The sequence below is a fragment of the Streptomyces sp. NBC_00090 genome (genome assembly GCF_045160815.1).
Taxonomy (GTDB): Bacteria; Actinomycetota; Actinomycetes; order Streptomycetales; family Streptomycetaceae; genus Streptomyces.
Map to the genome: position 1 here is coordinate 2628087 of NZ_CP108224.1, position 55869 is coordinate 2683955.

Annotated in this window: 52 protein-coding genes and 1 pseudogene (2 of these 53 running past the window's edge); 27 read left to right on the plus strand and 26 right to left on the minus strand. The window is 72.8% G+C overall.

What is annotated here, in order from left to right:
• A protein-coding gene (locus OG361_RS11590; RefSeq protein WP_405853242.1) for a bifunctional [glutamine synthetase] adenylyltransferase/[glutamine synthetase]-adenylyl-L-tyrosine phosphorylase crosses the window boundary here: on the minus strand, positions 1–2325 show its 5' portion. 663 nt of this gene lie to the left of the window's left edge; the window shows 2325 of its 2988 coding nt (coding positions 1–2325); it begins with the start codon at positions 2323–2325; its stop codon lies off the left edge, out of view.
• Positions 2326–2574: 249 nt separating this feature from the next.
• Between OG361_RS11590 and OG361_RS11595 the strand changes: the two genes are divergently transcribed.
• The 3 genes from OG361_RS11595 to OG361_RS11605 all read left to right on the plus strand — a co-directional run bounded on the left by OG361_RS11595 (position 2575) and on the right by OG361_RS11605 (position 5821).
• Positions 2575–4689 (plus strand): PIG-L family deacetylase, encoded by a 2115-nt coding sequence (locus OG361_RS11595; protein ID WP_405853243.1) that lies wholly within the window; start codon positions 2575–2577, stop codon positions 4687–4689.
• A 182-nt stretch (positions 4690–4871) separates the two neighbouring features.
• Positions 4872–5393, plus strand: coding sequence for a pyridoxamine 5'-phosphate oxidase family protein (locus tag OG361_RS11600; RefSeq protein WP_405853244.1), 522 nt, complete (start codon positions 4872–4874; stop codon positions 5391–5393).
• Positions 5390–5821, plus strand: a complete 432-nt coding sequence (locus OG361_RS11605) for a VOC family protein (RefSeq protein WP_405853245.1) — start codon at positions 5390–5392, stop codon at positions 5819–5821. The genes OG361_RS11600 and OG361_RS11605 overlap by 4 nt, the downstream gene beginning before the upstream one ends.
• On the opposite strand, the gene OG361_RS11610 is transcribed toward OG361_RS11605, so the two are convergent.
• From OG361_RS11610 to OG361_RS11620, 3 genes are all read right to left on the minus strand, one after another.
• Positions 5748–6443 carry a histone deacetylase gene (locus OG361_RS11610; protein WP_405853246.1) on the minus strand — a complete coding sequence of 232 codons (696 nt, stop codon included), beginning with the start codon at positions 6441–6443 and terminating at the stop codon, positions 5748–5750. The genes OG361_RS11605 and OG361_RS11610 overlap by 74 nt on opposite strands.
• A gap of 18 nt (positions 6444–6461) precedes the next feature.
• The gene (locus OG361_RS11615) at positions 6462–6956 is read right to left on the minus strand and encodes a GNAT family N-acetyltransferase (protein ID WP_405853247.1); all 495 of its coding nucleotides are present in this window, start codon (positions 6954–6956) and stop codon (positions 6462–6464) included.
• Positions 6957–7133: 177 nt separating this feature from the next.
• Positions 7134–8495: a glutamine synthetase family protein gene (locus OG361_RS11620; RefSeq protein WP_093876415.1), complete on the minus strand. Its 1362-nt coding sequence runs from the start codon at positions 8493–8495 to the stop codon at positions 7134–7136.
• Positions 8496–8785: 290 nt separating this feature from the next.
• Between OG361_RS11620 and OG361_RS11625 the strand changes: the two genes are divergently transcribed.
• From OG361_RS11625 to OG361_RS11640, 4 genes are all read left to right on the plus strand, one after another.
• Entirely contained in the window at positions 8786–9127 is a 342-nt protein-coding gene (locus OG361_RS11625) for a hypothetical protein (RefSeq protein WP_405853248.1), read from the plus strand.
• Positions 9128–9221: 94 nt separating this feature from the next.
• On the plus strand, positions 9222–9869 hold the full coding sequence (locus OG361_RS11630; RefSeq protein ID WP_405853249.1) for a DUF3105 domain-containing protein: 648 nt from the start codon (positions 9222–9224) through the stop codon (positions 9867–9869).
• A 38-nt stretch (positions 9870–9907) separates the two neighbouring features.
• Positions 9908–10567: a DUF305 domain-containing protein gene (locus tag OG361_RS11635; protein WP_405853250.1), complete on the plus strand. Its 660-nt coding sequence runs from the start codon at positions 9908–9910 to the stop codon at positions 10565–10567.
• A 139-nt stretch (positions 10568–10706) separates the two neighbouring features.
• Complete coding sequence (locus OG361_RS11640) at positions 10707–11126, plus strand: CBS domain-containing protein (protein WP_405853251.1); 420 nt, start codon at positions 10707–10709, stop codon at positions 11124–11126.
• A 24-nt stretch (positions 11127–11150) separates the two neighbouring features.
• Here the strand turns inward: OG361_RS11640 and OG361_RS11645 are convergent, their stop codons facing one another.
• On the minus strand, positions 11151–11645 hold the full coding sequence (locus OG361_RS11645; RefSeq protein WP_405853252.1) for a hypothetical protein: 495 nt from the start codon (positions 11643–11645) through the stop codon (positions 11151–11153).
• A 223-nt stretch (positions 11646–11868) separates the two neighbouring features.
• Between OG361_RS11645 and OG361_RS11650 the strand changes: the two genes are divergently transcribed.
• Complete coding sequence (locus tag OG361_RS11650; protein WP_405853253.1) at positions 11869–13644, plus strand: NAD+ synthase; 1776 nt, start codon at positions 11869–11871, stop codon at positions 13642–13644.
• An 82-nt stretch (positions 13645–13726) separates the two neighbouring features.
• Here OG361_RS11650 and OG361_RS11655 read toward each other — a convergent pair whose 3' ends face one another.
• The 5 genes and pseudogenes from OG361_RS11655 to OG361_RS11675 form a co-directional block, all read right to left on the minus strand.
• The gene (locus OG361_RS11655) at positions 13727–14464 is read right to left on the minus strand and encodes a VOC family protein (protein ID WP_405853254.1); all 738 of its coding nucleotides are present in this window, start codon (positions 14462–14464) and stop codon (positions 13727–13729) included.
• A 71-nt stretch (positions 14465–14535) separates the two neighbouring features.
• The gene (locus OG361_RS11660) at positions 14536–15153 is read right to left on the minus strand and encodes a TOPRIM nucleotidyl transferase/hydrolase domain-containing protein (RefSeq protein WP_405853255.1); all 618 of its coding nucleotides are present in this window, start codon (positions 15151–15153) and stop codon (positions 14536–14538) included.
• Positions 15154–15258: 105 nt separating this feature from the next.
• Positions 15259–16222: pseudogene (locus OG361_RS11665) on the minus strand (endonuclease/exonuclease/phosphatase family protein).
• Positions 16223–16470: 248 nt separating this feature from the next.
• Complete coding sequence (locus tag OG361_RS11670) at positions 16471–17241, minus strand: TetR/AcrR family transcriptional regulator C-terminal ligand-binding domain-containing protein (protein WP_405853256.1); 771 nt, start codon at positions 17239–17241, stop codon at positions 16471–16473.
• Positions 17242–17270: 29 nt separating this feature from the next.
• Entirely contained in the window at positions 17271–19043 is a 1773-nt protein-coding gene (locus OG361_RS11675; protein WP_405853257.1) for an MFS transporter, read from the minus strand.
• Between the two features lie 229 nt (positions 19044–19272).
• On the opposite strand from OG361_RS11675, the gene panB reads away from it, so the two are divergent.
• The 3 genes from panB (at position 19273) to OG361_RS11690 (ending at position 22330) form a co-directional block, all read left to right on the plus strand.
• Complete coding sequence (panB, locus tag OG361_RS11680) at positions 19273–20136, plus strand: 3-methyl-2-oxobutanoate hydroxymethyltransferase (protein ID WP_405853258.1); 864 nt, start codon at positions 19273–19275, stop codon at positions 20134–20136.
• 350 nt (positions 20137–20486) lie between these two features.
• Positions 20487–21479, plus strand: a complete 993-nt coding sequence (locus OG361_RS11685; RefSeq protein ID WP_405853259.1) for an ATP-binding cassette domain-containing protein — start codon at positions 20487–20489, stop codon at positions 21477–21479.
• Positions 21476–22330, plus strand: coding sequence for an ABC transporter permease (locus OG361_RS11690; protein WP_405853260.1), 855 nt, complete (start codon positions 21476–21478; stop codon positions 22328–22330). Before OG361_RS11685 ends, OG361_RS11690 begins: the two co-directional genes overlap by 4 nt.
• 15 nt (positions 22331–22345) lie before the next feature.
• Here the strand turns inward: OG361_RS11690 and OG361_RS11695 are convergent, their stop codons facing one another.
• Complete coding sequence (locus OG361_RS11695; RefSeq protein ID WP_405853261.1) at positions 22346–25717, minus strand: BTAD domain-containing putative transcriptional regulator; 3372 nt, start codon at positions 25715–25717, stop codon at positions 22346–22348.
• A gap of 219 nt (positions 25718–25936) precedes the next feature.
• Here OG361_RS11695 and OG361_RS11700 point away from each other — a divergent pair, with 219 nt between their 5' ends.
• Positions 25937–26731, plus strand: coding sequence for a site-2 protease family protein (locus tag OG361_RS11700; protein WP_405853262.1), 795 nt, complete (start codon positions 25937–25939; stop codon positions 26729–26731).
• Positions 26732–26769: 38 nt separating this feature from the next.
• Here the strand turns inward: OG361_RS11700 and OG361_RS11705 are convergent, their stop codons facing one another.
• Both OG361_RS11705 and npdG read right to left on the minus strand, forming a co-directional pair.
• Complete coding sequence (locus tag OG361_RS11705) at positions 26770–27009, minus strand: hypothetical protein (protein ID WP_384573020.1); 240 nt, start codon at positions 27007–27009, stop codon at positions 26770–26772.
• Between the two features lie 24 nt (positions 27010–27033).
• A complete protein-coding gene (npdG, locus tag OG361_RS11710) occupies positions 27034–27756 on the minus strand; it encodes an NADPH-dependent F420 reductase (RefSeq protein WP_405853263.1) in 723 nt (240 codons plus the stop codon).
• Positions 27757–27862: 106 nt separating this feature from the next.
• Here npdG and OG361_RS11715 point away from each other — a divergent pair, with 106 nt between their 5' ends.
• Entirely contained in the window at positions 27863–28465 is a 603-nt protein-coding gene (locus OG361_RS11715) for a hypothetical protein (RefSeq protein ID WP_405853264.1), read from the plus strand.
• Positions 28466–28547: 82 nt separating this feature from the next.
• Positions 28548–29852, plus strand: a complete 1305-nt coding sequence (locus OG361_RS11720; RefSeq protein WP_405853265.1) for an MFS transporter — start codon at positions 28548–28550, stop codon at positions 29850–29852.
• A gap of 198 nt (positions 29853–30050) precedes the next feature.
• Here OG361_RS11720 and OG361_RS11725 read toward each other — a convergent pair whose 3' ends face one another.
• Positions 30051–30284, minus strand: coding sequence for a hypothetical protein (locus OG361_RS11725; protein ID WP_384573031.1), 234 nt, complete (start codon positions 30282–30284; stop codon positions 30051–30053).
• A gap of 61 nt (positions 30285–30345) precedes the next feature.
• Between OG361_RS11725 and map the strand changes: the two genes are divergently transcribed.
• Together map and OG361_RS11735 are read left to right on the plus strand one after the other, a co-directional pair.
• A complete protein-coding gene (gene map / locus OG361_RS11730) occupies positions 30346–31203 on the plus strand; it encodes a type I methionyl aminopeptidase (protein ID WP_405853266.1) in 858 nt (285 codons plus the stop codon).
• A gap of 114 nt (positions 31204–31317) precedes the next feature.
• Positions 31318–31968, plus strand: coding sequence for a heme oxygenase (biliverdin-producing) (locus tag OG361_RS11735; protein ID WP_405853267.1), 651 nt, complete (start codon positions 31318–31320; stop codon positions 31966–31968).
• A 49-nt stretch (positions 31969–32017) separates the two neighbouring features.
• On the opposite strand, the gene OG361_RS11740 is transcribed toward OG361_RS11735, so the two are convergent.
• Entirely contained in the window at positions 32018–32686 is a 669-nt protein-coding gene (locus OG361_RS11740; protein WP_405853268.1) for a PhzF family phenazine biosynthesis protein, read from the minus strand.
• 124 nt (positions 32687–32810) lie between these two features.
• Here OG361_RS11740 and OG361_RS11745 point away from each other — a divergent pair, with 124 nt between their 5' ends.
• The 6 genes from OG361_RS11745 to OG361_RS11770 all read left to right on the plus strand — a co-directional run bounded on the left by OG361_RS11745 (position 32811) and on the right by OG361_RS11770 (position 39445).
• Complete coding sequence (locus OG361_RS11745) at positions 32811–33992, plus strand: FecCD family ABC transporter permease (protein WP_405853269.1); 1182 nt, start codon at positions 32811–32813, stop codon at positions 33990–33992.
• The gene (locus OG361_RS11750; RefSeq protein WP_405853270.1) at positions 33989–34840 is read left to right on the plus strand and encodes a heme ABC transporter ATP-binding protein; all 852 of its coding nucleotides are present in this window, start codon (positions 33989–33991) and stop codon (positions 34838–34840) included. The genes OG361_RS11745 and OG361_RS11750 overlap by 4 nt, the downstream gene beginning before the upstream one ends.
• Before the next feature lie 195 nt (positions 34841–35035).
• A complete protein-coding gene (efeO, locus tag OG361_RS11755; protein WP_405853271.1) occupies positions 35036–36193 on the plus strand; it encodes an iron uptake system protein EfeO in 1158 nt (385 codons plus the stop codon).
• A 28-nt stretch (positions 36194–36221) separates the two neighbouring features.
• A complete protein-coding gene (gene efeB / locus OG361_RS11760) occupies positions 36222–37496 on the plus strand; it encodes an iron uptake transporter deferrochelatase/peroxidase subunit (protein WP_405853272.1) in 1275 nt (424 codons plus the stop codon).
• Between the two features lie 61 nt (positions 37497–37557).
• Complete coding sequence (gene efeU / locus OG361_RS11765; protein WP_405853273.1) at positions 37558–38439, plus strand: iron uptake transporter permease EfeU; 882 nt, start codon at positions 37558–37560, stop codon at positions 38437–38439.
• Complete coding sequence (locus OG361_RS11770; protein WP_405853274.1) at positions 38396–39445, plus strand: hypothetical protein; 1050 nt, start codon at positions 38396–38398, stop codon at positions 39443–39445. The genes efeU and OG361_RS11770 overlap by 44 nt, the downstream gene beginning before the upstream one ends.
• A gap of 117 nt (positions 39446–39562) precedes the next feature.
• On the opposite strand, the gene OG361_RS11775 is transcribed toward OG361_RS11770, so the two are convergent.
• Together OG361_RS11775 and OG361_RS11780 are read right to left on the minus strand one after the other, a co-directional pair.
• On the minus strand, positions 39563–40342 hold the full coding sequence (locus tag OG361_RS11775) for a bifunctional DNA primase/polymerase (RefSeq protein WP_405853275.1): 780 nt from the start codon (positions 40340–40342) through the stop codon (positions 39563–39565).
• Between the two features lie 126 nt (positions 40343–40468).
• Positions 40469–41089, minus strand: coding sequence for a TetR/AcrR family transcriptional regulator (locus OG361_RS11780; protein WP_384573059.1), 621 nt, complete (start codon positions 41087–41089; stop codon positions 40469–40471).
• A gap of 155 nt (positions 41090–41244) precedes the next feature.
• Here OG361_RS11780 and ddaH point away from each other — a divergent pair, with 155 nt between their 5' ends.
• The gene (gene ddaH / locus OG361_RS11785; RefSeq protein WP_384573061.1) at positions 41245–42075 is read left to right on the plus strand and encodes a dimethylargininase; all 831 of its coding nucleotides are present in this window, start codon (positions 41245–41247) and stop codon (positions 42073–42075) included.
• A gap of 47 nt (positions 42076–42122) precedes the next feature.
• Here ddaH and OG361_RS11790 read toward each other — a convergent pair whose 3' ends face one another.
• A complete protein-coding gene (locus tag OG361_RS11790) occupies positions 42123–43106 on the minus strand; it encodes a small ribosomal subunit Rsm22 family protein (RefSeq protein WP_405853276.1) in 984 nt (327 codons plus the stop codon).
• Positions 43107–43262: 156 nt separating this feature from the next.
• Here OG361_RS11790 and OG361_RS11795 point away from each other — a divergent pair, with 156 nt between their 5' ends.
• Positions 43263–43958 carry a hypothetical protein gene (locus OG361_RS11795; protein WP_405853277.1) on the plus strand — a complete coding sequence of 232 codons (696 nt, stop codon included), beginning with the start codon at positions 43263–43265 and terminating at the stop codon, positions 43956–43958.
• Positions 43959–43994: 36 nt separating this feature from the next.
• Here the strand turns inward: OG361_RS11795 and OG361_RS11800 are convergent, their stop codons facing one another.
• Positions 43995–45335, minus strand: a complete 1341-nt coding sequence (locus OG361_RS11800; RefSeq protein WP_405862200.1) for a Bcr/CflA family multidrug efflux MFS transporter — start codon at positions 45333–45335, stop codon at positions 43995–43997.
• An 83-nt stretch (positions 45336–45418) separates the two neighbouring features.
• Between OG361_RS11800 and OG361_RS11805 the strand changes: the two genes are divergently transcribed.
• The gene (locus tag OG361_RS11805) at positions 45419–46420 is read left to right on the plus strand and encodes a Gfo/Idh/MocA family protein (RefSeq protein ID WP_405853278.1); all 1002 of its coding nucleotides are present in this window, start codon (positions 45419–45421) and stop codon (positions 46418–46420) included.
• Here OG361_RS11805 and OG361_RS11810 read toward each other — a convergent pair.
• Complete coding sequence (locus tag OG361_RS11810; protein ID WP_405853279.1) at positions 46407–48047, minus strand: alkaline phosphatase D family protein; 1641 nt, start codon at positions 48045–48047, stop codon at positions 46407–46409. The two genes, OG361_RS11805 and OG361_RS11810, sit on opposite strands and share 14 nt — an antisense overlap.
• A 135-nt stretch (positions 48048–48182) precedes the next feature.
• On the opposite strand from OG361_RS11810, the gene OG361_RS11815 reads away from it, so the two are divergent.
• Positions 48183–48926 (plus strand): SDR family oxidoreductase, encoded by a 744-nt coding sequence (locus tag OG361_RS11815; protein ID WP_405853280.1) that lies wholly within the window; start codon positions 48183–48185, stop codon positions 48924–48926.
• 92 nt (positions 48927–49018) lie between these two features.
• Here OG361_RS11815 and OG361_RS11820 read toward each other — a convergent pair whose 3' ends face one another.
• Positions 49019–49342, minus strand: coding sequence for a nuclear transport factor 2 family protein (locus OG361_RS11820; RefSeq protein WP_405853281.1), 324 nt, complete (start codon positions 49340–49342; stop codon positions 49019–49021).
• Between the two features lie 153 nt (positions 49343–49495).
• Here OG361_RS11820 and OG361_RS11825 point away from each other — a divergent pair, with 153 nt between their 5' ends.
• On the plus strand, positions 49496–49930 hold the full coding sequence (locus OG361_RS11825; RefSeq protein WP_405853282.1) for a hypothetical protein: 435 nt from the start codon (positions 49496–49498) through the stop codon (positions 49928–49930).
• Positions 49931–49937: 7 nt separating this feature from the next.
• Here the strand turns inward: OG361_RS11825 and OG361_RS11830 are convergent, their stop codons facing one another.
• The 5 genes from OG361_RS11830 to OG361_RS11850 all read right to left on the minus strand — a co-directional run.
• A complete protein-coding gene (locus OG361_RS11830) occupies positions 49938–51518 on the minus strand; it encodes a methylmalonyl-CoA mutase (protein ID WP_405853283.1) in 1581 nt (526 codons plus the stop codon).
• A 65-nt stretch (positions 51519–51583) separates the two neighbouring features.
• Complete coding sequence (locus OG361_RS11835) at positions 51584–52987, minus strand: dihydrolipoamide acetyltransferase family protein (RefSeq protein WP_405853284.1); 1404 nt, start codon at positions 52985–52987, stop codon at positions 51584–51586.
• Between the two features lie 20 nt (positions 52988–53007).
• Entirely contained in the window at positions 53008–54030 is a 1023-nt protein-coding gene (locus OG361_RS11840; RefSeq protein ID WP_405853285.1) for an alpha-ketoacid dehydrogenase subunit beta, read from the minus strand.
• Between the two features lie 2 nt (positions 54031–54032).
• A complete protein-coding gene (gene pdhA, locus OG361_RS11845; RefSeq protein WP_405853286.1) occupies positions 54033–55145 on the minus strand; it encodes a pyruvate dehydrogenase (acetyl-transferring) E1 component subunit alpha in 1113 nt (370 codons plus the stop codon).
• Positions 55132–55869: the 3' portion of a hypothetical protein gene (locus OG361_RS11850; protein WP_405853287.1), read on the minus strand. 309 nt of this gene lie beyond the right edge of the window; only the last 738 of its 1047 coding nucleotides appear in the window; its start codon lies off the right edge, out of view; the stop codon is at positions 55132–55134. The genes pdhA and OG361_RS11850 overlap by 14 nt, the downstream gene beginning before the upstream one ends.

The window sequence follows — 55869 nt, forward strand, 5'->3', positions numbered from 1 at the left end:
GTCGATCAGCAACGGCGGGTCGGCCGTGGGGAGTTGGAGGAGTCGTCGCATCTCGGCGACGACCTGGTTCGCGGCCCGCGCCGCCTCCTGCTCGTCGACGCCCTCGCACGGCTCGTGCACGAACAGCACGTCGGCGTCGGAGCCGTACCCCAGCTCGTGCCCGCCGAAGCGGCCCACGCCGATGACCGCGAACCGGGTGGGGAGCGTGTCGCCCCACCCGGCGCGCACGACGGCCCGCAGGGCGCCGGCGATCGTCGCCGCGTTGAGGTCGGTGACGGCCACCCCCACCCGGTCGACCAGCGCGCCCGGATCGGGCTCGCGGGGGTTGTCCTCGGTGCCGTACGAGCCGATGAGATCGGCCGCGGCGGTACGGAACAGCTCCCTGCGGCGCACCCCGCGGGCCGCCGCGACGGCCTGCTCGGCGTCGCCCGCGCGGCCCACCGCCGCCAGGACCTCCTGCTCCAGATGGTCCCGGCCGCGCGGCTTCAGCCCCTCCGGGTCGCCGAGGATCGCGACCGCCTCGGGGGCGCGCAGCAGCAGGTCGGGGGCGAGGCGCCCGGCGGAGAGGACCCGGGCGAGGTTCTCGGCGGCGGCGCCCTCGTCGCGGAGGAGGCGGAGGTACCAGGGGGTCTTGCCGAGCGCGTCCGAGACCTTGCGGAAGCCGAGGAGGCCGGCGTCCGGGTCGGCCGAGTCGGCGAACCAGCCGAGCAGCACCGGGAGCAGCGTCCGCTGGATCGCGGCCTTGCGGCTGACCCCGGAGGCGAGCGCCTCCAGGTGGCGCAGGGCGGCGGCCGGGTCCTGGTAGCCGAGGGCTTCGAGGCGCTGGCCGGCCGCCTTCGGGCTGAGCCGGATCTCGCCGGGCGCGAGCTGGGCGACCGCGTCGAGCAGCGGCCGGTAGAAGAGCTTCTCGTGCAGGCGGCGGACGACGGCCGCGTGCCGCTTCCACTCCTTGTTGAGCTCGGTGACCGGGTCGGTGCGCAGGCCGAGGGAGCGGCCGAGGCGGCGCAGGTCGGCCTCGTCCTCGGGGACGAGGTGGGTGCGGCGCAGCCGGTAGAGCTGGATGCGGTGCTCCATGGCCCGCAGGAAGCGGTACGCCTCGTCGAGCTGGGCCGCGTCCGCCCGGCCGACGTAACCGCCGGCGGCGAGCGCGGCGAGCGCGTCCAGGGTGGTGCCGCTGTGCAGCCCGGCGTCGCTGCGGCCGTGCACGAGCTGGAGGAGCTGTACGGCGAACTCGACGTCCCGCAGTCCGCCGGGGCCCAGCTTGAGCTCGCGCTCGACCTGGGCGACGGGGATGTTGTCGACGACCCGGCGGCGCATCTTCTGCACGTCGGGGACGAAGTTCTCGCGCTCGGCGGCCTGCCAGACGAGCGGGGAGACGGCGTCGATGTACTGGGCGCCGAGCTCCGGGTCGCCGGCCACCGCGCGCGCCTTCAGGAGCGCCTGGAACTCCCAGGTCTTCGCCCAGCGCTGGTAGTAGGCGAGGTGGGAGGAGAGGGTGCGGACGAGGGGCCCGTTGCGGCCCTCGGGGCGGAGGTTGGCGTCGACCGGCCAGATCGTGCCCTCGATGTTGGTCTCGGAGCAGATCCGCATGAGGTGCGAGGCGAGCCGGGTCGCCGCCTGGAGCGCCTTGCCTTCGTCGGCGCCTTCGACGGGCTCCCCGACGAAGATCACGTCCACGTCGGAGACGTAGTTGAGCTCGTGGCCGCCGCACTTGCCCATCGCGATCACGGAGAGCCGGCACTGGGCGGCGTCGGCGGGCTCGGCGGTACGGGCGATGGCGAGCGCGGCGCGCAGGGTCGCCGTCGCCAGGTCGGCGAGCTCGGCGGCCGTCTCGGCGACGTCGATGGTGCCGCACACGTCACGGGCCGCTATGGCGAGCAGGCAGCGGCGGTAGGCGACCCGCAGCGAGACGGCGTCGATGGCCTCGGCGAGCCCCTGCTCGAACTCGGCGACCCCTGGATGCAGGTCGGTCGCCTCGTAGGTGACGAGGGTCTCCCAGTCGCGGGGGTGGCGGGCCAGGTGGTCGGCGAGCGCCTCGGAGGCGCCGAGGACACCGAGGAGCCGGTCCCGGAAGGGCTTGGCGGAGAGCAGGGTGGTGGTGAGGGTCTGCCGCTCGGTCTCGGGCTGGGCCTCGACCAGGCGGACCAGGCCGCGGAGGGCGAGGTCCGGGTCGGCGGTGGCTCCGAGGGCGTCGAGGAGGACGGCGTCGCCGCGGAGGGCGGCGAGCTCGGGCACGTCGAGGAGGCCTTCGGCTCCCGAGGGGTCGGTGAACCCGTGCCGCAGCAGACGTGAGAACGTACTGCTCCTGCGTCCCGGCACCGTCATCCGACCGCTCCCTCCAAGCAGATCCCCCTGGGTACGGACCCGGGGAGATCGAGCCTATCCGGAGTGGGGCGCGGGGGCTTCCAGGCCTTCGGATCGCAGAGGATCACACGTGACGTCCCGCACATTGATCGCTTTTCGGGGTCGATGAACCGTATTTCTTGAAAGTCCGTCTTGCTCCGCGTGCGACCCGCACGCCCGTCCGTCCTGCCGCGAACCGCCCCGTCCTCCTGTGAAAGCGCACCTCCACCGATGCCCGTCCGACGCCTCCGCCGCCCCTCCCTCCCCTCCCGCCGCAGGGTCGTCTCGACGGCGGTGACGGCCGTCCTGGTGGGCGGCACCTTCGCCGGGCTGCTCTCGGTGACGACGGCGCCGAAGGCTCCTTCGAAGACCGCGTCGAAGAGCACTTCCAAGACCGCCTCGAACGCGAAGGGGACGGAGACGGCGGGGGCGGGCGCGACGGAGGCCGGGGTCCCGGCCGCCGCCCCCCGCAAGGCGTCCGTGGTGCAGATCGTGGCGCACCCCGACGACGACCTGTACTTCATGAACCCGGACGTCTCCCAGTCCCTCCGCTCCGGCGCTCCCCTGGCCTCCGTCTACCTCACCTCCGGTGAGTCGGACGGCGTCAACGCGCGCCCGCGCGACGCCGCCGGCGCCGAGCCCGACAAGGCGGGGTACGCCGAGGCCCGGCAGAACGGCATCCGTGCCGCGTACGCCGAGATGGTCACCGGCAGCCGGACCAGCCCCTGGGACCGGGTCGCGATACCCACGGCCGGCGGCGCGTACGCCGAGATGGACACCCTGCGCGCGAAACCGCAGGTCAAGCTGGTGTGGCTACAGCTGCGCGAGGCCGGCTCGATCAGCGGCGACCGCCCCGAGAGCCTCAACGGACTGTGGCACGGCCGAATATCCGCGCTCGCCTCCCAGCGGGCCTCCGGCACCCCGGTCACGGCGGACTTCACCTACACCGCGGATCAGGTCGTCGCGACGATGGCCGGGCTCCTGGAGCGGTTCCGGCCGACCTTCGTGCGGATGCAGGACCCGACCCCCGGCACGTACCCGGAGACGGGTCACCTCCGGGACCATCAGGACCACCTGTACGGGGCGCGGTTCGCCCAGGCGGCGATCGCCCGGTACACGGACGTCCCCGGGCACCCGCACGTCGGTGTGCAGAACTACCTCGGCTACCCGACCAGCGTCCTGCCGCACACCCTCGACCCCGAGACGGCGGGCGCGAAGCTGAAGACCCTCAAGACGTACGCGTGGCTGGACGGGGTCAACGACTGCGGCACCACCGCGGGCTGCGGCGACCTGAAGGTGGCCGCGCGGCCCGCCGGGCGGGGCTGGGCCCAGACCGTCCGGTACGCCCGGTCCACCTCCACCTCCTGGGTGCAGCGCGACCGGGACGGCGGGCTGCACGCCTTCTCCGTGCTGGACGGGCGCCTGGCGACCTGGCGGAAGGCGGCGGATGCGGCGTCGTGGCGGGGGCCCGTGCTGCTGCCCGGCGACGGCCTGGACAGCGGGGTCACCTCGGTCCTCCTGCCGGACGGCCGCATCGCGGTCTTCGGCACCCGGACGACGTTCGGCGGCGGCCCCTCGGCCTACCAGCGCGAGGTGGTGACCGCCGAGCAGCCGGTGGCGGGCGGCGCCTTCGGCCCGTGGCGTTCGCTCGGCACGCCCGAACCGGACGACGCCCGGGGCACCTCCGACATCAGCGCGCCCGCCGTGACCGTGGGCCCCGACGGGCGGGCGACCCTGGTCCTGCGGGACAGCGGGCACCGGCTGACGGCGCGCGAGCAGCGCGCGGACGGCGGCTGGGGGCCGTGGCGGACGCTCGGCGGCGCGGACGTGTACGGCGACCCGGTGGCGGCGACGGACGGGGCGGGCCGCGGGTACGTCTTCGCGAGCACCCCGAGGACCGTCCTGGCCTGGGCGGCGCAGCGCCCCGGCGGACCGCTCACGGGTCCGGTGCGGACGGGTCTGCCGGCGACGACGCTGGCGCTGAGCGCGAGCGCGGAGCCGGGCGTCGACGGCGTACGGCTCTGGTTCCGCAAGCCGGCCTCCGGCGACCTGCGGAGCGCCGACTTCTCGGGCTCCGGCCTGGTCTCCCCGGTGCGGGAGCTGGCGGGCGGCGTCGCGGGCTTTGGCCCGGTGAGCGGGGCGCAGGGCGGCGCGGGCATGCTCGCGGTCCGCTCCCGCACCGGCTTCCTGGCGACGGCCCCGCTGGGGCGGGGCGGGACGCGCCCGGCGTGGACGCTGGAGGGCTTCCTCTTCTCCGGGGCGCCGGACGCGGGCCGGGAGGGCGTCGCGGCGATCGGCCTGGACGGCCGCCTGCACTGGACGCCGGCGACGCCCGCGGGCCGCTGACCGGTGCTGGCCGGGCACGGCCTGGCCGCTGACCGGTCCGGGCCTGGCCTGGCTTGGCCGCTGACCGGTCCGGGCCTGGCCTGGCGGGCCTGGACGGGCGCCGACCGATGAGTTCCGGCGTACCGGACGGTCTCCCCTTCATGGCCCCTCCCCCGGGAGCCACGACGAAAGGACGGCCGGCCATGGATCCGCGCACTTCCCTCGATCCCCGCTACAGCGATCCGAAGGCCGCCCCGCTGTCCTGGTCCGACGCGGCGGCCCGGCTCGCGGCGGCCGAGGTCTACTGGCTGACGACCGTACGTCCCGACGGCCGCCCGCATGTCACCCCGCTCATCGCGGTCTGGTCGGAGGACGCCCTGCACTTCTGCACCGGGCCCGACGAACGCAAGGCCCGCAACCTCGCCGAGAACACCTCGGTGGTCCTCACCACCGGCTCCGCCACCCTCGGCGAGGGCCTCGACCTGGTGGTCGAGGGCGAGGCGGCCCGGGTGACGGACGAGCACGTGCTGCGGGGCCTCGCCGAGGCGTATGTGGAGAAGTACGGCCCGGAATGGCGATTCGAGGTGCGGGACGGGGCGTTCGTGGGCGACGGTGGTACGGCCCTGGTGTTCGCGGTCGCGCCTCGCACGGCCTTCGGCTTCGCCAAGGGCGAGCCGTTCGGCCAGACCCGCTGGCGTTTCCGAGGAGCAGAGGAGCAGGCGTGAACTGGACCCTGGAGGTCGTCCCGGTCCCCGTCACCGACATGGACCGGGCCAAGGCGTTCTACGGCGAGAAGGTCGGCTTCGCGATCGACCTGGACGACGAGGTGGCGCCGGGCATGCGGATCATCCAGGCGACCCCGCCGGGCTCGCGCTGCTCGATCGCGCTGCTGAGCGGCATGCCGACGATGCCCGGCACGAAGGAGATGGCGCCCGGCACCCTGCACGGCCTCCAGCTCTGCGTCACGGACATCGAGGCGGCGCGGGCGGAGCTGGTCGGCCGGGGCGTGGACGTCTCCCCGGTGATGCACGTCGGCGAGAAGGGCTGGGAGGACGGGAAGGGCGGCACCTGGAACTCGTTCATGACCTTCGAGGATCCGGACGGCAACGGCTGGGTGGTCCAGGAAGCCCCGTCGGAGCTGGCGGAACGCTGAGGGCGGCCACGTCCTCCGGCGTCCAGTGCCCGGCCGCTCCCGGGCAGTCGGCGAGGTAGGCGGCGGTGTCGGCGGGCCGCCAGGTCCCGGCCAGGTTCAGCCCGGCCGCCAGCTGCCGCAGGTACGCGGCGGAGGGCTTCCGCAGCTCGCCGGAGTCCTCCTCCGGCATCGGCCAGGGCGCGGTGAAGGTGAGGACGGGCAGGCCGTCGAGGAGACCGGGGCAGACGAGGGTCTCGTACCGCCCCGGTCCGAGCGAGCAGCGCCCGGCGGCGAGCACCTCGGAAAGGTCCAGGTCCTGGCCGGGCTCGCGGTACATCTCCTGCGCGGCGATGTCGGAGAACTGTCCGACGGTGAGCAGGTGGGCGACGCCCCGGGCGGTGCCGTCCGCCGCCGGGTCGTAGAAGGCCCGGCCGCCGCGCCACACGGGCGAGTCGGTCGCGAAGTACACGCGCCCGGGCAGCAGCAGGGCCACGGAACGCTCCGGCGGGCGCGGGTCCCGGCACCCGGGAAACGCCCACGCGGCGCCGGGCGGGCAGCCGCCGGCGAGGTAGTAATCGAGGCGCTCGGCATGCGTGTTGGAGCCGTAGGCGGCGTACCAGACGCGGGAACGGGTTTCCGACATGCCCCCAGAGGCTAACGGCTAGAACCCCAGGTAGTAGTGGACGAGCTTCTCGTCCTCCGCGACGCGTCGCATCCCGGCCGCCTCCATCACCCGGTGGGAGGCCGGGTTGCCGAGGTCGGCGTCCCCCTTCATCCCTTCGGCACCGGCCTGCCGGGCGATCTCGACGAGCGCCCGCAGGGCCTCGGTGGCGTATCCCCTGCCGCGCGCCCCGGGCGTGAGCCCGTACCCGATGGTGGCGACCCCCAGCTCGTCCGGCGGCCCGTGGAACCCGATCCCGCCGATGGAGACCCCGGTCTCACGGAGCCGTATCTCATAGAGCCGGAACGCCCCGGGATCCCCCCGCTCGGCAACGCCCCGCAGAAACCCGGTGCCCGCGCGGACGTCCCCGTCCCCGGGGTACCCCTCGCCCCACAGGTCGCCGTCCGCGGGCTCCCGGGCGACGACACGCTCGGCCTCACTCACGCTCAACGGATGCAACAGAAGCCGCTCGGTGGCGACGGATTGGATCTTCACCGGGGCAGTCTGAACCGCCCCCGCCTCCCGGGCAACGCCTTTAAATCCGGCCCCACGCCCCCGGTCCGACTCCTCGCCCCCGGCCCACGGACGGCCCGGGGGCGTGGAGGACGGCCGAGGGCCGGCGGCTGACCGCCGCCGGCCCTCGACTCGGCCCGAACTCGGCCGTGAACTGCCTTACAGCACAGGGAGGTTCTTGCGGAGTTCGAAGGCCGTGACCTCGCTCCGGTACTCCTCCCACTCCTGCTTCTTGTTGCGGAGGAAGAAGTCGAAGACGTGCTCGCCGAGCGTCTCCGCGACCAGTTCGCTCTTCTCCATCAGGGCGATCGCCTCGCCGAGGTTCTGCGGGAGCGGCTCGATGCCCATCGCGCGGCGTTCCGAGTCGGAGAGGGCCCAGACGTCGTCGTCGGCGCCGGCCGGGAGTTCGTAGCCCTCTTCGATGCCCTTGAGGCCGGCCGCGAGGAGGACCGCGTACGTCAGGTAGGGGTTGGCGCCCGAGTCGATGGAGCGGACCTCGACGCGGGACGAGCCCGTCTTGCCCGGCTTGTACATGGGGACCCGGATGAGGGCCGAGCGGTTGTTGTGGCCCCAGCAGATGTACGAGGGGGCCTCGCCGCCCGAGCCGGCCGTGCGGGAGGAGCCGCCCCAGATGCGCTTGTAGGAGTTCACCCACTGGTTGGTGACGGCCGAGATCTCGCCCGCGTGCTTCAGGAGGCCCGCGATGAAGGAGCGGCCCACCTTGGAGAGCTGGTACTCGGCGCCCGACTCGTAGAAGGCGTTCCGGTCGCCCTCGAAGAGGGACAGGTGGGTGTGCATGCCCGAGCCGGGGTAGTCCGAGAACGGCTTCGGCATGAAGGTGGCCTGGACGCCCTGTTCGAGGGCGACCTGCTTCATGACGAGGCGGAAGGTCATGATGTTGTCGGCCGTGGAGAGCGCGTCCGCGTAGCGGAGGTCGATCTCCTGCTGGCCCGGCGCGCCCTCGTGGTGGGAGAACTCCACCGAGATGCCCATCGATTCGAGCATGGTGATCGCCTGGCGGCGGAAGTCCATGCCGACGTTCTGCGGGGTGTGGTCGAAGTAGCCCGAGTTGTCGGCCGGGGTGGGCCGGGTGCCGTCGAGCGGCTTGTCCTTCAGGAGGAAGAACTCGATCTCGGGGTGGGTGTAGAAGGTGAAGCCCAGGTCGGACGTCTTGGCGAGCGCCCGCTTGAGGACGTACCGCGGGTCCGCGAAGGACGGCGAGCCGTCCGGCATCAGGATGTCGCAGAACATCCGGGCCGTGCCCGGGGCCTCGGCGCGCCACGGCAGGATCTGGAAGGTTCCCGGGTCCGGCTTGGCGATCATGTCCGATTCGTATACGCGGGCGAATCCCTCGATCGCCGAGCCGTCGAAGCCGATGCCCTCGTCGAAGGCCTGCTCAAGCTCGGCGGGCGCCACGGCCACCGACTTGAGGAAGCCCAGTACATCGGTGAACCACAGGCGCACGAAGCGGATGTCGCGCTCCTCGAGCGTACGGAGCACAAATTCCTGCTGCTTGTCCATTTCCACACCCATCCTCGCTGGTCAGGCCGCCTGCTCCCACCGCCTCCGGTGCATCGGGGGGCACCTGAGCATCCCACCACATGGTTTCGCGCACGTTGCACACCCATAGTGCCTGCTCGGATGTGACTCAGGTAACGGGGGAGCGGCCGGTGGGTGTGCGTTCGGCCGCGCGGAGCCCGTTCGTCGGTACCGAGTGGTACCCCGTTCGGCCCACAAAGGGCCCGCGCACACTACGATCTGCGCCCATGGGGGCCCCGCGGCTCGTACGCCTGTTCCGACATGCGCGTCCCATGGCACTGGTGAGTGCCGTGGCGACGCTCCTCGCCGCGCTCTTCGTCTGTCTGGGGGCCGCTCCCGGGCCCGACGCCCATCACGAGGACGCCCCGAAGAAGCACGGGGTGCGGGCGACGGCCGTCGTCGGCGAGTACGTCTGCCCGTACGACCGCGGCGGCTGCTCCCTCGTCCCCTCGCTCTCCCCGGCGGTGCTCAGCGCGCCCCCGCTCGACCCCCCGCTCCACGCGGCGGGCGGGCTGCGGCGCCTCGACCCGCCCTCCGACGACGGCCCGGCGCGCCGCTCTGGCGTCCGGCCGCGCGCGCCGGACCTGCACGTCCTTCAAGTTCTCCGGACGTAGCGGAGAGCGGCGGCGGATCGTCTCGCCGCCGCCCCGCCCTCCGCTTGTCCAGCTCCGAACTCCACCCCCACCCCTGAAGAAGGACGACACCACCATGGCCGCCAACCGCTCCGCCACCGCCGACCGCCGCGCCCGAATAGAGGAGATGCGCCGTGCCGAGCAGGCCCGTGAGCGCCGCAACCGTCTGATCACGATCGGCATCTCCGGAGTCGTCGTCCTGGGGCTCGTCGGTTTCGGCACCTTCGTGCTGATGAAGAAGTCCGACGAGCAGGACGCCAAGGACGCCGCCGCGAAGGCCCCCATCACGGCCGAGAAGTCCTGGGACGCGAAGAAGCTCGGCCGCAACCACGTCGAGACGGCCGTGAAGTACGAGATGAAGCCGCCGGTCGGCGGTGACCACCACCCGGTCTGGATGAACTGCGACGGCGTCGTCTACGACAAGGCGATCAACGAGGTGAACGCCGTGCACTCGCTCGAGCACGGCGCCGTCTGGGTGACGTACAACAAGAAGGCCGCCGGCGCCGACGTGAAGAAGCTGGCCGAGAAGGTCGGCAAGACCAAGTACACGCTGATGAGCCCCGTGGAGGACCAGACCGGGGCGATCATGCTCTCCGCCTGGGGCAAGCAGGTGACCGTGGACAACGCCGCCGACCCGCGGATCGACGCCTTCTTCACGAAGTACGTGCAGGGCCCGCAGACCCCCGAGCCGGGCGCCGCCTGCACCGGCGGGATCGACCAGTGAGCGGGAGCGGGGAAGCTCCGCCGAGCGGGGAGAGCGAGGTGGTGGAGGAGTTCGCGCCGGCCGTCCGGCGCGGGCCCAACCGGACGCAGTGGGCGGCGGTCACCGCCGTCGCGCTCGCCCTGCTCTTCGCCGGGGGCGCCGTCACGGTCGCCTCCGCCGAGCGCGACGAGGCACCGCGTACCCCCGCCACCGACTCCGCGGACGCCGGCTTCGCCCGGGACATGTCCGTCCACCACCAGCAGGCCGTGGAGATGTCGTTCATCGTCCGGGACCGCACCCGGGACGAGTCGGTCCGCCGCCTCGCGTACGACATCGCCAACACCCAGGCGAACCAGCGGGGCATGATGCTCGGCTGGCTCGACATGTGGGGGCTGCCCAAGCTCCGGTCCGGCGTGGAGCCGATGACCTGGATGGGCATGGGCTCCACCGGTGACAGCGGGCCGTCGGACGGCGCGCTGATGCCGGGCATGGCGACCAACGCGCAGATGGACGCCCTGCGCGAGGCCGACGGCCGGGAGGCCGAGGTCCTGTACCTGAAGCTCATGACCGAGCACCACAAGGGCGGGGTCCACATGGCCCAGGGGTGCGTGCAGAAGTGCGCACCGGGCGTCGAGCGCGACCTCGCGCAGGGCATGGTCGACGCGCAGCAGTCCGAGATCCTGCTGATGGCGGACATGCTGAAGCAGCGCGGGGCCTGATCCCGCGGGCGCGCGGGGCCTGATCCCGCGGGCGATACGGCCCCCGTGACCGCTGCGGTCGCGGGGGCCGTGCCATGAGCCGACAATGAATGGGCTCGGGGACGTTCGTACGACGACGTCGACGAAAGGTACGCAGCTCATGACCACGGCGAAGGACATCATGCACCCCGGGGCCCAGTGGATCCCGGCACACGAGACGCTCGACCGCGCCGCACAGATGATGCGCAACCTCAACGTGGGCGCGCTGCCCATCGCCGACGAGAACGAACGGCTCTGCGGCATCATCACGGACCGCGACATCGTCATCGGCTGTGTGGCCATGGGCCACGATCCGGCGAAGATCACCTGTGGCGAGATGGCGAAGGGCACGCCCCGCTGGGTCGAGGCGGGCGCCGACGTGGGCGCGGTCCTGGAGGAGATGCAGAGCCACCAGATCCGTCGTCTCCCCGTCATCGAGGGCAAGCGGCTGGTCGGGATGATCAGCGAGGCCGACCTGGCCCAGCATCTGTCGGACGAGCAGATGCAGGCGTTCTGCGCGAGCGTCTACGCCTCCAGCTGACGGTCCCCGCCGCCACGCGGTCGGCTACCCCGCCGATCGGCCGGAGCGGAGCACCGCATCGGCCACCGCGTCCGGGCGGTCCAGCATGACCAGATGGCCCGACGGCACGGCCGCCTCGTAGCGGGCGCCGAGCCGTCGGGCCAGCGTGCGTTGGCGCCGTTCCCAGCGGGCGGAGCCGTCGGGGGCGGCGAGGACGGTGACGGGCAGGCCGGGCCGGAGGGGATACCGGTCCCTGAGGTCGAGGAGTTCGGCGGCGACGGCGCCGTAGTGGGCGTTCTCCAGGAGGGTGCCGCGCAGGACGCGTGAGGTGCGGTAGACGCGGCGGACGAGCTCTGCGGGCGCCGGGTCCCGCCGTACGGCCGCCCGGTCGCTGCGTACGGCCGCCCGTGCCCGAAGGTTCCCTGTGTGTTCGTTCCCGGGGGAGTCCCCCGGACCCCCTGGTCCGGGGGAGTCCCCCGGACCTCCTACCTCTTGGTGCCGTCGCCCTGGGGCGCCGTCGGGTCGGTGACGGCGGGCCATGCCGACTCCGCAGGGTCGTCAGTGGTCGTCATGGGCCCATGATCAACGGGGTGGGGTCCGCCCGCATGTCGGGCGCGGAGGGTCCCGGGGCCCTTCCGGAGATCGTTTGCGGCCCGTCCGGGGCCGGCCCGGAGACCGTCCGGGGGGCGCCCTGGGGCCGCCCTGGGGCCGTCCTGGGGCGTTTTCCGGGACATCGCGTCGGTGTGACGATTACACTGGCCGGGTGCCTCAACTACGCCTCGCCCTGAATCAGATCGACTCGACCGTCGGAGACATCGCCGGGAACACCGAGGCGATCGTCCACTGGACCCGGCACGCCGCCGGACAGGGCGCGCATCTCGTCGCGTTCCCCGAGATGGCGCTGACCGGCTACCCCGTCGAGGACCTCGCGCTGCGGCCCTCCTTCGTCGAGGCCTCCCGGGAGGCCCTGCGCGGCCTCGCCCGGCGCCTCGCGGACGAGGGCTTCGGCGAGCTGCCGGTCGTCGTCGGCTACCTCGACCGTTCCGAGCGGGCCGAGCCTAGGCTCGGACGGCCCGCCGGGTCGCCGGAGAACGCCGCCGCCGTGCTGCACCGGGGCGAGGTGGTGCTCCGCTTCGCCAAGCACCACCTCCCCAACTACGGGGTCTTCGACGAGTACCGCTACTTCGTGCAGGGCGACACGATGCCGGTCGTCCGCGTCCACGGCGTCGACGTGGCCCTGGCGATCTGCGAGGACCTCTGGCAGGAGGGCGGGCGGGTCCCGGCGGCGCGCAGCGCGCGGGCCGGTCTGCTGCTGTCGGTCAACGCCTCGCCGTACGAGCGGAACAAGGACGACTCGCGGCTCGAACTGGTCCGCAGGCGGGCCCGGGAGGCCGGCTGCGTCACCGCGTACCTGGCGTCGACGGGCGGTCAGGACGAGCTGGTCTTCGACGGCGACTCGATCGTCGTGGACGCGGCCGGGGAGGTGATCGCGCGCGCTCCGCAGTTCGTCGAGGGCAGTGTGATCCTCGACCTGGAGCTTCCGGCCGCCGACCCCGGGGCCCCGGACGAGGGCGTGGACGTGGGTGTGGTGGACGGGTTGCGGATCGACCGGGTGGTGCTCTCCGAGAAGCCGCTGCCCGCGTACGAGCCGGAGCTCGCGGGCGGGTACGCGCACCGGCTCGACGACGACGAGGAGGTCTACTCGGCCCTGGTCGTGGGGCTGCGCGCGTACGTCGCGAAGAACGGTTTCCGCTCGGTCCTGATCGGCCTGTCCGGCGGCATCGACTCGGCGCTCGTCGCGGCGATCGCCTGCGACGCGGTCGGCGCGGGGAACGTGTACGGGGTGTCGATGCCCTCCAAGTACTCCTCCGACCACTCGCGCGGCGACGCGGCCGAACTGGCCCGCCGCACCGGCCTCCGCTACCGCACCGTGTCGATCGAGCCGATGTTCGACGCGTACATGGCCTCGCTCGGTCTCACCGGCCTCGCCGAGGAGAACCTGCAGTCCCGGCTGCGCGGCACGACGCTGATGGCGATCTCCAACCAGGAGGGGCACATCGTCCTCGCGCCTGGCAACAAGTCCGAGCTGGCGGTGGGTTACTCGACGCTCTACGGCGACTCCGTCGGCGCGTTCGGCCCCATCAAGGACGTCTACAAGTCGGATGTCTTCCGGCTCGCGCGCTGGCGGAACCGGGCGGCCGAGGAGCGCGGGATGACCCCGCCGATCCCGGAGAGCTCGATCGGCAAGCCGCCCAGCGCCGAGCTGCGCCCCGGCCAGGTGGACACGGACTCGCTGCCGGACTACGAGGTCCTGGACGGGATCCTCGCCCTGTACGTGGACGGGGACCGGGGCAGGGACGAGATCGTGGCGGCCGGCTTCGACGAGGAGGTCGTCACGCGGACGCTGCGGATGGTGGACGCGGCGGAGTACAAGCGGCGCCAGTACCCGCCGGGCACCAAGATCTCGGCGAAGGGCTTCGGCAAGGACCGGCGGCTGCCGATCACGAACCGCTGGCGGGAGACGACGACGGCCTCCTGACCGGCCGGCCGGCCGTGATGAGGGCTCATCGGGGCGGGCTCGTCCGGGAGGGCCTATCGGGGGAGGGCTTGTCGGGGAGGGCTCATCGGGCAGGCGACACGCAGAACTCGTTGCCGTCGGGATCGAGCATCGCCACCCGGCCCGCCTCGTCCCGGCCGGTGCCGTCCCGGCCTGTGTCGTCCCGGGTCGCCCCGAGGGCGACGAGACGGTCGACCTCCGCCTCCTGATCGCCGTGGGCGGGCGGAGCGAGGTCGAAGCTCAGCCGGTTCCTCCCCGTCTTCGGCATCAGCGGCGGACCGCCCCAGGTGAACTTCGGACCGCCGCGCGGCGAGCGGATCGCGGTCTCCTCGTTCTGGTCCCAGACCAGCGGCCAGCCCAGCGCCCGGCTCCAGAAATAGCCGACCTCCTGCGAACCGTCGCACGCGAGCGCGCCGACGAACCCGCAGCCGGCGAGGAAGGCGTTGCCCGGCTCGATGACGCAGAACTCGTTGCCCTCGGGGTCGGCGAGCACCACGTGCCCCTCCTCGGGGCGCTGACCGACGTCGATGTGCCGGCCGCCGAGTGCGAGCGCCCTCGCCACGACCTCCCGCTGGTCGTCGAGGGAGGTGCTCGTCAGATCGAAGTGCATCCGGTTCCGGCCCGCCCTCCGCTCCCGGGTCGCGGGGAACCGGAGCCGGAAGCCGCTGTCGTCGCCCGGCAGGACCACGACGCCGTCGTGGGGGTCGTCGGCCGTCTCCCGGCCCAGGAGGCCGGCCCAGAAGGCGACGAGACGGGGTGGGTCGTTCGCGTCGAGACAGAGCGCGTGGAACTGAGAGGTCATGCTGTGTTCTCCGATCTGCCGGCTGTCGCCACCGGTCACTACGGCCCCCGTCGCCCTCGTCGTCACCCCCGTCACAGGGTCGCGAGGAGGTCGTCCAGGGGTGCGAGCGTCTGTTCGGGTTCGAGGGCCTCGACGAGGAGGGTGCCGTAGCGGATCTTGCGCCCCTTCTTCGTGCCGAGGAAGCGCCGCAGCTGCTGCTGCCGGGGGCGACCGTGCTGTGCGGGCTGGTGCAGGAAGGTCTGCCAGGGCCGGAGGTCGCCCTCGGTCCGGACGACCTCCTCGACCCGCTCCGTGCCCAGCACCCGGATGAGCTCGTCCTCCAGGTCCGCCGCGCACACGAAGACGTCCTCGTGCGGCGCTCCCGCCCGCCGCAGCCCCCGGTCGAAGTAGGGCTGCTCGCGCACGTCGCAGAGTCCCACCAGACGCAGGCCGAGGCCGGTCGGTCCGAGGAGGCCGGCGTAGCGGCCGACGTTCATCGCCCCGCCCATCGGCACCACGCACACGCCTTCGGCGGCCAGGTCCCGGCCGCGCCGTGCGGCCAGCGCGTCGACGGCCGCGAGGTCGCTCAGCCCTTCCAGCAGCACCGCCGTCCGCACCCCCAGCCGCGCGGCCAGCTCACTCGCCGACTCCCCGGGGCCACCGTCCGCCCAGCTCGTGACCGCTTCCCGGAACGCACGCATCTCCACCATGGCGCGAGTCTGCACCGCCGCCGACGGCACGGCACGGGATTTTCCACGGCGCCCGGGTCAGGACCTCACAGCTTCAGGCCTTCAGGTCCTCAGGTCCTCAGGTCCTCAGAGCTTCACGCGGGCGGCGATCGGAAGGTGGTCGCTCATCGTCTCGGGCAGCGCCCAGGACGACATCGGTTCCACGCCCTTCACCATGATCTGGTCGATCCGGGCCATCGGGAACGAGGCCGGCCAGCTGAAGCCGAAGCCGTCGCCGGCCGCGCCCTGGGTGGAGCGCAGCTGCGAGGTGACGGCGTTGAGCGAGCGGTCGTTCATGGTGCCGTTGAGGTCGCCGAGGAGGACGATCCGCTCGTGCGGGTCGTGGGAGATGGCCTCGCCGAGCGCGTTGGCGCTGTTGTCGCGCTGGTTGGCGGTGAAGCCCGCGTTCAGCTTGACCCGCACGGACGGCAGGTGGGCCACGTACACGGCGACCTCGCCCTTCGGGGCCACGACGGTGGCGCGCATGGCGCGGGTCCAGCCCATCCGGATGTCGACGGGCTGCGCGGCGCGCAGGGGCAGCTTGCTCCAGAGGCCGACCGTGCCCTGGACCGAGTGGTACGGGTAGGCCTCCTCGAGGCCCCGCTCGTACGTCGGGACCATGTCGCCCTTGAGTTCCTCCAGGGCCAGCACGTCGGCGCCGGAAGCGGCGAGCCGGCGGGCCGTGCCCTCGGGGTCCGGGTTGTCGGCGTTCACGTTGTGGGTGGCGACCGTCAGATCGCCGCCGGCGGAGGACTTGTCGGCGACGAGACCGCCGAAGACGTTGAGCCAGACCACGGCGGGCAGCAGCAGGGCGATCAGGGCGGTGGCGGAGCGCCGTACCAGGGCGAGGACCAGCAGGACGGGGACGAAGAGGCCCAGCCAGGGCAGGAAGGTCTCGGTGAGGCTGCCGAGGTTGCCGATCCGGTTGGGGATGTCGGCGTGGAACACCATCAGGAGGGTCAGCGCCACCGCCGCGGCGGCGACCAGGACGCCCCGGCGCCAGATGCCGCGGTCGCGGCGCAGACCGTCGAGGGCGGCCCGGAAGCGGGATCCGGAAGCGGGCCGTTCGTCGCCCGCGCCGCCGTGGTCGGTCTCCGTCATGTCCACCCGCGCCATCGCACTGTCCTCACTGCTGCCTTGCCGTCTTGCGTGACCCGATGTCGACACTAGGCGATCCCGGGTCCGTCGTACTCCCCCAGGGACGACACAGCAGCGTGGCGGGTTCCTGCAGGTGGCGCGGTCGGTACCCCTGTGACAGAACGCGCACATTCGTGCGGGTCGGATCGGGTTCGCAGCGGATCAGGTACGCGGGCGGAGGCCGTCCAGGACGGCGTCGACGACCCGCTCGGCGAGGCCGGGCTCCAGGGTGGCGCCGGGGCGGATGACGGTGCGCAGGAGCAGGGGGCCCGTGAACAGGTCGTTCACGAACTCGACGTCGAGGTCGTCGCGGATCTCCCCCCGGTCCATCCCGCGCCGTACCGCGTCGAGGCCGAGACGGCGGCGCGGTTCGATGACGGTGAGCTGGTAGGCGTGCCACAGCTTGGGATAGAGCTGCATCTGCGAGAACACGTTGTGGAGCAGGGCGGAGCTCCGCTTGGCGAGTCCGCGCTGTCGCAGCGACTCCAGGAGCGTGACGAGGTCGTCCCGGAGCGAGGTGCCGGGCAGCACCGGGTCCGGGGGTTCCACGGAGCGGAGCAGCTCCACGAAGAGCTCCTCCTTGCCCGGCCAGCGTCGGTAGATCGTGGCCTTGCCGACGCCGGCGGTGCGGGCGAGCTTCTCGATGGACAGCTCGGCGAGCGGGGTACCGCTCTCCAGGAGCCCGATGGCCGCGTCGAAGATCGCCTGCTCGACCGCCTCGCTCCGGGGCCGCCCGCGCCGCGCGGCGGTGGGGGCGGGGGCGGTCCCGCCGGGGACGTCCCCGCCGGGTACGACCCCGCCGGAGACGTCCCCGCCGGGTACGGCTCCGGCGGGGGCCGCCCCCGGCTCGGTCTCCGGGCCCTGGCCTCCGCGGTCCACGGGCCCCGGCCCGTCGTCGTGGGGTTCCGGGGTCCCGCCGTCCTGCAGCGACACGCGTGCTCCGCCTCTCCTCCGGTGACTGGCTATCGACGGGCTGATTCTCCCGCCTCGGCGCCGGGTGCGGGCACCGAGGCCCGCCGGTCGCCGCCGTCCGGAACAGCGCCGGGAGCCGTACCGGCGCCGTCGGCCGTCGCAGCGCCGGGAGCCGTACCGGCGCCGTCGGCCGGCACGGGACCGGAAGCCGTACCGGCGCCGTCCGTCGTCGCGGGGCCGGAGACCGGCTCCGTGCCGTCCGCCGCCGCGGGGTCCCGCGGCGTGCGGCCCGGGAGGAAGGCGGCCACCACGGCCGCGCCGACCAGGGCGATCACCGCCGAGGCGATCGCCGTGACGTGCATGGCGTCGAGGAAGGCCTCGTAGGCGGGGGCCACGAGGTTCCGGCCGGCCGGGCCGAGCTTCTCCGCGACCGCGAGCGTCGCCTCGATGGACTCGCCGGCCGTGTCGCGCAGGGCCGCCGGCACTCCGCCGAGGTGCTGCTCGATCTCGCCGCGGTACGTGGAGGAGAGCACCGAGCCGAGTACCGCCACGCCCATGGCGCCGCCGACCTGCCGGAAGGTGTTGTTCACGGCCGATCCCGAGCCCGCCTTCTCCCGCGGCAGGGCCTGCATCACGGCGACCGTCACCGGCGGCATGATGTGCGCCATGCCGGCGCCCTGGAGGAAGAAGACGACCTCCAGCGCCCACACCGGCGTCGAGGCGTCGAAGAGGGCGAAGGCCGCCAGGCCCGCGGCGACGAGCAGCATGCCGGCGGTGCACACCGCCTTCGCGCCGAAGCGGTCGACGACCAGCCGCGCCCTGGGCGCGAACACCATCTGCGCGACGGCGAGCGGCAGGATGAGCAGCCCGGACTCCAGCGCGCTGTAGCCGCGCACGCTCTGCAGGTAGAAGGCGGAGAAGAAGGTCACGCCCATGAGCGCGAAGAAGACCAGCGCGATCGCGGCGACGGCCGCGGCGAAGGCGGGCTTCCTGAAGTACGCCATGTCGATGGCCGGGTGGTCGCTGCGCCGCTCGTGGAGGACGAAGAGGACGAGGACCGCGAGGCCGCCGATGACCGGGGCGAGGACGGTGACGTCGGTGAAGCTCGCCAGCTCGCCGCCTCGGATGATCCCGTACACGAGGAGGACGAGTCCGAGGACGGAGAGCAGCACGCCGGGGATGTCGATCCGGCCCGGCTTCGGGTCCCGGGAGTCGGGAACCAGCCAGATCATCAGGGCGAGGGCGAGGAGCACGACGGGCACGTTGACGAGGAAGATCGATCCCCACCAGAAGTGTTCGAGCAGGATGCCGCCGGTGATCGGCCCGATCGCGATGGCGAGGCCGACGCTGCCGGCCCAGATGCCGATGGCCTTGGGCTGCTCGTCGCGCTCGAAGACGTTCATGAGGACGGCGAGGGTCGCGGGCATGACGAAGGCGGCGCCGAGGCCCATGACGGCCCGGTAGGCGACGAGCTCGCCCGGGGAGCCGGAGAAGGCGGCGAGGGCGGAGCCGATGCCGAAGACGGTGATGCCGAAGAGCAGCACCCTCTTGCGGCCGAGGCGGTCGCCGAGCAGGCCGGAGGTGAAGAGGAGTCCGGCGAAGACGAGCGTGTAGGAGTTGATGGACCACTCCAGCTCGCTCTGGGTGGCGCCGATGCCGGTGGGCGCGGGGGCGGCGATCGTCTTGACGGCCACGTTCAGGATCGAGTTGTCGAGGACGACGATCAGCAGGCTGAGCATCAGGACGCCGAGGACGGCCCAGCGGCGGCGGTGGACGGCTTCGGGGACCCGGGGCGGCGCGGAGACGGGAGACGGCTGCGACATGGTCCTCACCCTAGCCTCATTTCGATACGAGACCGTCTCGTATCGAAAAACCTTGCGGAGGTTTTACGGTGCGCCGGCGCGGCCGGACCGGCGCGAACAGGCCGATGCGGCGGCCGGTGTGAACAGCGCCACTCCGGCCCACTTCCCCGCCCGCACGGCGAAGTGCCACCATGGATGTGGTCCGGGGACGCCGTCAGGGCGCCTCGAGATGACGAAGGAGCCGTTCACCATGACGCTTCAGGCTGCCCAGAAACCGCCCGCCGACAGCAGCAAGGCGCTGTACGGCGGCAAGGGCACGCGCCGCATCACCGTCCACGACATCGCCGCCGCCAAGGCCCGCGGCGAGAAGTGGCCCATGCTCACCGCCTACGACGCGATGACCGCCTCCGTCTTCGACGAGGCCGGCATCCCGGTGATCCTCGTCGGCGACTCGATGGGCAACTGTCACCTCGGCTACGAGACCACCGTGCCGGTCACGATGGACGAGATGACGATCCTCTCCGCCGCGGTCGTACGGGGCACCAAGCGGGCCCTCGTCGTCGGCGACCTCCCCTTCGGCTCGTACCAGGAAGGGCCCGTCCAGGCCCTGCGCAACGCCACCCGGCTGATCAAGGACGCCGGGGTCAACGCGGTCAAGCTGGAGGGCGGCGAGCGTTCCCTGGCCCAGACCGAGCTGATCGTCCAGGCCGGCATCCCCGTCATGTCCCACCTCGGCCTGACGCCCCAGTCCGTCAACACCATGGGCTACCGGGTGCAGGGCCGTAGCGACGAGGCCGCCCACCGGCTGCTCAACGACGCGAAGGCGGCGCAGGACGCGGGCGCCTTCGCGGTCGTGCTCGAACTCGTACCGGCCGAGCTGGCCGCCGAGGTCACCCGCTCGCTGCACATCCCGACCATCGGCATCGGCGCGGGCGCCGGGACCGACGCCCAGGTCCTCGTCTGGACCGACATGGCCGGCCTGACCGGCGGCAAGGTCCCGCGCTTCACCAAGCAGTACGCCAACCTCCGCGAGACGCTCGGCGACGCCGCGCGCGCCTTCGCGGAGGACGTCTCCGGCGGGGCGTTCCCCGCCGAGGAACACACCTTCCACTAGGCCCTGTCGTCAAAGTAGCGCCGTCTGCCCGGAGGGCAGGGGACGCGGCGTCTGGTGCGTGCGATCGCAAGGCGCCGGGGTGCCCTCGTAGCGGAGCTACTAGGGCATTTCGGCAACGCGGCGAGCGTGCGTGCCAGACGCCGCGTCCCAGGCGGGACTTTGACGACAGGGCCTAGGGAGCACACCTTCCACCGAGGGGCGTCCTGCCTGATCGGCAGGACACCCCTGGATCCGCAGCAAGACCCCCTGGAGCCACTGCGGCACCTCCGACAGCCCGCCGACATCCCCCATCGGCGGGCTGTCGGTCATCTGTCGGGGGATTGTCGGTGGCGCCTGGTCTAGTTGCCCCCATGACGCGATCACACACCAACGCCGTCGAGGTCCGGGGCCTCGTGAAGCACTTCGGCGCGACGAAGGCCCTCGACGGGGTCGACCTGGACGTCCGGGAGGGCACCGTCCTCGGGGTCCTCGGGCCGAACGGCGCCGGGAAGACCACCCTCGTCCGCTGCCTGTCCACCCTCCTCGTCCCGGACGCCGGGACCGCCACCGTCGCCGGGTACGACGTGGTGAAGCACCCCCGCCAGCTGCGCCGCACCATAGGCCTCACCGGTCAGTACGCCTCGGTCGACGAGAAGCTCTCCGGCTGGGAGAACCTCTACATGATCGGGCGGCTGCTCGACCTGTCCCGGCAGGACGCCCGCCGCCGGGCCGACGAGATGCTGGAGCGCTTCTCCCTCACGGAGGCCGCCAAGCGGCCCGCGATGAACTACTCCGGCGGTATGCGCCGCCGGCTCGACCTCGCCGCCTCGATGATCGGGCAGCCCGCCGTCCTCTACCTGGACGAGCCGACGACCGGTCTCGACCCGCGCACCCGCAACGAGGTGTGGGACGAGGTGCATCGGATGGTCTCCGAGGGCGTCACCGTCCTGCTGACCACGCAGTACATGGAGGAGGCGGAGCAGCTCGCGAGCGAGCTGACCGTCATCGACCGGGGCAAGGTCATCGCCAAGGGCGGCGTCGACGAGCTCAAGGCCAAGGTCGGCGGCCGGACCCTGAAGGTCCGCCCGGTCGACCCGGACCAGCTGCCCGCCATGGCCGCCGCGCTCCGCGAGACCGGTCTCGACGGCATCGCCGGAGCGACCGTCGTGCCCGACGAGGGCGCGCTGTACGTGCCGATCCTCACCGACCAGCAGCTGACCGCCGTGGTGGCGCTGCTCGGCGCGCGCGGTTTCGGCATCGCCCACATCGGCACCCATCTGCCCAGCCTGGACGAGGTGTTCCTCGCGATCACCGGCCAGAAGACCGCCGTGTCCGACGAGATCAGCGAGGAGGTCGCCGCATGAGCACGACCACTGTCACCAAGTCCCCCGTCGACGCGCCGAAGCCGCCGTCGACGCGCCCCGCGCCCACGGCCGAGGGCCGGATCGGGCTGCGGGCCAATCTCCGCCACATCGGCGCCCTGGCCCGCCGCAACGCCCTCCAGATCAAGCAGGACCCGGAGTCGATGTTCGACGCCGTGCTGATGCCGATCATCTTCATCCTGCTGTTCGTGTACGTCTTCGGCGGCGCCATCTCCGGCAAGGGCAACAACGACGTCTACGTCAACTACGTGACCCCCGGTCTGATGGCGATGATGGGCATGAACATCGCCATGGCCGTCGGCGTGGGCATCAACGACGACTTCAAGAAGGGGGTCATGGACCGGTTCCGGACGATGCCGATCGCCCGGTCCTCCGTCCTGATCGCCAAGATCGTCGTCGAGGTCGGCCGGATGCTGATCGCCACCGCGATCCTGCTCGGCATGGGCTTCCTGCTCGGCCTGGAGATCCACACGTCGGTCCTCCACCTCTTCGCCGCGATCGGTCTGTCGATGGTCTTCGGGGCCTCGCTGATGTGGATCTTCATCCTGCTCGGGCTCACCCTCAAGACGGCCCAGGCCGTCCAGGGCATGGCGATGCTCGTCCTGATGCCGCTCCAGTTCGGCTCCTCGATCTTCGCCCCGACGACGTCGATGCCGGGCTGGCTGGAGACCTTCACCGACTACAACCCGCTGTCGAACCTCGCCGACGCCGCCCGCAACCTGATCAACGGCGGTCCGGTCGCCCACTCGGTGTGGATGACCCTCGGCTGGGCGCTGGTGATCACGATCGTCACGGCGCCGCTCGCGGTCACCAAGTTCCGCAAGAAGACCTGACCGGGGAAACGGAATTCAGGACTCGGCGCGCTCACTGATCGCGTCGGCGGCGCGGCCGAGCAGGGCGGCGGTCTCTTCGAGAGAGAGACCGCCGCCTTCGGCGTGTGCCGCGGCGAACTCGGCCTCGCCGAGGACGGACCGGGTCAGTTCGGTGGCCGTGGCCAGGTTCTCGCGCTCCAGCGGCGGCGGCAGGTGCCCGTCCGGGAGCAGGCCGTCCCGGGCCCCGAGCAGCGTCGCCGCGAACCGTGCGGAGGGACCGCCGAGACCGGCGAGCGCCCAGGCCGCGACGACCGCATGGACCGCCGGCATCTGCGGGGCGACCATCATCGACAGGGAGCCGAGGGAGCGCTCGTACGCCTGCGTGGCGAGGGCGAACGCGGAGCGGTACTCCCCGTCCACGTTGTCCAGCCAGGCCAGGCTGCCGAGGGTGAAGCCCTCGAAGATGGAGAGGGTCTCGGAGCCGAACTCCCCCCGCAGCGCGTGCAGGTGCTCGCGCGCCTCGGCGGTACGGCCGCTGCGGCCGAGCGCCAGGGCGAGGAAGATGCGGGCGCCGAGCAGGGGTTCGTGGCCCCAGCCGTGGCCGCCGGCCACGATCTCGCGCAGGATCGCCTCCCCCTCGTCGAGCCGCCCGGTCTCGACGAGCGTCCCGGCGTACCGGGCCCGCAACAGCGCCATCTGCGACTGGGCGCCGATCCGTTCCGCGTAGCCGATGGCGGCGGCGAAGTCCTCGGCCGCGCCCTCGAACTCGAGCCGCCGCTCGCGGGCCTCGGCCCGGGCGGCGAGCGCCTCCGCCGCGCCCCAGGCGTCATCGAGGCGGACGAAGATCTCCAGGCTCTCGTCGGCGTCGGCGGCCGCCACGACCGCCAGGTCGGCCCGGTTGGCGAACATGTTGGCGCGCATCTGGAGGGCGTTGGCGAGCTCCCACTCGTAGCCGTGCCGGCGGCAGGCCGCCACGGTCGTGTCGAGGAGCTCCCGGAGCCGGCCGGCCTCTCCGATGATGAGGACCGCGAAGATGGCGAAGGAGCCGGGCAGCCGGCAGGTCTGCGGCAGGCCGGGCTCGTACACGGCGGTCATCTCGCGGAGCCGGTGCACGCCCTCGGGGCTGGTCCAGCGCCCGGTCTCGTGGTCCATGTTGAGGAGTTCGACGAGCCGCACCCCGCGCCGGGCCTCCCAGCGCTGCTCCTCGGAGAGCGGCGGCGGCGCGGCCGTGCACGGCTCGTGCAGGGGGACGACGGGGGCGGCGGGCGGCGCGAACGGGTCGGGTCCGAGCTCGGCGGCGGCCCGGGCCCAGTGCAGGGCGTCGGTGCGCAGGTCGCGCATCTGCCAGTACCAGAGCAGGGAGTGGACGAGGACGAGCGCCTCGTCCTCGTCGCGGGCGGCGACGGCCCGGCGCAGGGCGGTGCGGAGGTTGCCGTACTCGGTCCCGAAGCGGGTGATGGCGGCGACCTGTCCGGAGCCGCGGAGTTCGGGGTCGGTACGGCGGGCCAGCTCGCGGTAGTACGCGAGATGGCGCCGCTCGGTCGCGGCCCGCTCGCCCGCCTCGTCCAGCCGCTCCCCCGCGTACTCCGCCACCGTCTCGAGCAGCCGGAACCGCATCCCCTCGCCCTCGGGACCCGGCCCCGCGACGACGAGCGACTTGTCGACAAGAGCACCCAGCACGTCCAGAACGTCCGGCCCGACCTCCCCGTCCCCGTCGCCGTCGCCCTCGCCGTCGGCGTCGGCGTCGGCGTCGGCGTCGGCGCACACCGTCTCCGCCGCCCCCAGATCACACCCGCCCGTGAACACCGCGAGCCGCCGCAGCACCGCCCGCTCCGCCCCGTCCAACAGCTCCCACGACCAGTCCACCACCGCCCGCAAGGTCTGCTGACGCGGCAACACCGTCCGCGCACCCGAGGTCAACAACCGGAAACGATCGTCAAGACGGTCCGCGATCTGCCGCACCGACAGCATCCGCAACCGCGCAGCCGCCAGCTCGATCGCCAACGGCAACCCGTCCAGACGACGACACACCTCCTCCGCCGCCCCCGCGTCATCCGCCACCCGGAAACCCGGCCGCGCCGCCGCACCCCGCTCACCCAGCAGCCGCAACGCCATCCCCACCGGCAACGGCCCCAACGGACGCACCACCTCCCCCGGCACCCCCAACGGCTCCCGGCTCGTCGCCAGGACCCGCAGCCCCGGGCAGCGGGCGAGCACGGTCTCGGCCAGGTCGGCGGCGGCCGCCACGAGGTGCTCGCAGTTGTCGAGGAGCAGCAGCATCCGCCGCCCCGCGCAGTGCTCGACGAGCCGGTCGAGCGGGTCGCCCCCGCCGCGCAGCTCCTCGGCTCCCGCGCCGCGCAGCACGGTCTCCCGGGCGCCGACGGCCGCGAGTACGGCCTCGGGGACGGCCTCCGGGTCGGTGACGGCGGCGAGCTCGGCCACCCACACGCCGTCCGGCCAGGCGTCGGCCCCGCGCTCGGCCGCCTCCTGCGAGAGCCGGGTCTTCCCGGCGCCGCCGGGCCCGAGCAGGGTGACGAGCCGGGCCGTCCGCAGGTCCTCCTGGAGGGCGGCGATGTCCTCGTCCCGCCCGACGAAGCTGGTCAGCCGGGCCCGGAGGTTCCCGGGCACGGCGGGCTTCGGCACGGTCGCGGGGGCGGGGGCGGGCGGCTTCGCCGTGGCGGCCGGCTGCGGGGCGAGGAGCTCCGCGTGGAGGGCGCGCAGGGCCGGGGAGGGGTCCGTGCCGAGGCGGTTGGCGAGGGCGCGGCGGACCGCCTCGTACGCGGCGAGTGCCTCGGCCGCGCGGCCGGTGTCCCGCAGGGCCCTGATCCGGAGGGCCTGGAGGGGCTCGTCGAGCGGGTGGGCGGCGCTGAGGGCGGTCAGTTCGGGGAGGGTCCCGGCCGCTTCGCCGAGGGCCAGGGCGGCGCCGAGCCGGGCGCGGCGGGCGTCGAGGCGGCGGGCCTCCCAGCGCGCGGCCTCCGTGTCCCGGTCCGGCAGGTCGGTGAGGGCGGGGCCGCGCCAGAGGCCGAGGGCCTCGTCGAGGAGGGCGGCGGCGCGCCCTGGGTCGTCGGCACCGAGCGCGGCCACGCCCTCGCCCGCGAGCCGTTCGAAGCGGTGGGTGTCCACGTCCTCGGGCCGGGCGTCGAGCCGGTACCCGCCGTCGGCCGAGATCACGACGGTGCGGCCGAGGGCCCTGCGCAGCCGTCCGACGAGGGCCTGGAGCGCGGCGACCGCGTCGGCGGGCGGCTCGTCGGCGTACCAGACCTCGTCGACGAGGTCCGGTACGGGCACGGTCCGGCCGGCCCGCAGCGCGAGGACGGTCAGCAGCGCGCGGACCCGCGGGCCGCCGACGGTCACGTCGGTGCCGTCGGGCGCGTGGGCGAGGGTCGGGCCGAGCAGGGAGTAACGCACGGGCCCCATTCTCCGTGAGACGGCCCCCCACTCCGGAACCAGGGCGCGCCACGGCCCGTCCCCGGTGTGTCCGGGCCGCCGTCCTCAGCGCGTCCGCCGTCCCCCGGCGCGTCCGGCCCGTCCCCCACGGAACCGGGCCGGCCACCCGGATCCGGAACTCGGCCCGGCACCCGGTACGTTTCCCGCACACCAGCCCTCCGTCCCCTGGGAGTTCCCGCGATGACCACGGCCACCAACCGGCGCCACGAACGACGGATCAGCCCCGTCTTCCTGGCGATCGTCGCCGTCATGGCCGTCACCGGCTGGGCGGTGTGGACGGACTTCGCCGCCTCGCCCGGCCTGGCGGTCTTCCTCTTCGTGACCTCGGCGTGGGTGGTGTCGCTCTGCCTCCACGAGTACGCGCACGCCCGCACGGCCCTGCACGGCGGGGACATCACGGTCGGGGCGAAGGGCTATCTGACCCTGAACCCGCTGGCGTACACGCACGCGGTGCTGAGCATCGTCCTGCCGGTGCTGTTCGTGATCATGGGCGGGATCGGTCTGCCGGGCGGGGCGGTCTTCATCGACCAGGGCCGGATCAAGGGACGCTGGAAGCACAGTCTGATCTCGGCGGCGGGCCCGCTGGCGAACGTCCTCTTCGCGCTGGTCTGCACGGCCCCGTTCTGGCTGGACGCGCTGGACGGTGTGCCCCTGCCCTTCCAGTACGCGCTGGCCTTCCTGGCGTTCCTCCAGGTGACGGCCGCGCTCCTGAACCTCCTGCCGGTGCCGGGCCTGGACGGGTACGGGGTGGCGGAGCCCTGGCTCTCGTACAAGGTGAAGCGGCAGATCGAGCCCTACGCGCCGTACGGCTTCTTCATCGTGATCGCGCTGCTCTTCGTGCCGGCGGTCAACGAGGCCTTCTTCGACGCGATCGACGCGCTGATGCGGTCGCTCGGGGTGCCGGAGCTCTCCCGCTACTGCGGCTCGCAGCTGTTCCGCTTCTGGCAGGAGACCCCGGAGTTCTGCCAGGTCTGACCGGGCGGCCCCCGGCCATGATCCGCCGGACAGGCACCCTAGCCCTCGGCGGCGGCCGACTTCTCGATCTTCGCGCGGCGGATGTAGTACCAGGCCATGTTGGAGGAGAGGCCCGCGAGGAGGATCCAGATCACACCCAGGAAGCTGCCCTGGACGAAGGAGACGACGGCCGCGGCGACGGCCAGGGCGCAGACCACGAGGGCGTAGAGGGCGAGGCGGGGCATGGGGGACGGCTCCTGTCCGGGTACGGCTGCTGGTGCCCGTCCAGTGTCCCCCATGCCTCGCGCCTCGCCGGGACCGGCTCAGATGTCGGTGACCCGGAGCCCCGCGTGGGCCTTGTAGCGGCGGTTGACCGAGATCAGGTTCGCGACGAGCGACTCGACCTGGTGGGCGTTGCGCAGCCGGCCGGCGAAGACGCCGCGCATGCCGGGGATGCGGCCGGCGAGGGCCTGGACGAGCTCGACGTCGGCGCGCTCCTCGCCGAGGACCATCACGTCCGTGTCGATCTCCTCCAGGGAGGCGTCCTGGAGGAGGACGGCGGAGAGGTGGTGGAAGGCGGCCGCGACCCGGGAGTCCGGGAGGAGGGCGGCGGCCTGCTCGGCGGCGGAACCCTCCTCGGGCTTGAGGGCGTAGGCGCCCTTCTTGTCGAAGCCGAGCGGGTTGACGCAGTCCACGACGAGCTTGCCGGTGAGCTCCTCGCGCAGGGACTCCAGGGTCTTGGCGTGGCCGTCCCACGGCACGGCGACGATCACGATGTCGCTGCGGCGGGCGCACTCGGCGTTGTCGGCGCCCTCGACGCCGTGGCCGAGCTCCTCGGCGACGGCCTGCGCGCGGTCGGCGGCGCGGGAGCCGAGGATCACCTTCTGGCCGGCCTTGGCGAGCCGGTAGGCGAGGCCGCGGCCCTGCTCGCCGGTGCCGCCGAGGACACCGACGACGAGCCCGGAGACGTCGGGGAGGTCCCACGGGTCCTTGGGGGCGGCGGGGGCCGCCTTGGGGGTGGCGGTGGAGTCGCTGGAGGAAGTCATGCGCCCGACATTACCGACCGGTCGGGCCGCCGGTGTCCGTCCCGTAGGGGTGGAACCCACCACAACCGGCCGCGCTCGGGGCGCCGCTGCGGCAGGATGCCACCCCATGGATGCCGTACGGGTCGCGCTGCTGCGGGAAGTGCTCGCCGGGACGGAGTGGCCGCGGGCGGCCCGCCGCTTCGCGGGCGCGCTCCGGTCCTCGGTCGTTCCGCACCGGGGCGGGCTGCTGCTCGTCGGCACGGAGGAGTACGAGCCCTGGCACCTGGCGGCGCACCTGGTCGACGAGTCGGCCTGGTCGGGGCTGCCGGAGCTGGCGCCCGTGCTCGTACGGCACCGGGTGCGGCCGGGTGATCCGGCGCACCTGGCGGTCGGTCTCGGGCGTCTCGAAACGGCGGGGCGCGGGGCGACGCTGCTGATGGTGGCGCCGGAGCGGCCGGACGAGGGGCTGCTCCAGCGGGTGCACGACGCCCGGCGGGCGGGGGCGACGGTGCTCTCGCTGGACGGGGGCGACGCCGAGGTCCGGGGGCTCGCCCACGAGACGCTCACGGTGGCGGAGGGGGCTGAGGTGGACCTGGACACGGTGCAGCACCTGGTGAGTGCGGCGGCCGGGGAGAACAGTCTGCCCGCGCCGCGCGGAGACCGCCGTTTCCTGGACCGCCTCTCCGCCCTCGCGGACCGGCTGACGGCCCCGCCCCCGGCCCGCTGGTAGGCGACCGGCCCACCGCGGACGCCACCGCCGACCCTGCATATTCGGTTGCCTCGGGCGTCCGGTGTACGGAACATGGCCCCTCGTGTCCTCCGCCTTCTCGAAGTTCTCCGCCCTCCTGCCCGATCTGGCGCCGTGGCGCACGTCGCGCGACTTCCGGCTCCTGTGGAGCCAGGGGCTCGTGACCTACTTCGCCAGCGCGATGGCGATGATCGCCCTGCCGCTCCAGATCAAGGAGCTGACGGACTCGCCGCTCGCGGTCGGTGCGATGGGCGCGGTCGAGCTGGTGCCGCTGGTCGTCTTCGGGCTCTACGGCGGCGCGCTCGCCGACGCCGTCGACCGGCGGAAGGTGATCGTGGGTACGGAGGCGGGGCTCGGGCTGCTCGCCCTGCTCCTGCTGCTCAACGCGCTGCTGCCGGAGCCGATGCTGTGGCCGATGTACGTGGTGGCGGCCGGGGTCTCGGCGCTCGCGGGGCTCCAGCGTCCCGCGCTCGACTCGCTGCTCGCCCGGATCGTGCCGCACGAGCACCAGACGGCCGCGGCGGCCCTCAACTCGCTGCGCTGGCAGATCGGCTCGATCGCGGGCCCGTCGGTCGCGGGGCTCGTCGTCGCGTACGCGGGTCATGCCCCGGCGTACGCGGTGACGATCGTCGGCTTCGCCGTCTCGGTGCTGATGTGCCGCCGTCTCTCCCCTGCGCCGCCCGCGCACGACGCGGAACGGCCCTCGCTGCGGGGCATCGCGGAGGGCGCGCGGTACGCCTGGTCGCGGCCGGTGCTGCTCGGCACGTACGCGATCGATCTCGCGGCGATGTTCTTCGCCTTCCCGAACACGATCTTCCCGTTCCTCGCGGACGAGCTGGACGCGGAGTGGTCCCTCGGCCTGATGTACGCGGCGGGCTCGGTCGGCTCGCTGGTGCTCGGTCTGACCAGCGGCTGGACGTCGAAGGTCCGGCGGCACGGGCTCCTGGTGGTCGGCGGCGCCGCCGGCTGGGGGCTGGCCATCGCGGCGGCGGGCTGGTTCGGGAACATCTGGCTGGTGCTGCTCTGCCTGGCCTTCGCGGGCGCCGGCGACATGCTGAGCGGACTCGGCCGGTCCACGATCTGGAACCAGACGATCCCGGAGGAGCTGCGCGGGCGGCTCGCCGGCATCGAGGTGCTCTCCTACAGCGTCGGCCCGCAGCTGGGCCAGGTCAGGGCGGGCGTGACGGCCGGGTGGACCGGCACCCGGGCGGCGGTCTGGTCGGGCGGTGTGGCCTGTGTCGCCTCGGTGGGGCTGCTCTGCCTGGCGCTGCCGAAGCTGATCACGTACGACTCGGAGACGGACGAGGACTCGCTGCGCCGCAAGGCCCAGCAGGAGGCCGCCCAGGAGGGGGTGGCCGGAGCCGTCTGAGCGGTCCCGGCCACCCCCCTGGGGGCCACGGGTCCCGGGGTCGCACCCTGGCGGTTCTACGCCCCTGGGTCACGCCCGGGGGCTACGCCTCGGGGTCACGCCCCTGGGTCACGCCCCTGGGTCACGCCCGGGGGCTACGCCTCGGGGTCACGCCCCTGGGTCACGCCCCTGGTCACGGCCCCGGATCGCGCCCCTGGGTCACGCCCCGGGGTTCTCGTCCGTGCGGTTGCTGTCGTGCCAGCGCGGATCCGTCTCCCACTCCTCGTTCCGCTCGCGGGCGGTCTCCATGGCGTGGGAGGCCTCCTCACGGCTGGCGTACGGGCCGAACCGGTTCTTCGCCGGGCACTCGGGGCCCTCCTCGACCTTCTTGTGCTCCAGGCAGTAGTACCACTCGCCCGGTTTGCCCACGGTGCGCTTCTTGAACAGGGCCATCGTCGTCGGCTCCTTCCTCCGAGACCATGCTGCCCCAGACACGGTCGTTAGACTCGCTGGCATGTCTGGCCAGTCGCTTCTCGTTCCGGGGGAGCTCTCCCCCCACCGCTCCGTTCCGGGCTCCATCCGCCGTCCCGAGTACGTCGGGAAGCCCGCACCCACCCCGTACACCGGGCCCGAGGTGCAGGATTCCGACACCGTCGAGCGGATGCGCATCGCCGGCCGCATCGCCGCACGGGCGATGGAGGAGGCCGCCAAGCACATCGCCCCGGGTGTCACCACCGACGAGCTCGACCGGGTCGCGCACGAGTACATGTGCGACCACGGCGCCTACCCCTCGACCCTCGGCTACCGCGGGTTCCCGAAGTCGCTCTGCGCCTCGGTCAACGAGGTCATCTGCCACGGCATCCCGGACTCCACGGTGCTGCGGGACGGCGACATCGTGAACCTGGACGTCACGGCGTACATCAACGGCGTCCACGGCGACAACAACGCCACCTACCTCTGCGGCGACGTCGACGAGGAGTCGCGGCTGCTCGTGGAGCGCACCCGGGAGTCGCTGAACCGGGCCATCAAGGCCGTGCGGCCGGGCCGCCAGATCAACATCATCGGGCGGGTCATCGAGTCGTACGCCAAGCGCTTCGGCTACGGCGTCGTCCGGGACTTCACCGGGCACGGCATCAACTCGTCGTTCCACTCCGGCCTGATCGTCCCGCACTACGACTCCCCCCACCACACCACCGAGATCAAGACCGGCATGACCTTCACCATCGAGCCGATGCTGACGCTCGGCACCCACGACTACGACATGTGGGACGACGGCTGGACCGTGGTGACCAAGGACCGGAAGCGGACCGCGCAGTTCGAGCACACGCTCGTCGTGACCGAGACCGGGGCCGAAATCCTCACGTTGCCCTGACCGCCCCAGCGGGTAGGTCTTTACCGACAGGACGTCGGGAACCAGTTGACTTAGGTAAGCCTAACTTGGCAGGATCGGCACTGGTTCCCGTCCCATCGGTCCCGGAGGCACGCTTTGGACACGCCCTTCTCCACCCTGATCCGTACGGCCTCGCACGAGCAGCACACGGAGGCGGAGACGTCGTCCTTCATGGGCGACCTCCTGGGCGGACGCCTGGCCGTCGACGCCTACGCCCGCTACACGGAGCAGCTCTGGTTCGTCTACCGGGCGCTGGAGGAGGGTGCGGAGGCGCTGCGCGAGGACCCGGTCGCCGGGCCCTTCATACAGCCCGAGCTGTTCCGCACGGCCGCCCTGGAGCAGGACCTCGCCCACCTGAGGGGCGCCGACTGGCGCGCCGGGGCCACCCCGCTGCCCGCCACCGTCGCGTACGCCGAGCGGGTCGCGGAGTGCGCCCGTGACTGGCCCGCCGGTTACGTGGCCCACCACTACACGCGCTACCTGGGCGACCTGTCGGGCGGGCAGATCATCCGCGACAAGGCGGAGCGGACCTGGGGCTTCAGCCGCAAGGGCGACGGCGTGCGCTTCTACGTCTTCGACGAGATCGACAACCCGGCCGCGTTCAAGCGGACGTACCGGGAGCTGCTCGACGGGGTGAACGCCGACGACCTGGAGAAGCAGCGGATCGTCGACGAGTGCAAGCGCGCCTTCGCCTTCAACAGCGCGGTCTTCCACCAACTGGGGGGCGAGTTCCCGCTCAGCGCGTGAGCGAGCGGCGCGCGAGCGTCCGGGGTGTGAGCGTCCGGGGCGCCCGCGCTCAGCGCGTGAGGGTGCCCTCCAAGCGGACGCGTCCGCCCAACTCCACGATGCCGTCAGGGCCGGGGGCAGTGAGCAGCTGCGAACCCCGGCCCTGCGTGATGTTCAGGGCCCGTCCCAGCTCCGCCGCGAGGAGCAGCGCCGCCGCGCCGGTCGCCTCGTCCTCGTCGATGCCGTCGCCGCGCCCCGGGAAGCCCCGCGCCCTGACGCGGCCCGCGGCCTCCTCCTCCCAGGCCCAGGCGTAGATCCACTCCCCCGGCTCGGGCACCTCCAGGGCGTCCACCTCGGCGGCGGAGCCGTACTGGCGCAGGGTCCGGGGCGGCGCCCATTCGGCGCGCGCCTCGATCCAGGTGAACTCGCCGTCCCCGCGCACCCACACCTCGCCGGCGGGCGGGCGGACGACCTCCAGGTCGAGCAGCCAGGCCGTGCCGACGAGCGGGTGGCCGGCGAACGGCAGCCGCAGGCCGGGGGTGTAGATGTCGACGTGACCGCGCTCCGGGTCGTCCACGAACACCGTCTCGCTGAAGCCGAGCTCCTTGGCCAGCGCCTGCCGGGAGGCCTCGTCCGGGTGGTCGCGGGCGTCCCGTACGACTCCGAGGGCGTTGCCGTGGCGGCCGTCGCCCGCACAGAAGACCCGGAGGACGTCGATGTCAGTGGCGGTCGTGTTCATGGCGGAATTGAACCACTCCGCGGTGAGGCGGCAGGGCCGCATCCGGGGATCGGGTGCGGCCCTGCCTGTTGGGGGGGGCGATTCAGGGGGTGCTCAGGACTCCGTGGCGCGGCGGCGGACGGCGATGACGACGGCCGCGCCCGCGCCGGCGATCAGGCCGGAGGCGGTGAGGAGGAGGCCGCGCGCGGAGAAGGCGGAGCCGGATCAGGGGCAGGAACAGGAACAGGGTCAGAAGCCGGAGGAGAAGCAGCCGGCCGCGTCGGCGCCCCCGGGTCCCCGGCGCGGCAGGAGCACCGTCCTCACCGTCTCCCTGCTCGCCGCCCTGCTCCTCCTCTCCCTCCTGTCCGCCGGGATCGGGGCGTACGAGATCCCGCTCGGCGACGTCCTCGCCTCGGTCCGGCACCGGATCGGGCTCGGCGGTCACGCGCTCGACCGCACGGCGGAGAGCGTCCTGTGGAACATCCGGCTCCCCCGGGTCGTCCTCGCCGTCCTCGTCGGCGCCTCGCTCGGCTGGGCGGGCGCCCTGATGCAGGGCGTGTTCGGCAACCCGCTCGCCGAGCCCGGGGTCATCGGCATCTCGGCGTGCGCGGCCGTCGGCGCGGTCGGCGCGATCGCGCTCGGGCTCACCTTCCTCGGGAACTGGACGGTGACCGTCTGCGCCTTCGTCGCCGGTCTCGCGACCGTGCTGCTCGTGTACGCGATGTCCCGCTCGGGCGGCCGTACGGAGGTGGTGACCCTCATCCTCACCGGCATCGCCGTGAACGCCTTCGCGGGCGCGCTGATCGGCCTCTTCATCTTCTTCGCCGACAACGCGCAGGTCACCCAGATCACCTTCTGGCAGCTCGGCTCGCTCGCCCAGGCCACCTGGCCCAAGGTCCTCGCCGTGCTGCCCTGCGCGCTCCTCGGTCTGGCCGTCGCCCCCTTCCACTCCCGCCGGCTCGACCTGCTCGCGCTCGGCGAGCGGCCCGCCCGGCACCTGGGCGTGGACGTGGAGCGGCTGCGGGTCGCCCTGATCCTGGTGGTGGCGCTGCTCACCGCGGCGGCGGTCGCGGTCGCCGGGATCATCACCTTCGTCGGTCTGCTCGTCCCGCACCTGCTGCGGATGGCGAACGGCCCCGGCCACCGCTTCCTGGTGCCGGGCAGCGCGCTGGGCGGCGCGGTCGTCCTCGCGGCCGGCGATCTCGCGGCCCGGACGGTCGCGGGGACGGCCGAACTCCCCCTGGGCGTCCTCACCGCCCTCCTCGGCAGCCCCTTCTTCTTCTGGCTGCTGCGCAGGACCCGTCGTAGGCAAGGTGGTTGGGCATGACATCCGTACGGCTCCGAGGACTGCTCCCGAACCGGCGCACACGCACGCTGCCCTCCCCCGCCGCGCGCGGTGAACTCGTCGCCGAGGCCCTCGGGCTCCGGGTCGCGCTGGGCGGCCGGGCGGTGCTCGACGGGGTCGGGATCGAGGTGCGGGCCGGGGAGGTCCTGGCCCTGGTGGGTCCCAACGGGGCCGGGAAGTCGACGCTGCTCGCCGCGCTCGCCGCCGACCTCGCCCCGAGCGCCGGGGAGGTGCGGATCGGGGGGCGGCCCGCCGGTGACTGGTCGGCCGGTGAACTCGCCCTGCGCCGGGCCGTGCTGCCGCAGGCCGCCGCGCTCTCCTTCCCCTTTCCCGTCGCCGAGGTGGTGCGGATGGGGCGGGCCCCGTGGGCCGGGACCGAGCGGGCGGACGAGGACGGGGCGGCCGTCGCGGGGGCGATGGCGGCGACCGAGGTCGAGGCCTTCGCCGAGCGCCCGTTCTCCGCGCTGTCGGGCGGCGAGCGGGCCCGGGTCGCGCTCGCCCGCGTCCTCGCCCAGCGGGCCGGGCTCCTGCTGCTCGACGAGCCGACCGCCGCACTCGACCTGCGCCACCAGGAACTGGTGCTCCGGGTCTGCCGGGAGCGTGCGGCGGCCGGGGACGCGGTGGTCGTCGTCCTGCACGACCTGGGGCTCGCCGCCGCCCACGCGGACCGGGTCGTGGTGCTGCACGGCGGACGGATCGCGGCGGACGGCCCGCCGTCCGAGGTGCTCGACGCGGAGGTCCTGAGCCGGGTCTACCGGCAGCCGGTGGAGGTCTTCCCGCACCCGCGGACCGGGGTCCCCCTCGTCGTGCCGATCCGCACCGGCACATGACACCGAACCGGACAAACCCCCCCTCCTTGACCGGCTCTTGACCGCACCATGAGGTATCCATGAGACCCCTGTGACCGGCCTGTGTCCGGTCCGCCGGAGCTGAGAGCTGAATCACGGAACGAGTGGGTACGGCTCAGGTAAGCCTCGGTTAAGTTAGGTCCGCCTCACCCCCGTCCCCGCGTTCCTGGAGTCCCCATGCGAGCCGTCCGCCTCTCCGTCGTCACCGCCGCCGCGACCGCGGCCGCCCTGACCGCCGTCACGGGCTGCGCCGAGAAGAGCGACGCCAAGGCGGGGGACGGTGCGGTCACCGTCGTCGCCAAGGACGACTCCTGCGAGGTGTCGAAGAAGGAGTTCCCGGCCGGTCACGTGACGCTCACGGTGGAGAACCGCGGCTCCAAGGTCACCGAGGTCTACGTCCTCTACCCGGACGACCGGATCGTCACCGAGCGCGAGAACATCGGCCCCGGCACCAAGGCCACGATCACCGCCGAGATCAAGGCCGGCGACTACACGATCGCCTGCAAGCCCGGCATGGTCGGCGACGGCATCCGCCAGCAGGTGAAGCTCACCGGCAACGGCGCCGTCACCGCGAAGCGCTCCCCGGAGATGGACGCGGCCGTCGCCGCCTACCGCCAGTACGTCCAGGCGCAGGCCGACGCCACCCTCCCCAAGGTGAAGGTCTTCACCGACGCCGTCCGCGCCGGGAACGTCGAGGCCGCCAAGAAGGCCTACGCCGAGTCCCGCATCGGCTGGGAGCGCACCGAGCCGGTCGCCGAGTCCTTCGGCGACATCGACCCCAAGGTCGACGTCCGCGAGGACGGCCTGGAGGAGGGCCAGGACCCGGCGAAGGACTGGACCGGCTGGCACCGCCTGGAGAAGGCGCTCTGGCAGGACAAGAAGCTCGGCGCCGCCGAGAAGACCCTCGCGGACACCCTGGACAAGGACCTCGCGGACTGGGTGAAGCGGGTCGGCAAGGCCGAGATCACCCCGACCTCGATGGCCAACGGCGCCAAGGAGCTCCTGGACGAGGTCGCCACCGGCAAGGTCACCGGCGAGGAGGAGCGCTACTCCCACACCGACCTCGTCGACTTCAAGGCGAACGTCGAGGGCGCGCAGAAGTCCTTCGAGCTGCTCAAGCCGGTCGCCACGAAGAACGACCCGAAGCTCGTCGCCGAACTGGACAAGCAGTTCGCCGCGCTGAACACGCTGCTCGACAAGTACCGCACGGACAAGAGCGGCTACGTCTTCACCTCGTACGACAAGGTCGGCAAGGCCGAGCGCAAGGAGCTGTCGGACGGCGTCAACGCGCTGGCCGAGCCGCTCTCCAAGCTCGCCGCCGCCGTCGTCAAGTAACCAGCAGCCGGAAGCAGGGGACACGGACATGTCCGAGGAGACCCAGGAGCAGTCGCCGGCGGCCGAGGCCGCCGCGCCCTCCCGTCGTACGGTCATCGGCTGGGGCGGTGCCGGGCTCGCGCTCGGTGCCGCGGCGGCCGGCGGCGCCGTCGTGCTGGCCCCGGACGGGGGCGGTACGGTGCCCGTCGCCGACAGCGGCTCGGCCGTGCCCTTCCACGGCGCGCACCAGGCCGGTATCGCCACCGCCGTCCAGGACCGGCTGCACTTCGCCGCGTTCGACGTGAGGACGACGGACCGCGCGGAGCTGATCCAGCTCCTCAAGGACTGGACGCGGGCCGCCGAGCGGATGACGGCGGGCCAGGAGGTCGGCGAGGGCGCGTACGGCGGCCTGGCGGAGGCGCCGCCGGACGACACCGGCGAGGCCCTCGGCCTCAAGCCCTCCCGGCTCACCCTCACGATCGGCTTCGGCCCCTCGCTCTTCGACGGGCGGTTCGGGCTCAAGGACAAGCGGCCCGGGGCCCTGGTGGAGCTGCCCAAGTTCCCCGGCGACAACCTGGATCCGGCGCGCAGCGGCGGCGACCTCTGCGTCCAGGCCTGCGCGGACGACCCGCAGGTCGCCGTGCACGCCATCCGGAACCTCGCGCGGATCGGCTTCGGCAAGGTCGCGGTGCGCTGGTCGCAGCTGGGCTTCGGCAAGACGTCCTCGACGACCCCGGACGCCCAGACCCCGCGCAACCTCTTCGGCTTCAAGGACGGCACCCGCAACATCGCGGGCACCGACACCGAGCGGCTCGCGAAGCACGTGTGGGTCTCCGGGAAGGACGCCGAGGGCCCGGCGGCCTGGATGGACGGCGGTTCGTACCTGGTCGCCCGGCGCATCCGGATGAACGTCGAGACCTGGGACCGCACCCCCCTCGGCGAGCAGGAGGACATCTTCGGCCGCGACAAGCGCGAGGGCGCCCCCGTCGGCAAGGCCAAGGAGCACGACGAGCCGTTCCTGAAGGCGATGAAGCCGGACTCGCACGTCCGGCTCGCCCACCCGGACACCAACGGCGGGGCGACGATCCTGCGCCGCGGCTACTCGTTCACGGACGGCACGGACGGCCTCGGCCGGCTGGAGGCGGGCCTGTTCTTCCTGGCGTACCAGAAGGACGTCCGTACCGGCTTCGTCCCGGTGCAGACCTCGCTGTCCCGCGCCGACGTCCTCAACGAGTACATCCAGCACGTGGGTTCGGCGCTCTTCGCGATCCCGCCGGGCGTCCGGGACAAGGACGACTGGTGGGGCCGGGCGCTGTTCGCGTGACGCCTCACGTGACCCCTCATGTGACTCCTCACGTATCCCGTATCCCAGGGAGGGAACCGGCGTGTTCGGTAACTATCTGATCGGCCTGCGCGAGGGCCTGGAGGCCAGCCTGGTCGTCTGCATCCTCATCGCGTACCTGGTGAAGACGGGGCGCAGGGACGCGCTGAAGCCGATCTGGATCGGCATCGGCGTGGCCGTGGGGGTGGCGCTCGCCTTCGGCGCGGGTCTCGAGTTCGGCTCCCAGGAGCTGACCTTCGAGGCGCAGGAGCTGCTCGGCGGCACGCTGTCGATCGTCGCGGTGGTCCTGGTGACCTGGATGGTCTTCTGGATGCGGCGCACGGCCCGGCACCTCAGGGCCGAGCTGCACGGCAGGCTGGACGCGGCCCTGCGGATGGGGACGGGCGCGCTGGTCGCGACGGCCTTCCTGGCGGTGGGGCGCGAGGGCCTGGAGACGGCGCTCTTCGTGTGGGCTTCGGTACGGGCCTCGTCGGACGGCTCGTACGCGCCGCTGGCCGGGGTCGTCCTCGGCCTGCTCACGGCGGTCCTGCTGGGCTGGTTGTTCTACCGGGGCGCGGTCCGGATCAACCTGGCGAAGTTCTTCACCTGGACCGGCGGGATGCTGGTCGTGGTGGCGGCGGGTGTCCTCGCGTACGGCGTGCACGACCTCCAGGAGGCGCGCTTCCTCGGCGGCCTCGCGAACAAGGCCTTCGACATCTCCGCGACGATCCCGCCGGACAGCTGGTACGGCACGCTCCTCAAGGGCGTCTTCAACTTCCAGCCGAACCCGACGGTCCTTCAGGTCACGGTGTGGGCGCTGTATCTGATCCCGACGCTCGCGCTGTTCCTCGCCCCGATAGGGTCGGGTCCGTCCGTGCGGGTGGAGAAGCAGAAGGCGACCGATGAGAAGGCTGAGGCTGAGGCGAGCGCCGAGACGACCGCTTGAGCGGCTGTCGGCGGGGCTGCCGGCACGACCGGTGCGGCTGCTCGCCGCGACGGCGGCGACGACCGTCCTGACACTGACGGCGAGCGGCTGCGTGACGGTCCACGGCGAGACGGCGCTGCTGCCCGCGGTGACGAAGAGCGAGGCCGCGCAGGCCCTCGCCGACTTCACGACCGCGTACAACCGGGCCGACAAGGCCTACGATCCGGCCCTCGACGCGGGCCGGGTCACCGGTCCGCTCGGGGAGATCAACCAGGCGGGCCTGCGCTCCCGGGCGGTCACGAGCCCCGGCGGCAACCAGGACCACCGCCCCCTCGAACTGACGGACGCGCGGTTCGTCGTGCCCCGCAAGGCGGGCTGGCCGCGCTGGTTCGTCGCGGACACCGACTCGAACCGGGACGTCGACGAGGGCCGCGCCGACCAGCGCTGGGTCCTGGTCTTCGTGCGCAACGGGCCCCAGCAGCTGTGGGAGGTGGCCCACCTGGTGGTCCTCAGCCCGCAGGCGGTGCCCGAGTTCGCCGAGGAGGAGGGGTACGCGGTGCCGGTCGCCGCGGACACCGACACGCTCGCCGTCGCGCCCGAGGACCTCGGGGCGGAGTACGTGGCGTACCTCCAGGACGGGAAGCCGGGGCCGTACGCGGCGGGGGCGCACACCTCGCTGTGGCGCGAGGAGCGGCAGAAGACCGCCAAGCGGCCGGGGCTCGCCACCCAGTACATCGACCGCGTCGCGGACCAGGGGGACTTCGCGCCGCTGGGGCTGCGGACGAAGGACGGCGGCGCGTTCGTCTTCTTCGCGACCCGGTACTTCGAGCGGCAGACGGCGGCGAAGGGCTACCGGCCGAAGGTGGGCCCGGACGTCAAGGCGCTGCTGACCGGCGAGGTCAGGAACACCGTCACCAAGGAGTGGGTGTCGGACCAGGTGGTGCTGGTGAAGCCGGCGGGCACCGACCGCGACGGGGTCACGGTCGCGGGCCGGCTCCAGGGCATCGTGGGCGCGGAGGGCTCGTAGCCGGCCCCCCGCACCGGACCGGGGGCTCAGCGCGGGTCACCGGGTCAGTGGGTCAAGCGGGTCAGCGCGTCACCAGGTCACCGGGACAGCGGGACAGCGGGACAGCGGGTCAGCGGGTCAGCGGGTCAGCGGCCAGGCGATCTCGTGGGCGGTGTGCTCGCCGTCCCCCTCGGCCTCCCGGGCGGCCGCGTGGCGCGCGCAGGCGTCGGTGAGGGTCTCCAGGAGGTTCAGCGGGTCCGGCAGCGGATGCTCGGGGCCGCGGACCCAGGCGACGACCGGACGGTCGTCCTCGTCACCGGGCAGCCGGGCCGGCGGTACGAGGACGTAGCTGCCGCGGCAGTGCCAGCGCAGCCCCGGGTGCTCGTCCATCGTCTCCGGGTGGCAGTCGAGCTCACAGGGCCACCACTCGTCCTCGTCCTCGGGGGTGCCGCGGGTGGCGGTGAAGAAGAGCATGCGCCCGCCGACGGTGTCGACCTCGGCGGACTCGGCGACCGGCCCCACCTCGACGCCCTCGGCGAGGAGGCGCTCCAGGGCGGCGCGGCCGGCGGCCAGCGGCACGTCGAGGACGTCGTGGACCATGCCGGTGGCGGTGACGAAGTTCGCCTCGGGCTCGTTCCGCGCCCAGCGCTCGATCTGGGCGCGGTCGGTGGTCGACTGGGTCTGCCAGGCGAAGGAGACGGGGTGCCGGGCGGGGGTGGGACAGCCGATCCGCTCACAGGAACAGCTGTAGCCGACGGGGTACGCGGCGGGGGCCAGGGGCAGCCCGGCGGCGGCGGTGGCCAGGAGCAGCTTCTCGCGGTCGTTCTCGTCCTCGGCCGCGGTGCGTTTCGGGCGCCTGCGCAGCCACTGTGCGAGTTTGCTCTCCGTGCCGCGGTAGCGGCCGATGCCGTCGCCCATCTATCCCCTCACAGCTCATGCTCGCCCGTTCGGCTCTGCCCATGGTCCCACCATCCTGCGCCTCGGGTGACCGGAGTCCGGAACCGGGGTGCGGAAGCCGTGTGCGCGGTGTGCGCGCCGTGCGGGTCAGGCCCTCGGCGCGAGGCCGCGGAGGACCTGGTCGACGAGGGCGTCCGCGTAGGCGTGGGTCAGCGGCAGGGTGCGGTGGATCCAGCGGTGGTGGAGCGGGCCGACGAGGAGTTCGAGGGCGATGCGGGGGTCGGCGTCGGGGTCGATGTCCCCTGCGGCCTGGGCCGCCTCGATGCGGCGGGCGTAGTACTGGAGCTGGGGTTCGAGGAGCGCTTCGGTGAAGCGGGCGCCCAGCTCGGGGTCGACGATCCCCTCGGCGGCGAGGGCGCGGGTGGGGCCGTCGAAGGTGGGGTTGTTCATCTCGTCGACGGTGGCGCGGAGGACGTACTTCAGGTCGGCGGCGAGGTCGCCGGTGTCGGGGATCTCACTCTGGGCGTCGCCCCCCAGTGCTTCGTTGGCCTGTGCGGCGAGGTCGAGGAAGGCGTCGAGGAGGACGGCCGCCTTGGAGGGCCACCAGCGGTAGATGGTCTGCTTGCCGACCCCGGCGCGGGCGGCGATGCCCTCGATCGTGGTCTTCGCGTAGCCGGCCTCGGTGACGAGGGCGAGGGCGGCGTCGAAGATGGCGCGGCGGGAGCGCTCGCTGCGGCGGGAGGCGTCGGGCGCCTTGGTGTCGGACATGGCCCCAATCTAGCAGCACACGAGACGCAGCGTCTCGCTAGGTTGTTCCGGTCCGGAACCACCCGAACGGTCCACTGCGCGGAACCCGCCGAGGGCGGACCATGGGGTCCACCGATCTTCGGTTCTTCCGTCCTCCCGTTCGTGAGGAGCCCTCATTGCGCCCCACTCCGCGCACGTCCTCGCCCCGCCGCTACCTGATGTGCCCACCCGCGCACTTCACGGTGACGTACTCCATCAACCCCTGGATGGACCCCACCAAACCGGTCGACCTGCCGCTCGCCCTCGCCCAGTGGGAGGACCTGCGCGACCGCTACCGCTCGCTCGGCCACACCGTGGAGCTCCTGGCCCCCGACCCGGCGCTGCCGGACATGGTCTTCGCCGCGAACGGCGCCACCGTCGTCGACGGCCGGGTCTTCGGCGCGAAGTTCGCCCACGCGGAGCGGGCCGACGAGGCCGCCGCGCACCTGTCCTGGTTCCGCAGGAACGGTTGGCCGGACGAGGACGTACGGGTGCCGGAGCACGTGAACGAGGGCGAGGGCGACTTCGCCGTCACCTCGTCCTGGATCCTCGCGGGGCGCGGCTTCCGCTCCAGCCCGCTCTCCCACGACGAGGCCCAGGAGTTCTTCGGCCGGCCGGTGATCGGCCTGGAGCTGGTGGACCCGCGCTACTACCACCTCGACACGGCGCTCTGCGTCCTGGACGACGCCCGCGACGAGGTCATGTACTACCCGGACGCCTTCTCCCCCGGCAGCCGCGCGGTGCTCGCCCGGCTCTTCCCCGACGCCCTGATCGCGACGGGGACGGACGCGGCGGCGCTCGGTCTCAACGCGGTCAGCGACGGCCTGCACGTCCTGCTGCCGCAGGCGGCGGTGGGTCTCTTCGAGCCACTGCGGCAGCGGGGCTTCGAACCGGTCGGCATGGACCTGGGCGAGCTCCTCAAGGGCGGCGGCAGCGTGAAGTGCTGCACCCAGGAGCTCAGGCCCTAGGGACGCGCCCCGGGGCACGGCCCCCGGGTACGCCCCTGGACGGCCCCCTAGTCGGCCTGCTCCGGCGGCCAGGGGTCGCCCCACTCGGTGTCGCGGGCCTGCTTGTACAGGGGCCCGTGGCGCTTGGTGACCGTCTCGCGGGCGAGTCCGTCGGGGCCGCACAGGTCGAGCAGGACCTGGCCCTTGCGGATCTGCGGCCTGCGGGTGACGCGGGAGACCGTCGGGGTCGCCGGGAACCTGACCGCCGCCACGTAGCTGTACTTCTCGTCCTCGTACGGCAGGGAGCCGCCCTTGACCTGGCGGTGCAGCGAGGAGCGGCTGACCCGTGCCGAGAAGTGGCACCAGTCCGTGCCCGGCACGATCGGGCAGGCGCCGCTGTGCGGGCAGGGCGCGGCGACGGTGAAGCCGGCGTCGATGAGCAGGGTGCGGGCGGCGATGATCCGCTCGTAGCCGTCCGGGGTGCCGGGCTCGACGATCACGACCGCCTTGGCCACGCGGGCGGCCTCGGTCACGAGCGCCGTGCGGTCGGCCGCGGTCAGCTCCTTGAGGACGTACGAGACGGTGACCAGGTCCGCGTCGGCGAGCTTCAGCGCGGTGCCGATCCGCTCGCGCCGCCACTCGGCGTCGAAGGCGCCGTCGGCCAGCTCGCGGCCGAGGGCGAGGGCGGGCTCCGCCCAGTCGAGGACGGTGGTCCGGGGCGGCGCCTCCTCCCAGGCCTCTGCGACGGCCCAGCTCGCGGCGCCCGTGCCGCCGCCGACGTCGGTGTGCGTGACCGGCTCCCACTCGGGCGCGGCGTCCCGCAGCGCGCCGAGTGCGCCCCGTACGGCCTCGAAGGTCGCCGGCATCCGGTACGCGGCGTACGCGGCGACGTCGGAGCGGTCGCGCAGCACGGGGGTGTCCGTCGGGGTGGTGCCCCGGTAGTTGGCGATCAGCCGCTCGACGGCCTGGGCGGCCTGGCGGGGCGGCAGCCCGTCGAGGAGCCCCGCGAGGGCGGCGCGCAGGGAGTCGGCGGAGGGAGGGGAGGCGTTCACCGCGACATTCTAGGCGGCCGGGCCTCGGCTCCCGGCCGCCCGGAGGTGCTGGTCACGACCGTCCCGGCGGGGCGTCGGAGTTGGTCGACGGGGCGCCGATGATGTTGAGTGCTCATGCCAAGTTTTGGCTGACATTCGGTCGATCGAGGAGTGCGTGTGAAGGCTGTCGTACGGGGGGCTGCCGTGGCAGCGGCGCTGGTGCTGGCGTTGACGGGATGCGAGGAGAGTGTCCCGGCGGCGGGGAGCGAGAAGGCGTCGGCCGCTCCCGGGGAGGCGCAGCCGGGCGCGGAGGTGGGTGCGGACGCCGGGCCGGAGGGCGGGACGGGGTCGCCGAAGGTCGTCTGGCTGGACCCGACCGGTCTGATGAACGCGCTTCCGATCGAGTCCACCATCAGCGACGTGTTCGTCGGTGGCGATCCCTTCATGGTCCAGGGGGCCGAGGCCGTCGAGCCCTGCGCCAAGGAGTCGGGGGTGGCGTGCACCGGTCTCGTCGCCGCCGGAGGGAAGGACATGGAGGCCCGGGGCGACTCGGACGGGACGCGCGTGGAGTTCAGGCTCTACTCGTTCGGGACGGAGGAGCAGGCGGGCGCCGCCATGAAGGGCCTGGCCGCCGAGAAGCGGAAGTCCTCCGCCGAATACGGAGAGCCGGCGAAGCCGCTGACCGTGACCACCGTTGCCGACGAGACCGACGCGTTCGCGGACGACTCCACCGCGGACGTCGTCATGCGCATCGGCACCGTCGTCGCGCACATCTCCGCGAACGAGACCGAGCCCCGCAATCTGGAGCACGCCTCGAACGTCCAGGTCGAGCGGGTCAGGACCGTCGCCGCGGGCAGGAACCCGGGGTACTGACCCACCCGGTACCGCCCCCGGAGGGGGCGGGTCCCGTCAGCCGCCCGTGGCCGCCCTGTCGGTCCGCCACGGGCGGCACAGGCCCAGGAAGCAGGCGAGGGCCAGGACGGCGCAGGTGAGCTGGACGACCGCCATCGGGACGGCCGTGTGCTCGCCGGCGATGCCGACGAGCGGGGAGGCCACGGCGCCGACGAGGAAGGACGAGGTGCCGAGGAGGGCGGAGGCGGAGCCCGCCGCGTGCGGGGTGCGCATCATGGCCTGGGCGTTCGTGTTCGGCATCGTCAGGCCCATCGCGGACATCAGGACGAAGAGTCCGGCGGCGATCGGTACCAGCCCGACCTCCCCGAAGACGCCGCTGGTCATGAGGAGCAGCGCGAGGGCGGCGAGCAGGATGGTCCCGAGGCCCCAGCCGAGCGTCTTGTCGAGGCTGACGCGTCCGACGAGGAGCTTGCCGTTGATCTGGCCGACGGTGACGAGGCCGATCGAGTTGAGGCCGAAGAGCAGGCTGAAGGTCTGCGGCGAGGCCCCGTAGATTTCCTGGACGACGAACGGCGAGGCCGAGATGTACGCGAAGAGGGCCGCGAAGGCGAGCCCGCCGGCCAGCACGTAGCCGGTGAAGACCCGGTCGGCGAGGAGGCCGCGCATGGTGCGCAGGGCCTGGCCGACCCCGCCCTCGTGGCGCCGCTCCGGCGGCAGCGTCTCGTGGAGGAAGCGCCACACGACGAGGGTGAGCAGGACACCGATGACGGTGAGGACGTGGAAGACGCCCCGCCAGTCGGTGATCCGCAGGATCTGGCCGCCGATGACGGGCGCGATGACCGGGGCGACGCCGGAGATCAGCATGAGGGTGGAGAAGAAACGGGCCATCTCGACGCCGTCGTAGAGGTCGCGGACGACGGCCCGGGCGATGACGATGCCCGCGGCGCCCGCGAGGCCCTGGAGCAGCCGGAAGCCGATGAGCAGCTCGACGGTGGGCGCGAGGGCGCAGACGGCGGTGGCGAGGACGTACACGACCATGCCGACGAGCAGCGGGCGGCGGCGGCCCCACTTGTCGCTCATGGGGCCGACGACGAGCTGGCCGAGGGCCATGCCGGCGAGGCAGGCGGTGAGGGTGAGCTGGACGGTGGCGGCGGGCGCGTGCAGCGCGCCGGTGACCTCCGGCAGCGCCGGCAGGTACATGTCCATGGAGAGCGGGGGCAGGGCGGTGAGTCCGCCCAGGACGAGGGTGACGAGCAGCCCGGCGCGCCGGGCGGCCGAGGCGACCGGGGCCGTCGGGGTCGTCGGGGCTGCCGCGGCGACCGCCGCCGGGGCTCCCGACGCGACCGCGGCGGTATCGATTATGTGCCCTTGTGTTGTTTTCTGGCCGCTCTCCGGCATCGACTGCTCCATTTCGTTTAAACCTTGCCTATGCTCTCAGCTCGATCGGCATGGTCGAGACCTCTGTGGGACGGGTGGGGAACATGAGAGAAACGGTTCGCTGGGGAATCCTGGCGACGGGCGGTATAGCGGAGCGGTTCACGACGGACCTGCTGACGCTCGACGGAGCGGAGGTCGTGGCGGTGGCGTCCCGCACGGAGGCGTCCGCGAAGGCCTTCGCGGACCGGTTCGGGATCCCGCGGGCGTACGGCGACTGGGAGGGCCTCTTCACCGACGAGGACGTCGACATCGTGTACGTGGCGACTCCGCACCACGCGCACCGGGAGGCGGCCGGCCGCGCCCTGGAGGCGGGAAAGGCGGTGCTCTGCGAGAAGGCTCTCACACTCAACACCCGTGAGGCGGAGGAACTGGTCACCCTCTCCCGGGACCGCGGCCTCTTCCTGATGGAGGCCATGTGGATGTACTGCAATCCGCTGATCCAGCGGCTCGCGGAGCTGGTGCGGGACGGGGCGATCGGCGAAGTCCGGACCGTGCAGGCGGACTTCGGGCTCCAGGGCCCCTTCGACGCCGACCACCGGCTGCGGGACCCGGCCGTGGGCGGCGGGGCGCTGCTCGACCTGGGGGTGTACCCGGTGTCGTTCGCGCAGCTGCTGCTCGGCGAGCCGGACACGGTCCAGGCGCACGCGCTCATCTCCCCGGAGGGCGTCGACCTGAACACCGGAATGCTGCTGGGCTGGGAGTCGGGGGCGTCGGCGCTGCTGTCCTGCTCGCTCGAGGCGGACACCCCGCTGACGGCGTCCGTGACGGGCACGCTCGGCCGGATCGACGTGCCGCGCGGCTTCTTCTTCCCCGAGCGGTTCACGCTGCTGCGGAACGGCGCGGAGCCGGAGGAGTACGTCAACGAGGACGACCCGCAGTCGCTCCGGCACGAGGCCGCCGAGGTGATGCGCTGTCTGCGGGCGGGCGGGACGGCGTCCCCGCTGGTGCCGCTGGACGGCTCGCTCGCGGTGATGCGGACGCTCGACGCCGTACGGGAGCGCGTCGGCGTCCGCTATCCCTCCGAGATGGCGGCTACGCGGGTGTGAGGCCCGGGTCGCCCGCCTCCGTGACGTAGGAGGCGGTGGTGGTGACGGGGGCGCCCGGGGTCGTCACGTACGGGACCGTACGGAAGTCGGCGCGGGCGCTCTCCGTGCCGAGCGCCACCGTCACGTAACCGCGCCGCCCGTTGTAGAACTTCAGGTGCGGGTTGGCCTGGGTGAGCCGGTCGTAGTTGGCCGGCCGGTCGGCGCCGTCCTTGCCGCTGGTGATCGAGGTGGCGACGATCTCGGTGCCGACGGTCCGGGAGGCCGGGTCGCGGAAGTCGGCCTTGATGTCGAGGCCGTAGCCGACGTGGACATCGCCGGTGAGCACCATGAGGTTCTCGACCCCGGCGGCCTCCGCCCCCGCGAGGATCCGCTGCCGGGAGGCCGGGTAGCCGTCCCAGGAGTCCATGGAGAGCGTGTAGTCGGCGGTGGGACGGTCGCGGCGCTCGGCGAACACGACCTGCTGCGGCAGGATGTTCCAGCGGGTGCGGGAGTCGCGCCAGCCGTCGAGCAGCCAGCGCTCCTGCGCGGCGCCGGTCATGGTGCGCGCCGGGTTCTCGGACTCGGGGCCCGGGACCTTCCAGCCGTCCCCGTAGGCCTGGTCGGAGCGGTACTGGCGGGTGTCGAGGATGTCGAACTGGGCGAGGCGCCCGAAGCGCAGCCGCCGGTAGAGCCGCATGTCCGGGCCCTCGGGCCGCTGCGGGCGGCGCAGCGGCTGGTGCTCCCAGTACGCGCGGTAGGCGGCGGCGCGGCGGAGCAGGAACTCCTCCGGCGGGACGCTGTTCTCGGGGGTACCGCCCGCGTAGTTGTTCTCGGTCTCGTGGTCGTCCCAGGTGACGACGAAGGGGTGGGCGGCGTGCGCGGCCCGCAGGTCGGGGTCGGACTTGTACAGGCCGTAGCGCAGCCGGTAGTCCTCCAGCGTGACCGTCTCTCGGTTGAAGACGGCCGGGAGGGTGCGGTCGGTGTAGGCGCGGGCGCCGCCGGTGGCATTGACGGCGTACTCGTACAGGTAGTCGCCGAGGTGGAAGACGACGTCGACGTCCTCCTGCGCGAGGTGGCGGTAGGCCGTGAAGTACCCGTCGTGGTAGGCCTGGCAGGAGACGGCGGCGAGCTTCAGCCCGGAGTTCCGGGCATCGGGGGCCGGGGCGGTGCGGGTGCGGCCGACGGGGCTCGTCCAGGCGCCGACGCGGAAGCGGTAGAAGAGGACGCGGTCGGGGTCGAGGTGGTCGGCCTCGACGTGGACGGCGTGCCGGAACTCCGGGTGCGCGGTGACCCGGCCGCGGCGGACGGTCCGGGTGAAGCGCTCGTCGCGGGCGAGCTCCCAGTGGACGGAGACGCGGGCGGCGGGCAGGCCGCCGTCGGGCTCGAAGGGGCGGGGCGCGAGCCGGGTCCAGAGCAACACGGAGCCGGGCAGCGGGTCGCCGGACGCCACCCCCAGGGTGAACGGGTCCTCGGTGACACGCCGGCCGTCGAGCTCGGCCGCGGCCGCGGCGCCTGCGGCGGGCAGCTGCGTGGCGAAGGCGAGCGCGGCGGCGGCCCCGGAGACGGTGAGGAACCGGCGGCGGCCGAAGTGGCGCGCGGCGGCGCGGAGTTCCTCGCCGTGGTCGTTTACGTCGTGTACGCGGGTCATGTGCCCCTCCCCAGGCGGATGTTGTGCTTCCGCCATTCGAGGGGGACGGGACGACGTCACGTTGTCGGGTACAGAACATCCATGTGTCGGACGGATGAGTTCACGGGGCACGCGTCTCGCGTACGCTGCGCGCCCATGAGCATCGCAGTGGTGACAGGAGCGGGGTCGGGCATCGGCCGGAGCGTGGCGCTGGCCCTCGCGGAGGCCGGCTGGTCGGTGGCCCTGGCGGGCCGCAGGGCCACCGCCCTGGAGGAGACCGCCGCGGCCCTCCCGGCCGGCGACTTCCTGCCGGTCCCGACGGACGTGACCTCGGCCGCGGAGGTCACGGCGCTCTTCGCGGCCGTACGGGACCGGTACGGGCGGGTCGACCTGCTCTTCAACAACGCCGGTACGTTCGCGGGCGGCGGCGTCCCGGTCGAGGACCTGGACCCGGAGACCTGGCGCGCGGTCGTCGACGTCAATCTGACGGGCGCTTTCCTCTGCGCCCAGGCGGCCTTCCGGGCCATGAAGGAGCAGGACCCGCAGGGCGGCCGCATCATCAACAACGGCTCGATCTCCGCGCACGTGCCGCGCCCGCACTCGATCGCGTACACGGCGACGAAGCACGCGATGACGGGCCTGACGAAGTCACTGTCCCTCGACGGGCGCCCGTACCGGATCGCCTGCGGTCAGCTCGACATCGGCAACGCGGCCACCGAGATGACGGCCCGCATGCAGAGCGGCATCCTCCAGGCCAACGGGCAGCTGGCGGCGGAGCCGGTGATGGACGCGGCGGACGTGGCGGCGACGGTGGTGCACATGGCGGCGCTGCCGCTGGAGGCGAACGTCCAGTTCGCGACGGTCATGGCGACGGCGATGCCGTACATCGGCCGGGGGTAGCACCCCGGCCGACGGCCGGGGTGGGTTACGCCTGGACGATGGCCGGGGGGGGGCACGCCCGGCCGATGTACGGGGGTTACGCCTGGCCGGTCCTACGCCTGGCCGGTCTCGAAGCGGGCGACCTTCCCGCCCTCGACGGTGAAGCGCCAGCGGGTCCGCATCTCGCCCCAGGTGTCGTTGCGGTAGCGGGCGACGAGGTCACGCCCGTCACCCTTCTCGGACTCGATCTCCATGTGCCCGCGCGAGGCGAAGACCTCCTTCTCCGTCCACTCGTCCAGATTGCGCTCCGAACCGTCGTCGGACATGGTCGCGCCGGGCGTGAGAGCCGACTCGAAGGCCTCCTTGTCGTTGGCGTTGAGGGCCGCGACAAAGGCGCGCACGGCCGGGTCGGTGAGCTGGTTCACGGAGATCGTCATGTCCTACCCGTACACCCGGCGACCCGCTCCCCCCGTGGACCACGGCCGGGAGCGTGCCCTGTGTCGCTCGTACGCACGCGCGTGTTCACTGGCCCGCGCCCGGTCCGCCCGGGCAGGATCGGGACAACTGCCGCACTCAGCACAGGAGGCTCGATGTCGGGCATCGTCAAGGTCGTCAGGCTGTACGCGAAGGGGGCCCCGGTCGGGGTCCTGGACGGAAGGCTCGTCGGCCTGCTCGTCCAGCAGGAGCAGGCCGCGGAGTGGGCGGTCGGCCCCGCGGGCGAGGGGTTCCGGTTCACCGTGAAGGGCACCGAGGACACCATCGTCTCGGAGGGCAGCGACCGTGCCCCGGCGGCCGTCCGGCCCGACGAGTCCCCCGCCTCCGTCTGGCGCCTCCAGCGGGTCGCCGAGGACGGGGTCACCACGATCACCGCCCTCGACGAGCTCCGGGACGGGGTCTACGTCATCGACCAGAACGGCCTCGCGCTCGGCCGCGACCTCTTCGAGGACCGCTCGCCGCTCCCCAAGCGCGTCGTCGTCCGGACGGACGACCGCGACCCCCAGTGGAGGGTCGAGGTCCTCGTCTGACGCGAGTTCAGAAGGCGTCGGTGGGGACGTAGGTGCCCCACACCTCGCGCAGCGCGTTGCAGACCTCGCCGACGGTCGCCCGCGCCCTGAGCGCGTCCTTCATCGGGTAGAGGACGTTGTCCGTGCCCTCCGCCGCCTTCTTCAGCTCCACGAGCGCCGCGTCCACGGCCGCCTGATCCCGCTCGGACCGCAGCTTGGCGAGACGCTCGGCCTGCTGCGCCTCGATCGCCGGGTCGACGCGCAGCGGCTCGTAGGGCTCCTCGACGTCGATCGTGTACCGGTTGACACCGACGACGACCCGCTCGCCGCTGTCCGTCTCCTGCGCGATCCGGTACGCCGAACGCTCGATCTCGCCCTTCTGGAAACCACGCTCGATCGCGGCGACCGCCCCACCCATCTCCTCGACCTTGGCCATCAGCTCAAGCGCCGCGGCCTCCACGTCGTCCGTCATCTTCTCGACCACATACGAGCCGGCGAACGGGTCCACCGTCGCCGTCACGTCCGTCTCGTAGGCGAGGACCTGCTGCGTACGGAGAGCGAGGCGCGCGGACTTGTCCGTCGGCAGCGCGATCGCCTCGTCGAAGGAGTTCGTGTGCAGCGACTGCGTGCCACCGAGGACGGCCGCGAGGCCCTGGATCGCCACACGGACCAGGTTCACCTCCGGCTGCTGGGCCGTGAGGGCCACGCCCGCCGTCTGGGTGTGGAAGCGGAGCATCAGCGACTTCGGGTTCTTCGCCCCGAACTCCTCCTTCATCACCCGCGCCCAGATCCGGCGGGCGGCACGGAACTTCGCCACCTCCTCCAGGATCGTCGTACGCGCCACGAAGAAGAAGGACAGCCGCGGCGCGAAGTCGTCCACGTCCATCCCGGCCGCGACCGCCGTACGCACGTACTCGATCCCGTCCGCGAGCGTGAACGCGATCTCCTGCGCGGGCGAGGCACCCGCCTCCGCCATGTGATAGCCCGAGATCGAGATCGTGTTCCACTTCGGGATCTCGGCCCGGCAGTACTTGAAGATGTCCGCGATCAGACGCAGCGAGGGCTTCGGCGGGAAGATGTACGTGCCCCGCGCGATGTACTCCTTCAGCACATCGTTCTGGATCGTCCCCGTCAGCTGATCCGCCGCGACACCCTGCTCCTCACCGACCAACTGGTACAGCAGCAGAAGCAGCGAACCAGGGGCGTTGATCGTCATCGACGTCGACACCCTGTCCAGCGGAATCCCGTCGAACAACACCCGCATGTCGTCGATCGAGTCGATCGCCACACCCACCTTGCCGACCTCACCCGAGGAGATCGGCGCGTCCGAGTCGTGCCCCATCTGCGTCGGCAGATCGAAGGCGACGGACAGACCCATCGTGCCGTTCGCGATCAGCTGCTTGTACCGGGCGTTCGACTCCGTCGCCGTACCGAAACCCGCGTACTGCCGCATCGTCCACGGCCGACCCGTGTACATCGAGGGATACACACCACGCGTGAACGGGTACGAACCCGGCTCGCCCAGCTTCCCGGCGGGATCCCACCCCTCCAGAGCCCCCGGCCCGTAGACCGGCTCGATCGGCAGCCCGGACTCCGACTCGCGCGCCATGTGTTGCGCCTCCCCTGTGCTCAGTTCGACTGATGGACGGTCTGTTCCGACGTGCACGTGCCCGTTCAGACCCAGGTGATGAGTCGCTTCGGCTGCTCCAGGATCGCGGCGATGTCCGCGAGGAACTTCGAGCCGAGCTCGCCGTCGACCAGACGGTGGTCGAAGGAGAGGGCCAGGGTCGTGACCTGACGCGCTTTCACCTTGCCCTTGTGGAGCCAGGGTTGGAGCTTGATCGTACCGATCGCGAGGATCGCGGCCTCGCCCGGGTTGAGGATCGGCGTACCGGTGTCGACGCCGAAGACGCCGACGTTGGTGAGGGTGATGGTGCCGCCCTGCATCGCCGCCGGGGTCGTCCTGCCCTCGCGGGCCGTGGAGACCAGCTCGCTCAGCGACTTCGACAGCTCGGGCAGGGTCTGGGCGTGCGCGTCCTTGATGTTCGGCACGATCAGACCGCGCGGGGTGGCCGCGGCGATGCCCAGGTTCACGTACCGCTTGAGCACGATCTCCTGCGCCGCCTCGTCCCAGGCCGCGTTGATGTCCGGGTTGCGTCTGATGGCGACCAGGACGGCCTTGGCGATGAGGAGCAGCGGGTTGACCCGCAGGCCCGCCATGTCCTTGTCGGACTTCAGCTCCTCGACCAGCTTCATCGTCCGCGTGATGTCGAAGGTCACGAACTCGGTGACGTGCGGCGCGGTGAACGCCGACCCCACCATCGCCGCGGCCGTCGCCTTCCGCACGCCCTTGATCGGGACACGGGTCTCCCGCGCGTCCGGCAGCGCGGTGGGGGCCGGGACCGGGACCGGCCGCTCCACGACCTCCCGGGTGCCGATGTCGACCACGGCGGCGGCGTGCACGTCCGCCCGGGTGATCGTGCCGTCCCCGCCGGAGGGGCGGACGACGGTCAGGTCGACCCCGAGGTCCTTGGCCAGCTTCCGCACGGGGGGCTTGGCGAGCGGGCGGGGTCCGGGGCCGGGCCCCCGGCCGGCCGGAGCCGTGCCGTTGGCCGGCCGGCGGGGACGGCGCTTGGCGGAGGACTCCACCACGCCGTAGCCGACCAGTACCGGCCGGCGCTCCGGCCGCGCCGCGGAGACATCCGCGGGGAGCTCCGCGGGGACGTCCGTGGAGACCTCCGCCCGGACGTCCGTGGACACCTCCGTGGGAGCCGCCGGGAGGAGCTCCGTACGGGCCTCCTCACGGAGCTCCGTACCGGACCCCGTGTCCGCCGTCGGCTCCGTGTCGACGGAGATGATCACGGCGCCGACGTCCACCGTCGTGCCCTCCGGGAAGCCGATCTCCCGCACGACACCGTCGAAGGGGACGGGGAGTTCCACCGCCGCCTTCGCCGTCTCGATCTCGCACACGACCTGCCCGTCCATGACGGGGTCGCCCGGCTTGACGTACCAGGTGAGGATCTCGGCCTCGGTCAGCCCCTCCCCCACGTCGGGCATCCTGAATTCGCGAATCGCCATGATCTCTTTCCCTAGTACGCCTAGTACGCCAGCGAGCGGTCGACGGCGTCGAGCACCCTGTCGAGACCCGGCAGGTACTCCTCCTCCAGCCGCGCCGGCGGATACGGCGCGTGGTAGCCGCCGACCCGCAGGACGGGGGCCTCCAGGTGGTGGAAGCAGCGCTCCGTGATCCGGGCGGCGATCTCCGCGCCCGAACCGAAGAAGACGGGGGCCTCGTGGACGACGACCAGACGGCCGGTCTTCTCGACCGAGGTCTGGACGGTGTCGAAGTCGATCGGGGAGACGGTCCGGAGGTCGAGGACCTCGATCGACCGCCCCTCCTCCTCGGCGACGGCGGCGGCCTGGAGGCAGACCTTCACCATCGGGCCGTAGGCGGCGAGGGTGAGGTCGGTGCCGGGGCGCGCCACCCGCGCCTCGTGGAGCGCGCCGGGGGCGGCCGGGCCCGCGACGGAGCCGCTGCCGCTGTCGCTGTCGCTGTCGGGCAGAGCGACCTCGCCCTTGTCCCAGTAACGGCGCTTCGGCTCGAAGAAGATGACCGGGTCGTCGGACTCGATGGCCTGCCGCAGCATCCAGTACGCGTCCGACGAGGTCGAGGGCGACACGATCTTCAGCCCCGCGACGTGCGCGAAGAGCGCCTCGGGGGACTCGGAGTGGTGCTCGACCGCGCCGATGCCGCCGCCGTACGGGATGCGGATCACGACCGGGAGCCGCACCTTGCCCTGCGAGCGGGCGGGCATCTTGGCGAGCTGCGTGACGATCTGGTCGTACGCGGGGAAGACGAAACCGTCGAACTGGATCTCCACGACCGGCCGGTAGCCGCGCAGGGCGAGACCGATCGCGGTGCCGACGATGCCCGACTCCGCCAGCGGGGAGTCCATGACCCGGCCCTCGCCGAAGTCCTTCTGCAGACCGTCCGTGACCCGGAAGACGCCGCCCAGCTTTCCGATGTCCTCGCCCATGAGCAGGACCTTGGGATCGGCCTCCAGCGCTGCGCGCAGGGCCTCGTTGAGCGCCTTCGCCACGGGAAGGCTCTTCGTGACCATGACTAGCTCCGTCCGGCGTCCGCGAAGGACGCCTGGTAGGCGGCGAACCGGGCACGTTCCTCGTCGACGAGCGCGTGCCCGTCCGCGTACACGTTCCCGAAGATCGCCTTCGGGTCGGGGTCGGGCATGGTCCTGACGATCTCGCGGACGCGCCGCGCGAGCGTCTCCGCCTCCTCGTCCAGGGCGGCGAACCACGCCTCGTCGGCGTGGCCCTCGCGCTCCAGGAGCCGGCGGAGCCGCAGGATCGGGTCCTTGGCGCGCCACTCCTCCACCTCCGCCTCGTCGCGGTAGCGGGTCGGGTCGTCGGAGGTGGTGTGGGCACCCATGCGGTACGTGTACGCCTCGACGAACATCGGTCCCGAGCCGGTCCTGACGTGGTCGAGGGCGGCGCGGGTGACGGCGAGGCAGGCCAGGACGTCGTTGCCGTCGACCCGGACGCCGGGGAAGCCGAAGCCCGCGGCGCGCCGGTAGAGCGGCACCCGCATCTGGCGCTCGGTGGGCTCGGAGATCGCCCACTGGTTGTTCTGGCAGAAGAAGACGATCGGGGCGTCGTAGACCGCGCCGAAGGTGAACGCCTCCGCCACGTCGCCCTGGCTGGAGGCGCCGTCGCCGAAGTAGGCGATCACGGCGGTGTCGGCGCCGTCCTTGGCCACGCCCATCGCGTACCCCGTCGCGTGCAGGGCCTGCGAGCCGATGACGAGGGTGTAGAGGTGGAAGTTGCGCTCGGCCGGGTCCCAGCTGCCGTTGCTCGCGCCGCGGAAGAGCGCGAGCAGGTGGGCCGGGTCGAGCCCCCTGGCCAGGGCCACGCCGTGTTCGCGGTAGCTGGGGAAGGCGTGGTCCCCGGGGTGCAGGGCGCGGGCGGAGCCGATCTGGGCGGCCTCCTGGCCGAGGAGCGAGGGCCACAGGGCCAGCTCGCCCTGGCGTTGCAGGGTGACCGCCTCCGCGTCGAGGCGGCGCGCGAGCACCATGTCGCGGTGGAGGCCGCGCAGTTCCTCCGCGCTCGGGTCGACGGCGTACTCGGGGTGGTCGACGCGACGGCCCTCGGGAGTGAGCAGCTGGACGAGCTCGGTGGTCATTCGGGGTCTCCGGCTCTCGTTCGGTTCAGTCGGTGCCACGGCATATGTGGGGCTCCGCCGCCGCTCCCTCGGGCTCGCCCGCGAGAAGGACGAACGGGGGTACCGCCGAGGGGGCGGTGCGGGACGGGGTGGCGGGGGCGAGGGGACGCGCCGGGAGGGCCGTCGTACGGCCCAGGGCGTCGTCGTACACGAGGTTGAAGAGCTCGACGCAGGGCAGCGTCCGGGCCACGTGGGCCTGGAGGCCGGGGGCTTCGAGGGTGAGGCGGACGTCCGAGACGGCGAGGCCCCGGTCGGTGGCGCGCAGGTCCACCCGGAAGACGCCGAAGCAGAGTCCGAGGTGGAGGACGGCCGCGGCGGCCTCGGCGGCGGCGGCCTGGGGGGTGCGGGGCAGCCCGGTGGAGGCGGCCCGGCCGTCCTCGGTCGCGGGGGCCCGGCCGTCCGCGGGGGCCCAGCCGTCCTCGGTGGGCGTGGCGAGGAGGAAGACGTGGGGCCGACCGGAGACGAAGGCGCCGACGGCGGTGAGCGCGGTGCCCTCGGGTGCCCGGTCGGGGTCCTCGTCGACGAGGAATCCGCCGGCGGCGAGGGCGGCGACCCGGGCGCCGGTGTCCTGGACGCGGCGGACGGCGTCGGGGTGGTTGCCCGGCAGGTGCAGGGCGGCCGCGACGGCGGCGGCGGCGAGCTGGACGTCCTCGCGCAGTCCGAGGACCAGGTCGAAGCGGTGGCCGGCGGCCCGCTGGGCGCGGGCCCAGGTCACGCACTCCTC

What these genes read in the sequence shown, in the direction of transcription:
- OG361_RS11780 (WP_384573059.1), bottom strand. Translation starts at nt 41,089, where the DNA reads ATGTCCGACACCAAGGCGCCCGACGCCTCCCGCCGCAGCGAGCGCTCC.
- OG361_RS11770 (WP_405853274.1), top strand. Translation starts at nt 38,396, where the DNA reads ATGAGAAGGCTGAGGCTGAGGCGAGCGCCGAGACGACCGCTTGAGCGG.
- map (WP_405853266.1), top strand. Translation starts at nt 30,346, where the DNA reads ATGTCTGGCCAGTCGCTTCTCGTTCCGGGGGAGCTCTCCCCCCACCGC.
- panB (WP_405853258.1), top strand. Translation starts at nt 19,273, where the DNA reads ATGACGCTTCAGGCTGCCCAGAAACCGCCCGCCGACAGCAGCAAGGCG.
- OG361_RS11685 (WP_405853259.1), top strand. Translation starts at nt 20,487, where the DNA reads ATGACGCGATCACACACCAACGCCGTCGAGGTCCGGGGCCTCGTGAAG.
- OG361_RS11800 (WP_405862200.1), bottom strand. Translation starts at nt 45,335, where the DNA reads ATGCCGGAGAGCGGCCAGAAAACAACACAAGGGCACATAATCGATACC.
- OG361_RS11595 (WP_405853243.1), top strand. Translation starts at nt 2,575, where the DNA reads ATGCCCGTCCGACGCCTCCGCCGCCCCTCCCTCCCCTCCCGCCGCAGG.
- npdG (WP_405853263.1), bottom strand. Translation starts at nt 27,756, where the DNA reads ATGACTTCCTCCAGCGACTCCACCGCCACCCCCAAGGCGGCCCCCGCC.
- OG361_RS11705 (WP_384573020.1), bottom strand. Translation starts at nt 27,009, where the DNA reads ATGGGGGACACTGGACGGGCACCAGCAGCCGTACCCGGACAGGAGCCG.
- OG361_RS11725 (WP_384573031.1), bottom strand. Translation starts at nt 30,284, where the DNA reads ATGGCCCTGTTCAAGAAGCGCACCGTGGGCAAACCGGGCGAGTGGTAC.
- OG361_RS11675 (WP_405853257.1), bottom strand. Translation starts at nt 19,043, where the DNA reads ATGTCGCAGCCGTCTCCCGTCTCCGCGCCGCCCCGGGTCCCCGAAGCC.
- OG361_RS11805 (WP_405853278.1), top strand. Translation starts at nt 45,419, where the DNA reads ATGAGAGAAACGGTTCGCTGGGGAATCCTGGCGACGGGCGGTATAGCG.
- OG361_RS11645 (WP_405853252.1), bottom strand. Translation starts at nt 11,645, where the DNA reads ATGGCCCGCCGTCACCGACCCGACGGCGCCCCAGGGCGACGGCACCAA.
- OG361_RS11825 (WP_405853282.1), top strand. Translation starts at nt 49,496, where the DNA reads ATGTCGGGCATCGTCAAGGTCGTCAGGCTGTACGCGAAGGGGGCCCCG.
- OG361_RS11625 (WP_405853248.1), top strand. Translation starts at nt 8,786, where the DNA reads ATGGCACTGGTGAGTGCCGTGGCGACGCTCCTCGCCGCGCTCTTCGTC.
- OG361_RS11715 (WP_405853264.1), top strand. Translation starts at nt 27,863, where the DNA reads ATGGATGCCGTACGGGTCGCGCTGCTGCGGGAAGTGCTCGCCGGGACG.
- OG361_RS11690 (WP_405853260.1), top strand. Translation starts at nt 21,476, where the DNA reads ATGAGCACGACCACTGTCACCAAGTCCCCCGTCGACGCGCCGAAGCCG.
- OG361_RS11640 (WP_405853251.1), top strand. Translation starts at nt 10,707, where the DNA reads ATGACCACGGCGAAGGACATCATGCACCCCGGGGCCCAGTGGATCCCG.
- efeB (WP_405853272.1), top strand. Translation starts at nt 36,222, where the DNA reads ATGTCCGAGGAGACCCAGGAGCAGTCGCCGGCGGCCGAGGCCGCCGCG.
- OG361_RS11660 (WP_405853255.1), bottom strand. Translation starts at nt 15,153, where the DNA reads ATGGTGGAGATGCGTGCGTTCCGGGAAGCGGTCACGAGCTGGGCGGAC.
- OG361_RS11620 (WP_093876415.1), bottom strand. Translation starts at nt 8,495, where the DNA reads ATGGACAAGCAGCAGGAATTTGTGCTCCGTACGCTCGAGGAGCGCGAC.
- OG361_RS11610 (WP_405853246.1), bottom strand. Translation starts at nt 6,443, where the DNA reads ATGTCGGAAACCCGTTCCCGCGTCTGGTACGCCGCCTACGGCTCCAAC.
- OG361_RS11700 (WP_405853262.1), top strand. Translation starts at nt 25,937, where the DNA reads ATGACCACGGCCACCAACCGGCGCCACGAACGACGGATCAGCCCCGTC.
- OG361_RS11630 (WP_405853249.1), top strand. Translation starts at nt 9,222, where the DNA reads ATGGCCGCCAACCGCTCCGCCACCGCCGACCGCCGCGCCCGAATAGAG.
- OG361_RS11745 (WP_405853269.1), top strand. Translation starts at nt 32,811, where the DNA reads ATGACGACGGCCGCGCCCGCGCCGGCGATCAGGCCGGAGGCGGTGAGG.
- OG361_RS11750 (WP_405853270.1), top strand. Translation starts at nt 33,989, where the DNA reads ATGACATCCGTACGGCTCCGAGGACTGCTCCCGAACCGGCGCACACGC.
- OG361_RS11775 (WP_405853275.1), bottom strand. Translation starts at nt 40,342, where the DNA reads ATGGGCGACGGCATCGGCCGCTACCGCGGCACGGAGAGCAAACTCGCA.
- OG361_RS11740 (WP_405853268.1), bottom strand. Translation starts at nt 32,686, where the DNA reads ATGAACACGACCGCCACTGACATCGACGTCCTCCGGGTCTTCTGTGCG.
- OG361_RS11600 (WP_405853244.1), top strand. Translation starts at nt 4,872, where the DNA reads ATGGATCCGCGCACTTCCCTCGATCCCCGCTACAGCGATCCGAAGGCC.
- OG361_RS11840 (WP_405853285.1), bottom strand. Translation starts at nt 54,030, where the DNA reads ATGGTCACGAAGAGCCTTCCCGTGGCGAAGGCGCTCAACGAGGCCCTG.
- OG361_RS11655 (WP_405853254.1), bottom strand. Translation starts at nt 14,464, where the DNA reads ATGACCTCTCAGTTCCACGCGCTCTGTCTCGACGCGAACGACCCACCC.
- OG361_RS11815 (WP_405853280.1), top strand. Translation starts at nt 48,183, where the DNA reads ATGAGCATCGCAGTGGTGACAGGAGCGGGGTCGGGCATCGGCCGGAGC.
- efeO (WP_405853271.1), top strand. Translation starts at nt 35,036, where the DNA reads ATGCGAGCCGTCCGCCTCTCCGTCGTCACCGCCGCCGCGACCGCGGCC.
- OG361_RS11810 (WP_405853279.1), bottom strand. Translation starts at nt 48,047, where the DNA reads ATGACCCGCGTACACGACGTAAACGACCACGGCGAGGAACTCCGCGCC.
- OG361_RS11835 (WP_405853284.1), bottom strand. Translation starts at nt 52,987, where the DNA reads ATGGCGATTCGCGAATTCAGGATGCCCGACGTGGGGGAGGGGCTGACC.
- OG361_RS11830 (WP_405853283.1), bottom strand. Translation starts at nt 51,518, where the DNA reads ATGGCGCGCGAGTCGGAGTCCGGGCTGCCGATCGAGCCGGTCTACGGG.
- OG361_RS11820 (WP_405853281.1), bottom strand. Translation starts at nt 49,342, where the DNA reads ATGACGATCTCCGTGAACCAGCTCACCGACCCGGCCGTGCGCGCCTTT.